The sequence below is a fragment of the Ruminococcus sp. D54t1_190329_F1 genome (assembly GCF_015551645.1).
GTDB lineage: Bacteria > Bacillota > Clostridia > Lachnospirales > Lachnospiraceae > Blautia_A > Blautia_A faecis.
In genome coordinates this window covers 1-51,683 of record NZ_JADNDC010000033.1, presented here as the reverse complement: position 1 = coordinate 51,683, position 51,683 = coordinate 1, and the positions used below count along the sequence as shown (strand labels likewise).

Here is a 51,683-nt window from a genome sequence, read left to right as displayed (position 1 = left end):
TCCCCCTCCCCTCGTTAAAAGTTCCTAAATAACCTCAGTTCCAGCCGACACACAGCATTTGGGCAATGTGTATTACTTCAGCGAGCCATTTCAGGCGCGTTCTTAGCGTAAGCGAAATCCAGCGCTTACGTAGACTTATGCGTGAGGGCTCTCCCGAACGCATTAGTCGCAGTTAGCGATTAGTTCGCTGGAGCGTTGCGCCGGCGAGTGAGTAATACACATTGTCCAAATGCGTCCGCATTGAAGAACTTTTAATCAACTAAATAGCAAATTAAAATAAAGGATAACGCTATATGGATATTAGAATTGAAAAAACCAGACAGAGTATTATAAATGCTTTTATAGAGTTGCGTTCTCATAAGGAGCTGGAGAGGATTACGATTAAGGAGTTGTGTGAGAAAGCGCAGATCAATAAATCTACATTTTATGCACATTATCAGGATATTTATCATCTCTCGGATACATTGGAAACGGAAGTTGTGGTATCAATTATGGAGAATCTCACTCATCCGGAGAGAGTACTGGACGATACTGCTTTTTTTTCCAGGGAACTGTTTATGGGGTTTCTGGCAAAGGATTCGCTGATTGGAATTTTGTTTTCGGGAAGCAGGAGTAAATGCCTGGTGCAGAAAATTGAAGCAGCTTTAAAGGAGCTGGTGTTTGGAGCTTACCCTCAATATCGGGATGACAAGGACATTAATATTATGCTCACTTACATTCTATATGGATGTTATTATGCGTTTTATGAAAACCGAAAATATGGAGATGTGCCAGTGCTTTCCAGTATTACAGAACTTACAGGCAAGACGGCGCAGGCAGCATTAAAAATGATAAAAAAATAAAAGCACCTCAATGCACGCAACATTAAATATGATAAAAACTAAAAGCACCCTCGAAGTGTGCAACTTTGCAACTACTAAACAGTTACCTATTTTCATCGCAGGAGGTCAATAAATTGACAACAAACAATTCGAATATACAAGAAATAAATTCTGGTACTCCACCAGTATCTCCCTTACAAATTTTAAAAACTTACTTCGGATATGATTCCTTCCGGGAAGGACAAGGAGAAATTATAGATACCATTTTAAGTGGAAGAGATGCTCTGGCAATTATGCCGACAGGGGCCGGAAAATCCCTTTGTTATCAAGTTCCAGCGCTGCTTTTGCCAGGAATTACATTGGTGGTTTCACCGCTGATCTCACTTATGCAGGATCAGGTGAAATCTCTGAATGAAGCAGGAATTCACGCGGCTTATATTAATTCCTCACTGACTGAGGGACAGATTAATAAGGCTCTTTCTTTCGCTGCGCGAGGTGTCTATAAGATTATTTACGTAGCACCAGAACGACTGGAAACAGCTTCATTTCTAAGCTTCGCGCTACATACTCCTATCTCCATGGTAACTGTAGACGAGGCCCACTGTATCTCCCAATGGGGACAGGATTTCCGTCCAAGTTACTTAAAAATCATAGATTTTGTGGAACAGCTGCCTGGCAATCCGATCATCAGTGCCTTCACTGCCACCGCAACAGAAGTGGTAAAAAATGACATTACAAGGATCCTGAAACTGAAGAATCCCAACGTTGTTGTCACTGGTTTTGACAGAGAAAATCTCTATTATCAAGTGGAACATCTCACTGGAAAGCAGAAGGACATCTTTATCCAAAATTACATAGAAACCCACCCAAACGAAAGTGGAATCATCTACTGTGCCACCAGAAAAAACGTGGATACTTTGTATGAGAAATTATTGAAACAAGGCGTCTCTGTAACCCGTTACCACGCTGGAATGAGCAACGATATCCGCAAGAAAAGCCAGGATGATTTCATCTACGACCGTGCTCAGGTAGTCATCGCCACAAATGCCTTTGGTATGGGAATTGACAAGTCCAACGTGCGCTTCGTCATCCATTACAACATGCCTCAGAGCATGGAAAACTACTACCAGGAAGCCGGACGTGCCGGAAGAGACGGCGAACCAGCTAAATGCATTATTCTCTTCTCCGCCCAGGATGTGATGATCAGCAAACTGCTTCTTGGAAGCAAAGACTTCGAGGGCATGGATTTCCAGGAAATCGACCAGGTAAAGCGCCAGGATTCCCGCCGCCTCCAGCTTATGGAAGGCTACTGCATGACTACCTCCTGCCTGCGCAATTACATTCTGGAATACTTCGGCGAAACCACAGATACCCCCTGCGACAATTGCGGTAACTGCCACCAGGAATTTGAAGAACTTGACATGACCCAGGACGCCAAATTGGTAATCAGCTGCATCACCGAAATGCGCGGCCGCTACGGTCAGGCTCTTGTAACCGGCACCCTCCTTGGCTCCAAAAAAGCCCGCCTGAAAGACATCGGTGCCACCTCCTACAACTGCTATGCCAAACTGGAAAACCGCACCGAAGCTGACCTCCGGCTCCTTATAAGCCAGATGATCCGCATGGGCTATATCATTCAGACTGAGGGCGAATATAGTGTCCTAAAAGTAGGAAACATCGCAGATTTACAAACAAAAAATATCAAAATTATAGTAAAGAAATTCAAAGAAAAAGAGAAAATATCAGCCTCAAAGAAACGCAAAAATCCATTCGAAAAAGACAGTTTTTCCGCTTTCAAAGTGGGTTCATCCGCTGGCACCACCGCCGCAAACTCCAGCCGTAACTCCGCTCTTTTCGAGACCTTACGCCAGCTCCGCCTCCAAATTGCCAAAGAAGAATCCGTCCCGCCCTACATCGTCTTCACCGACAAAACCCTTATCGACATGTGCGAGAAACTCCCCCAGAATGAGGACGAAATGCTTAACGTATCCGGCGTAGGACAGAATAAGCTTAAGAAATATGGACAGCGATTTTTACAGAAAATCTCCTCGTTTCTATCCACTAATCATTAAACATTACATTGCTGTTTAGGGTGTTGGCATCCAGCCAGTACACAGCATTTGGGCAATGGGTATTACTCCAGCGAACCATTTCAGGCGCGCCCTTAGCGTAGATGAAATCCAGCGCTTACGAAGACTTAGGAGTGACGGCTCTCCGGAACTCCTTAGTCGCAGTTAGCGATTAGTTCATCGTAGCGTTGCGCCGGCGAGTGAGTAATACACATTGTCCAAATGCGTCCCTCCTGAAGAACTTTTAACCAACTAAATAGCAACTTAAAAGAGGCCATTGCGAACTCATTTCCAGTCCGCAACGGCCTCCCCTTAAGGAGTTTTATTTACTTTCTTTCACGCTCTTAAATCGCCCCAAGAATCCGTCTGGCATTATCAATCCTCTCCTGCGTAGGAGGTTTCACGCCCTCCAGCGGATAAGGAATCCCCAGCTTTTCCCATTTAAAAATGCCAAGAGTATGATACGGAAGAACTTCCACGCGCTCAACGTTTTTCAGTGTATGGATAAAATCCGCCAGCTGGTGCAGATACTCATCCTTGTCACTGCCCCCCGGTACTAACACATGCCGGATCCAAACAGGCTTACCCATATCCGAAAGCTCACGGGCCATGGCAAGAATATTCGCATTGGTCTGCCCGGTAAGCTTCACATGCTCCTGCTCATTGATCTGCTTGATATCCAGAAGCAGAAGATCTGTATACTTCATCAGCTCCAGCCACTTAGAATGCCACGGCACCTTAGTCGTATAAGGATTTCCGCTGGTATCCAAAGTAGTATGGACTCCCGCTTCCTTTGCCTTACGGAAAAGCTCTGTGAGAAAATCCATCTGCAAAAGTGGTTCCCCGCCGCTCACCGTGATACCACCCTTATCTCCCCAGTAAGACTTAAACCGAAGTGCTGTCTTCAAAAGCTGATCCGTAGTGTACTCTTTTCCATCTGTCATATTCCAGGTATCCGGATTATGGCAGAACTGACAACGCATAGCACAGCCAGAAAGAAAAATCACATATCTCACTCCAGGTCCGTCCACAGACCCGAAGCTCTCCAGAGAATGAACATAGCCTTTTAACATTTCTAATTCCTTTGCATTCATATTTATAAAAAGGACATGCAACCTCTAACATATATTGTATTGCATGCCCTTTTGTTTCGCCGATACTATTTTAAAATATCAGACTTACATTCTGTCGTGGCAGGTTCTGGCAATAACATCCAGCTGCTGCTCTCTTGTCAGATCGATAAACTTAACTGCATAACCGGAAACACGGATAGTGAAGTTTGCATACTCCTCTTTTTCCGGATGCTCCATAGCATCGATCAGTTTCTCTTTGCCAAATACATTTACGTTCAGGTGATGTGCACCCTGGTTGAAATATCCGTCCAGTACATGTACCAGATTATCTGTACGCTCTTCATCACTATGTCCAAGAGCTTCCGGATTAATGGTCTGTGTATTGGAAATTCCATCCAGTGCATCCTCATAGTCAAGCTTTGCAACAGAGTTCAGGGAAGCAAGAAGTCCGTTCTGCTCTGCGCCGTAGGATGGGTTTGCACCAGGTGCCAGAGGCTCTCCAGCCTTTCTTCCATCCGGAAGAGCTCCGGTAGCTTTACCATAAACAACGTTAGAGGTAATGGTAAGAATAGAAGTGGTTGGCTTGGAATCACGGTAGGTATGGATGTGTTTCAGTTTATCCATGAAGGTGGAAAGCAGATTTCTTGCAATCTCATCTGCTCTGTCATCATCATTACCGTAGCGTGGGAAATCACCCTCAACCTGGAAATCAGTGGTAATTCCATCCTCATCACGGATAGCTTTTACCTTCGCATACTTAATAGCAGACAGAGAATCTACTACATGTGAAAATCCAGCAATACCTGTTGCAAAAGAACGCTCAACCTTTGTATCGATAAGCGCCATCTCAGCTGCCTCATAGTAATATTTATCATGCATATAGTGGATCATGTTCAGAGTTCCTACATACAGATGAGCCAGCCAGTCCATCATCTGGTCATATTTCTGCATAACCTCATCATAATCAAGATACTCGGAAGTGATCGGCTTGTACTCCGGTCCTACCTGAGTCTTTAACTTCTCATCCACACCACCGTTGATCGCGTAAAGGAGGCATTTTGCAAGATTTGCACGAGCTCCAAAGAACTGCATTTCCTTACCAGTCTCAGTTGCAGATACACAGCAGCAGATAGAATAATCATCGCCCCATACCGGACGCATAACATCATCGTTCTCATACTGGATAGAACTTGTTGTAACAGAAATATTAGCAGCATATTTCTTGAAGTTTTCCGGCAGCTTGGAAGAATAAAGAACAGTAAGGTTTGGCTCCGGAGCCGGTCCCATATCCTCAAGAGTATGAAGGAAACGATAGTCATTCTTGGTAACCATATGGCGTCCGTCAACACCAATACCTGCAACCTCAAGAGTTGCCCATACCGGGTCACCGGAGAACAGCTGGTTGTAGGACTCAATTCTTGCAAATTTAACCATACGGAATTTCATTACCATGTGGTCAACAAGCTCCTGTGCCTCTTTCTCAGTGATCACGCCATTCTTAAGGTCTCTTTCAATATAGATATCAAGGAATGTGGAGATACGTCCAACACTCATTGCAGCACCATTCTGGGTCTTAATTGCTGCAAGATATCCAAAGTACAGCCACTGGAATGCCTCATGAGCATTCTTTGCAGGCTCTGAAATATCATAACCATAGACCTTTGCCATCTCTTTCATTCCTTTAAGAGCGCGGATCTGATCTGCGATTTCCTCACGAAGCTGGAAATCATAACGTCTCATACCCTGGCGGTCGCTGTCTGCAAAGTCTTTCTCCTTGCCTGCGATCAGAGCGTCAATACCGTACAGAGCCACACGTCTGTAATCGCCAACGATACGTCCACGTCCATAAGTATCCGGAAGTCCGGTAAGGATGTGGCTGTGACGTGCTCTTTTCATTTCTGGTGTATAAATGTCAAAAACGCCCTGGTTATGTGTTTTGAACTCATATTTTGTAAACATATCGTGGATCTGAGGATCTACCTTGTAGCCGTACATTTCGCATGCCTGCTCAGCCATTTTGATTCCGCCGTATGGCATAAATGCACGTTTCAGAGGCTTGTCTGTCTGAAGTCCTACAACCTTCTCAAGATCCTTCAGGTCTTCAGAAATATATCCTGGTCCGTATGCGGTCAGGCCTGTGACAACCTTTGTCTCCATGTCAAGCACACCATTGTTGGCACGCTCTGCTTTCTGCAGCTCCTGCAGCTTTCCCCACAGTTTGTCAGTAGCCTCGGTCGGGCCTTCCAGGAAAGAATCGTCTCCGTCATAAGGGGTATAATTGTGACGGATAAAATCACGAACGTTAATCTGTTCTTTCCAACGACTTCCTTCGAAGCCTTCCCACTGTGCAAAATCTTTCATTCTTGTACCTCTTTCTTTATTTTATAGTTCTCCGCGTATATTGAAGAATTGTTATTAGTTTAACGATTGTAGTATACGAGATTGTTATTTCTTAGTCAATCGGTTTGGGGAATGCTTTTAATAAAGTACAATTTATCTGGTAAAAAATGGATTTCCCTATATATAAGTCCTATATTCTGTACTTTAATTCATTTTTCCATTTGTAAGTCCCATTTTCACTGTAGTAAATACAGAGAAATATTCTCGATATACTTTGTTAAATTTTATCAACTTAATTGAAGGGGCTATCGCTTAACGAATGAATTTTCGTGAAGCTCTCGATGGTCTTATCTGTATCGCCATGTTCAATGCCATCGCGGAGCGTGTTGCTGTGAACGAAGTGGACAATAACTTATACTCCTTTCTGCTTGCTAAAAATTTAAGTATTTGTTTTACTATTATCTTGTCATATGTTATCCTATTCTTACAACATTAAGGGGGAAACAAATGTAATGGAAAAGAAATCAAACCATTTTTCAGGACAGCTTGGTTTTGTCCTGGCTGCAGCCGGAAGTGCTGTAGGAGTGGGAAATTTGTGGAGATTCCCATACCTTGCCGCAAAGGACGGAGGCGGCTTATTTTTAATTATCTACCTGATTCTGGTACTAACCTTCGGATTTGCCCTTCTCACCTCTGATATTGCCATCGGACGGCGTACACAGAAGAGTGCCATCGGAGCCTATACCCAGATGCGTCCCAGATGGAAGTTCCTGGGAATCCTTACCTTCCTTGTACCAGTGCTTATTATGACCTATTACGCGGTCATCGGCGGATGGATTACCAAATATGCGGTGGTATACATAACCGGTCAGGCACAGGCAGCTGCCGCAGATGACTATTTTACAGCCTTTATCACCTCTTCCACTTCACCGGTGATCTTCGCACTGCTTTTCATGGGTGTTACTGCTTTCATTGTATACAATGGCGTGGAAAAGGGAATTGAAAAAGTATCCAAATGGATGATGCCGGTCCTACTGGTTCTGGTTGTAGTGATTGCTGTGTATTCTCTTACGATTTCACACACGGATGCTTCCGGTCAGCTTCGCACCGGCTTACAGGGATTTCTTTACTACCTGACGCCGGACCTTGAAGGACTGACTGTGCAGCGTTTTCTGCAGATTCTGCTGGATGCCATGAGCCAGCTGTTCTTTTCACTCAGTGTATCCATGGGAATTATGATCACCTACGGCTCCTATGTAAAACCTGAAGTGAACCTGAACAAAGCGATCAATCAGATTGAAATTTTTGACACAGGTGTTGCCTTTCTTGCAGGTGCCATGATCATCCCGGCTGTATATGTGTTTTCCGGCACTGAGGGAATGGGTGCCGGACCAAGCCTGATGTTTATTTCCCTGCCAAAGGTATTTTCTGCAATGGGAAAAGCTGGTACCTTCGTAGGAATCCTGTTTTTCGTAACTGCTATTTTTGCAACCTTGTCTTCCTGTATTTCCGTACTGGAATCTATTACTGCAAACTGCATGGAAATTTTTCATACCAGCCGTAAAAAAACAGTTCTTGTTTTATCTGTGATCTACCTTGCAGCTTCCGCAGTTATCGCTTTAGGATACAGTATTTTCTATGTGGAAGTGAAGCTTCCGAACGGTTCTGTAGGACAGCTTCTTGATATTATGGATTACATCAGCAACAGTGTTATGATGCCGTTTATTGCACTGCTTTCCACGATTCTCATCGGCTGGGTCGTAACGCCGGATTATGTGATTAGCGAAATGGAAAGAAGCGGGGATAAGTTCCGTAGGAAAAAATTGTACCGCGTCATGATCCGCTTTGTTGCACCGGTTATGATGTTTATTCTGTTTTTACAGTCTACAGGGATTTTATCTTAAACTGCAGAGCATGTTTGAGGAAGACTTTCTGCAAGATGTGCCTCACAATTTGTGAAAGATTATATTGTAAAAAACATCCAGCCTGCCATCGTTATATGGAGACTGGATGTTTTTTATAATTTGTAATTGTAAAGATACTGAAGCTTTATTAATTTCTCACTGCCAGCGGTGTTCTGCCTCTTCGATTTCCTCAATAAACATTAAAAGGAAGCTGATGAGAAGCAGGATGCTGGATACCCAGATGGCTCTTTCGCCGTAAGCCATTGAAAGTCTGCCGCCAATTCCTGCGCCAATGGCAAACAGGAAAATAATGGCGAAGTAGCATAAGGCCTGACGAAGCAGGCGTGGCTTTCTTTCACGCATGTAAGCGGAAAGAGCGGCAGTGCCGCTTCTCAGATTTCCGATACACATGGTGCTGGCATAGGCATTTCCTTCAACCTTTCGGAAGGTCTGCACCTGAAGGGCGCAGGAGAAGGATACCAGGGTGGTGGCAAGCACGTTCAGGTTCCCTGGGATGAAGCCAACCAGAAACAGCAGGATGATCTCTACCAGAAGGATTCCCTGGCGCCAGTGAAGGCGTCTGGCATAGCGGAATTTTTCCTGAATGCGTTCCGCTAACAGAACTCCAAGAAAGAATGCGGTCAGGGGAATGAGATAATGCAATCCTGCTTTCACTTCGCCGTTCATAAACCGCTCACTCATCAGTACCACGTTTCCGGTCTGGGCGTTGGAGAAAACGCCATCGCGGGTAAAATAGGTATAGGCATCCTGAAATCCTCCTGACACTGCAAGGAATGCACTGTTTATGAATGCTTCTGAGGTCTGTACCCTTTTATGATGGTCCATAATAAGCTCCTTCTTTCGTCTTTCGTATACATATCTTCAGATTATAGAATAAATAATGCTTTCTGTAAACATCTATTTTGATATGTGGAGTATATATATCTTATATGCCTGGAGCGTATTTGAAAAAGACTTTCTGCAGGATTTCCGTCACAATTATTAGTTTTCTTTATGCGCTTCCAGATACTCTTTTCTTCCCTCTTCATAAAGATTGTTGCCTTCGCTGTCAATAATGACTACAAGGGGCATATCTTCTACGTAAAGCTTACGGAGAGCTTCTGCGCCCAGATCCTCGTATGCGATAAGCTCCGCTTTTTTGATACATTTGGCAAGAAGGGCGCCGGCACCGCCGATGGCTCCGAAGTAAACACCGTGATATTTTTTCATGGCTTCTACTACTTCAGGCAAACGCGCTCCTTTGCCGATCATTCCGCGGGCTCCTACAGACATCATGGTTGGTGCGTAGGCATCCATACGGCCGCTGGTAGTTGGTCCGGCAGATCCGATGACCTGACCTGGTTTTGCAGGAGTTGGACCTACATAATAAATAGTTGCATCTGTTGGATCAAAAGGAATCTTTTCGCCTTTTGCAAGAGCCTCACACATACGCTTGTGACCTGCGTCACGGGATGTGTAGATGGTTCCGGTAAGGAGAACCTGATCTCCTGCGTGAAGGGTTTTTGCCAGTTCTTCCGTCAGAGGCAGTGTAATATGTCTTCTTTCCATGATCAGATCACCTCCGTTTTGTGGCGGGTAACGTGGCAGTTGATGTTGACTGCACATGGCATTCCCGCAATGTGAGTAGGCATTGTCTCAATGTTCAGGCCGATGGCTGTGGTTTTTCCGCCAAAGCCCTGTGGTCCGATTCCAAGCTTGTTTACTTTCTCCAGCATTTCATCTTCCAGCTCTGCATAGAATGGATCAGGATTGTGGGAATCCAGAGGACGCATCAGTGCCTTCTTTGCAAGAAGAGCACATTTGTCAAAGGTTCCGCCGATTCCAACCCCTACAACCATCGGAGGGCATGGATTCGGGCCTGCTGTCTCAACGACTTCCAGAATGAAATCTTTGATTCCCTGAAGTCCTGCAGATGGCTTGAACATACGAATCATACTCATATTCTCACTTCCGAAGCCTTTCGGGCCCACTGTGATCTTCACTTTATCGCCAGGAACGATTTCTGTATAAATCATAGCCGGTGTATTGTCTCCTGTGTTTCCACGACGTACAGGATCTTTTACAACAGATTTGCGAAGATATCCGTTTGTATATCCGCGGCGTACACCTTCATTGATGGCATCAGTAAGATCTCCGCCAACAAAGTGCACATCCTGTCCGATTTCCAGGAACACACATGCCATTCCTGTATCCTGACAGATCGGTACATTTTCGTTATCTGCAATATCAAAATTCTCGATAATATTGTCAAGAATACCCTTGGCAATCTCTCCGTCTTCGCATGCGCGACATGTTTTGATAGCGCATTTTACGTCTTCCGGAAGATGTTCGTTTGCTTCGATACAGAGTTTTTCGATGACGTCTGTAAGTCTGCTTACTTCTACTTCACGCATTTTGGTAAGCTCCCTTCTTTCATTTATGGCATACCGCCAAAAGGCGACATATCCTTTCACATTATATAAAAAGCTTCCGATACCGGCAATTTAACGGTACCGGAAGTTCTTTTTAACTATCTGGTTATTATCTCTGCTCATGACGGGCATAGTTTGGAAGCAGTAACGGAGATACTTTATCGGTCTCTGCTCCTGCTGCTTTTAACTCTTTCTCATATGCGTAAATATGATCCAGGTTCATTTCTCCCAGCTCTACCTCTTTGCATTTTGCAGCTGCCTTTTTACCGGCATTTCTTCCGAATACGATTACGTCCAGAAGAGAGTTACCCATCAGTCTGTTTCTTCCATGGATTCCGCCTGCAGCTTCTCCTGCAACCAGAAGGTTCGGGATTTCTTTGGTAAATCCGTCTCCATCGATTTCCAGACCACCGTTCTGGTAGTGAAGAGTAGGATAGATCACGATCGGCACTTTTCTCATGTCAACGCCGTAGTTCATGTACATACGGAACATTGCCGGGATTCTCTTCTCAATAGTTCCCTCTCCTCCAAGGATCTCAATCATCGGAGTATCCAGCCATACACCTTTCAGTCCGCCAGGAACCTCTACGCCACGACCTTCCTCACACTCACGGATAACACCGGAAGCATTGACGTCACGGGTTTCCAGAGGGTGAATATAGGCTTCTCCGTTTGCATTTACAAGCTGCGCGCCAACGGAACGAACTTTCTCTGTTACCAGTGCGCCAAGGATCTGGGACGGATAAATGGCACCAGTTGGATGGTACTGGATGGAATCCTGATAAAGAAGGGAAGCACCTGCTCGGTAACCAAGTACAAGACCATCTGCGGTTGCGCCGTAGTGGTTAGAGGTAGGGAATCCCTGATAGTGCATTCTTCCTGCTCCGCCGGTTGCAATGACAACTGTTTTTGCTCTTGCGACGGAGTAATCGCCGGTTTCCATGTTAAGAAGAACAGCACCTGCTGTCTGTCCTTTTTCATCTTTCAGAAGCTCCACAGCGGAAGTAAATTCTACTACCGGAATGCCAAGGTTCAGAACCTCGTCACGGATAGTACGCATGATTTCAGATCCGGAATAATCCTTTGCAGCATGCATTCTCTTTCTGGAGGTTCCGCCACCGTGTGTGGTGATCATGGTTCCATCGTCTTCTTTATCGAACTCAACGCCAAGATCGTTCAGCCATTTAATTGCATCCGGAGCTTCCATTACAAGTCTCTTTACCAGCTCTGGCTTTGCAGCAAAATGTCCGCCGCCGAAGCAGTCCAGATAATGCTGTACAGGAGAATCGTTTTCTTTGTCAGCTGCCTGGATTCCGCCTTCTGCCATCATGGTGTTGGCATCACCGATACGAAGCTTGGTCACGATCATAACGTTGGCACCTGCATTGTGTGCTTCGATGGCACAGGAGGAGCCTGCACCGCCGCCGCCGATTACAAGTACATCTACATCATAATCGATTTTGTTAAGGTCAATTTTTTCATTCAGAAGACGGCTTTCGGAGTGAAGCATTTCTGCCAGCTCCAGCGGTGCCTTCTGTCCTTTGTTTGGTCCTACTTTGATTTCTGCAAATGCATCCGGGTTATAGTCTGGATGGAATTTCTTAAGAAGAGCATCTTTCTCATCAGCGCTCAGACGTCTTGGCTCTGTTGCCATACGCTGTGCTCTTGTAGCCTCTACCTTTTTGATGGATTCCATCATATTTTCTGGATATGGTGCGTACATGTTTTTATGCCCTCCTTATTTCTCAATTTCTCTGTTGTTATAAAGTTCTTCCATGTCTGTGATCGGTTTCTGCATGATCTGCTCGATCAGATCATCGTATTTGCCTTCATGGATCTCTTCTACACGTTTTTCAAGATGCTCACTCTTAGGAGCAATGTATTTTCCTGTGAGACGTCTTGCAAGAAGACCTACCATCGGGTGAGAGATACCTGCCGGACATCTTACGGAACAGCATCCGCAGCTTACGCAGTCAAAGGATTCTTCTGCACATTTCTCAAGCTCGCCTCTCTGTGCATATGCGATGTACTGCATTACATTTAAGCCCTGGGTACATGCTTTTGTACATGCGTTACAGCCGATACAGCTGTAAATTTCCGGGTAGAGCTCCATCATGACCTGCTGGTTTGGCTGAAGGTCTTCGATGTTGTAGAGTCTCTTGTCTGTAGGGAAGAACGGGATGCTTGCTACATACATGCCTTCCTGTACCTGCGTCTGACAGGCAAGACAGGTTTTCAGTTCGTTGTCGCCTTTGATTCTGTAGATTGTGGCGCAGGCGCCGCAGAAGCCGTGACGGCAGCCGCAGCCGCGTTTTAAAGTGTATCCGGCATATTCCATGGCCGTCATAATGGTCAGGTCAGCTGGTACGGTGTATTTTTTACCGAAGAAATATACGTTTACCATATTTTCCATTTTGGGAGTTCCTTTCTTCTGATTGTCTAACTCTATCTCTTACAAATTGTGTTACTCAGGATAATAATAATTACAACATCTATGACAATTAAAACTAATAGCACATAAACAAAACTGGATGGCAAAAAGCTTTCAAATAGTCCGGTTATCAGAAGGAGAATAGCGATCACGCCCATTCCAATTCCGTATACACGGCACAGCTTTTTCTCATCATATCTGGCTTTCTCTTCTTTTGAAGCAGTGTTATAGCCAGAAATAAATTTGCTGCCATGACCACTTAGTAAAGCAGTGGTCAAAATTACAAAGACAGCAAAGACGCCCCAGAGTATCCAGTCTGATCCATGAGCTGTATCTGCCAATGTCATAAAAATCCCCCTTGTATTTACTGAAACTTTTGGGTTTACTTAGTACTCGTCAGGTAACTGGTCAATCTCGTCCATTCTAAATACCGGACCGTCTTTGCAGACATATTTAGATCCAATGTTGCAACGTCCGCATTTACCAATACCGCACTTCATACGAAGCTCCAGTGTTGTATAAACCTGAGTTCTTGTAAATCCAAGCTCCTCAAGGCCCTGAAGTACGAATTTGATCATGATCGGCGGTCCGCAGACTAATGCGACTTTGTTGGTGTCGAAGCCGATTTCTTTCAAATAGGTTGGTACGAAGCCTACATGTCCGTCCCAGCCTTCCTGCTCACGGTCGATGGTCAGGTAGACGTTTACGTCTTTTGCATTCATCCACACTTCCTGGATCTCTTTTAATTTTACAAGATCATCTGCGGAACGGGAACCGTAGAGAATATCTACAGTGCCATAGTCATCGCGATTGTCAAGAACGTAGTTGATTACGGAACGAAGTGGTGCAAGACCGATACCACCGGCAATAAACAGAAGATTTTTGCCTTTCAGCTTATCCTCTACCGGAAAATGGTTACCATATGGTCCACGTACTGTGATCTCATCTCCCACCTGAAGGCTGTGAAGATAAGAGGTCAGCTCACCACATTTCTTAATACTGAATTCCTGATACTCTTTATTTGTAGGAGAGGAAGTAATGGAAAACATACCTTCGCTTACACCTGGGGCGCAGACCATAGCGCACTGGCCTGGCATATGCTCAAAAAGCTTTCCTCCATCCGGTGCTGTTACACAGAATGTTTTTACATCCGGAGTCTCCTCATGAATATTTGTGATCACACCAACCTGTGGAATCAGAGTATCCAGAGTATAATTTTTATGACAAGTACACTCGCTCATTACTTTTCACCTCCATGCTTTTCAAAAGCCTTAATCACCTTCACGATATTTAAAGATGACGGACATTTTTCCACGCAGCGGCCACAGCCTACACAGGAGTACATACCGTTGTTATTAGCAGGGAAATATACAAGCTTGTGCATAAATCTCTGACGGAATCTCTGCAACTGGCTGGTACGGTTGTTTCCGTGAGCCATCATTGTGAAATCGGAATACATACAGGAATCCCAGCAGCGGTAACGCTTTACACCGTGTCCTGTGTCGTAATCCTTGATGTCATAGCACTGGCAGGTCGGACATACAAAGGTACAGGTTCCGCATGCCAGGCATGGTTTATATAAAGTCTCCCAGACAGGAGAATTAAACTTCGCATCTGTAGCATTTCCATCCCATCCTTCCAGAGAAAGATGTGTATATGGAAGCTTTTCTACAATGTTATGGATTGCTTCTTTTTCAGCATCCACTTTTGCCTGATCGCCGTCAGCCGGGGTAAGAAGTTCTTTTACAGCTTCTGTAAGAGCCTCTCCTTTTTCCGTAAGGGCTTTCCAGTAAAGGCTTCCCTCCACCATCCAGGCTGCTACATCGGCAATTCCTTTTCCATCGGCGTCTGCTTCCGGATCTGCTGCATCTGTTCCAAAAACCTTACAGAAACAGGATTCCTCCGGCTCATGACAAGCCAGGGCAACGATAGTTCCATGGTCTCTTCTTGCTGCATAGAAAGTATCAACAGGATCAGCAAGAAAAACCTTATCCAGAACTGCAACCCCTTTTACATCGCAGGCCTTCATGCCAAATACAACGAACGGACGGCTTCTCAGCTCTTCCGGCTCTACGGTCAGCTTCTTTCCAGCACGAACACAGGTGTAAAGTGTTTCGCTCTGTGGGAAAAAGGCATCTTTGCCGGATTTTACGGTTTTCAATGTCTCAAGGTCTGCCTCTTCTCCTTCATTCCAAAGGCCGAAGTTGGTCTGTCCTGCCTTTTTGATCGGAAGGATCAGATCCTGGCTTTCTGCGATTTTCCGGAATAATGCTTCCAGATTTTCTTTTTCAATCTTATACATACATTATCCCCTTTCTGCCACTACACCTGGCTCTACATCATCAAATGTAAAGCTGGTCAGCGGGCCTTTTGACTCAGCATCTGCTCCTGCCTGATATTCGCCGTAGAAGGTATCAATATCCTTGATGAACTTACGGTTAAACAGATGAAGCGGAATCCCCTGTGGGCAGACACGGCTGCACTCACCGCAGTCTGTACATCTTCCTGCAACGTGGAATGCACGGATAATGTGGAACATTTTTTCTTCAAAGGAATCCACATTTGCCTTCTGCGCACTGTCAAACTTGGTGCTGTCGAATACACATTTACGACAGCTGCAGGCTGGACATGCATTACGGCATGCATTACAGCGGATACATTTACTGAGCTCCTTCTGGAAAAATGCGAAACGCTCTTCCGGGCTCATTTTCTCAATTTTCTCCACTTCTGCGAAACGGTCTGCATCCTTTGTATCCTTGGATTCGCCGATGATCTCATCATAGATCATATGCTCTTTTCCTTTGCATACATGGCAGCGCTCCAGCATTGCATCCTTGTAAGCAACTGTTTTGTCACCGTAGATTGTGGAAACGTTAAGTATTTCACAATCATCGGTAAGCTCAGCGCCGGAAATGCTCTGGATTCCCTTGATGCCCATTTTACGAAGCTTCTCCACATCCAGCTTGCCTTTACAGCCAACACCGATAATGTAGGCTTTTTCACGGTCTACACGGTGTTCCTTGATCAGCTGGTTGAAGCTGTAGGTATCACAAGGCTTCAGACAGACAAGAGTTTTTCCCTCTAATTTGGAAGCCTCGATCATCATTTTACTTAAGTTTTGTCCGCAGAAACCATTATAGACAAATTCGTCCAGGCTTTCTGCTGTTTCGAAATATGCTGCTTCCGGATTGTAAGGCAGGTCTCCGGCTTTCCAGCCAAGAACACGTGTTACGGTTCCATCAGCCAGCAGTTCTTTTGCACGAGCGATCAGTTCCTGCATCTTAAATCCTCCAATCTGACGTTTTTACCCAGAGAATGGATTTTTTCCACAAATTCATTCATGGTCTGGGAGAATTTTACACCTTCTGCGGCAGATACCCACTCAACACGGGTACGGCCATTTTCCACACCAATGAAGTCCAGCATGGAGAAAAGAAGTGTCATACGTCTTCTCGCATAATAGTTTCCGGTTGTGTAGTGGCAGTCTCCCGGATGGCAGCCGCACATGATCACGCCGTCAGCACCTTTTTCGAAGGCACGGAGGATGAACATTGGATTTACACGGCAGGAGCATGGTACGCGGATGATCTTTACATCAGCCGGATAAGAAAGACGGCTGCTTCCTGCAAGGTCTGCACCTGCGTAGCTGCACCAGTTGCAGCAGAATGCCACGATCTTCGGTCTGAATTCTTCTTTTGCTTCTATCGACATATTGCATCTACCTCCGCTAAAATCTGTCTGTTGGAGAATCCCTGGAGATCCATTGCTCCGGACGGGCAGGTTACGGTACATGCACCACAGCCCTGGCAAAGAGCATTGTTTACAACAGCAATTCTTCTTGTCTCACGGATTCCGTGGTCATTTACCTGTTTTTCCTCATAGGAAATCGCACCATACGGACACACATTTGCACACTGGGAGCATCCGTTGCAAAGAAGTTCGTCAGAATGTGCGGTACATGGGTTGGTGGTCAGCTTGTCTTTTGCAAGAAGGCCGATTGCCTTTACTGCTGCTGCGCCAGCCTGTGCAACTGTCTCCGGAATATCCTTTGGTCCCTGGCAGACACCGGAAAGGAAAATACCAGCTGTAGGGGACTCTACCGGACGAAGCTTTGCATGTGCTTCTGTGAGGAAATTGTTGGTATCAATACTTGCGGTAAGCATAGTTGCAATTTTTCTTACATCCTTGTTTGGCTCGATGGCAGCTGCAAGAACCACCATATCAGCCTCCATAAGGATCTGTTTATTTTCAAGCAGGTCAGAAGCCTGAACCATAAGAGTTCCATCCGGCTGTGGGATTACCTTTCCAACCTGGCCTTTTACATAATTTACACCGTAATCTTCAACAGCTCTTCTGTAGAACTCATCGAAGTTTTTGCCTGGAGTACGAACGTCAATGTAAAAAACAGTAACATTTGTATCCGGGTATTTGTCACGGATCAGCATTGCATGTTTTGCAGTGTACATACAGCAGATCTTGGAGCAGTAGCTCTTCCCTCTTTCATCAGAGCAGCGGCTTCCCACACACTGTACAAATACAATGTTTTTCGGAGCTTTTCCATCGGAAAGTCTCTCAAGATGACCCTTTGTAGGTCCTGCTGCATTCATGATACGCTCAAGCTCAAGAGAGGTGATAACGTCCTTACTCTGGCTGTAAGCGTACTCATCATATTTATCCAGCGGAATCACGTCAAAACCGGTTGCAACCACGATTGCACCGTATTTCTGTGTAACAATTTCATCCTTCTGCTCATAATCAATTGCACCTGCAGCACAAACCTTGGAGCAGACACCGCATTTTCCGGTTTTGAATTTGGTACAATGCTCGCGGTCGATTACCGGAACATTTGGGATAGCCTGAGCGAACGGAATATAGATAGCACTTCTGTTGTTCAGACCGCGGTTAAATTCGTTTGGATTTTTCTTGGACGGACATTTCTCAGAACAAACGCCACATCCGGTACATTTACTCATATCCACGCTTCTTGCTTTCTTGCGGATATCAACGGTGAAGTCACCTACAAAGCCGCTTACCTTCTCAACTTCACTGTATGTATAGATGTTGATTTTCTCATGTGCTGCTGCCTCTACCATCTTCGGGGTGAGGATACATGCAGAGCAGTCCAGAGTTGGGAAGGTTTTGTCCAGCTGGGACATTCTTCCACCAATACTTGGAAGCTTCTCCACAATATCGACCTCATAACCAGCCTCTGCAATGTCAAGGGCTGACTGGATTCCGGCAATACCTCCGCCGATTACAAGAGCTCGTTTGGTTACAAGGCTCTCGCCTGGCTGAAGAGGAGCATCCAGATTTACTTTTGCGATTGCGGCTCTTGCAAGGATCACTGCCTTTAAGGTAGCCTCTTCCATATCCTTGTGGATCCAGGAGCAATGCTCACGGATATTGGCAATCTCTACCATATATGGGTTTAAGCCCGCTTTCTGTGCTGCCTTTCTAAAGGTAGCCTCATGCATACGCGGGGAACAGGAACAGACTACGATTCCTGTCAGATTTTTTTCATGGATGGCGTTAATGATCTTGGCCTGTCCTGCTTCAGAGCACATGTACTGATAATCTTCCGCATGAACAACGCCCGGCTCTTTTTCTGCCATCTCTACTACTTTTTTTACATCAACTGTGGCTGCAATATTGGTACCACAATGACATACGAATACACCTATTCTCTGCACCTGTTTTTCACCTCCTGTATCTTCTGAATGCACTTACCAACAGCTGCTGCGGTGTGTCTTCATCAAGCAGCTCCGGAATTTCGTCTGCGGTCAGATAGTTCTGTTCACGCTCACGGACAACCAGCTGTCTGGCTGCATCGATCAGTTTTCCCGGTTTTACATCTCTTGGGCAACGCTCCACGCATGCAAAACAGGAAAGACATTTCCAAAGGGATTTTGACTGTGCCAGTGCTTCAATATCGCCGTTCTGTACATAAGTTACAAACTGGTGAGGCTTGATATCCATCTCGTTAAATGCAGGACAGGTTGCGGAGCATTTTCCGCATTTCATACATTTCAGGGGATTTACTCCGGAAATTTCTTTGATTCGCTCTGCCGCATTCTGAGTATTTCCATATGTATAAGCCATTACTTCGCCACCTCCTCTTTTACTCCGAGAGCTTCTGCAAGAAGTTCTGTAAAATAGTAAACAGGAAGATCGCCGGTTCCGTTCTTTTTCAGGTTATACATGCAAAGTGGACAGGCTGTGATCAGCATATCTGCTTCAAAGCCCTTTGCACTGTCCATGATTTTCTCGCACATATTCTGTGCCATTTCTTTTTCTTTCAGGGAAATGTAGCCACCGCAGCACTCATTGCGGTATGGGTATACCACAGGTTCTGCGCCAAGGGCACGGATGAAGTCTTCCATAATGGTTGGATTCTCCGGATTATCAAATGACATGATCTTTCCTGGTCTTAAAAGAAGGCAGCCATAATATGCACCGATTTTTTTGCCGGTTAAAGGATTTACCACTTTCTTTTTAATCTCATCAAATCCAACTTCATCACGGAGTACTTCCAGATAATGAAGGACATTTGTCTCTCCTTCATATGGAGTATCCAGTTTCAGATAATTATTTGCTCTGGTGCGGATGTCGTCCACGTTTTTCATGTCGTCGTTCACACGTTTGAGCACATGATGACAGGCTGAACAGACTGTGATCAGATCCTGTCCTTTTTCTTTTGCGTCATTTAAAGCCCGGACGGAAGAAAGTTTGGTGGCAATCTCATCGCTGCCAAGAGGATATACGCCGCCGCAGCACTGCCAGTCTTCTATCTCTTCCATTTCGAAGCCCAGTGCTTTTGCAGAAGCTCTGGCATAGGCATCCAGATCTTTTGCCTTATTCTTCAGGGTACATCCTGGATAATAACTGTACTTCATGCTTCTTGTTCCTTTCTTGTCACTGTTCACTAAATGTGCTTTTCTAAATTCACATATGTAAACAGCAGCTATTTGGGTTGCTTTCGCAAAGTGGAACCCGACTTACCGCTTTCCGCGATAGAAGCCGGGGATGTCTTTGCTGGTATAGTTGAATGTAATGCTTCGATTCTGCACTTGAAATTATTTTTTTCTTTACAAAATGCACTCTACAAAGCTAAGGTGAAAAATTACTGTTTCTTCCGTTCACATCTGTCTGCTTCGCGGAATAATATCTGGGAACAATAACTTTTAAAGCTCAATCTGTGCGATTACTTCCTTCAGGGCATCGGCACTCTTCTTCAGCAATGCAATTTCCTCTTTATTCATACGCATCTGAACTTTTCCCTGTGTTCCATTTGGTCCTACAAGAGTAAGGGTACTCAGGCACACATCTTCGATTCCATACTCACCGTGAAGCATGGAGGATACGGTTGCAAGGGAATCGGAAGCTGCCAGGATCAGACCTACCAGCTGGCAAACGGTAGCAGATACTGCGTAGAAGGTTGCGCCTTTCTTTGCAATAACTTTTCCGCCGGATTTCTGTACATATTCCAGCATGGCTTCTTTATCCAGAGGTTTCACATCCTTGCCGTGAGCTTTCATTTCTTCATAATACTCATCTGTGCTGAGACCGGAAATGTAAGCGCCTGTCCATGGAATGAAGGAGGTGTCTCCGTGCTCGCCAAAAACATAAGCGTGGATATTTCCCTGGGCTACTTTGAAGTGCTCGGAAAGTCCATAGCGAAGTCTTGCTGTATCAAGAATAGTTCCGGATCCCATGATCTGATTCTCCGGAAGACCGGAAATCTTGGTAAATACATAGGTCATAATATCTACCGGGTTGCTTACGATAATATACTTTGCGTCTGGAGCTTCTTTTACGATCTGAGGAGTGATGCTCTTCAGAATATTTACGTTTGTCTGAGTAAGCTCAATTCGGGTCTGTCCAGGTTTGCGGGCGATTCCGGATGTGATGATCACGATGTCAGAATCTTTTGCATCTGCGTAATCTCCGGCTACCAGAGATACAGGGCTTCTGAAGCAGGTTCCCTGCTCAATGTCCATAACCTCTCCTTCAACCTTCTCCTTGTTGATGTCGATCAGAACAATCTCGGAAGCGATCTCGTCGTGTGCCAGTGTGTAAGCGATAGTGGAGCCAACGCTTCCAGCTCCGATAATGGTAATTTTGCTGCTCATAAAAAACTCCTTTCATGGGGTTGTGGGATTGTGTCAACTTTTCCCTCTGTTTTGTTACTTTTCCGTGGGATTGGTTGGTTTTCCCTGTGTGATGTCCTTTGTTTCTTGTTTATTTTTTAACAATCACAGTTAGAAAAAAAGCGGGTAAAAACTTTATTTTCTGCCTTGTGACATGGCCTAAACCAGAAACACAGAGAATTTTCTTCCTGTTTTCCTGGTTCAAGTCATGTCACTATGTGTTTCTTGACAAACAATTCTCAACAAAAGGACTTTTCCCTCTTCGTCTCCGCATAAAATATTGGTTTTCTCCGCTCTCATTAAGATACCACAATGACAATCTTTTAACAACTATTTTTTTTAATTTTTATCATTATTTTGGGGCTTCTACATATTGCATAAATATAGGGGCTCTGTTTTGTATGATTTTATGTAGGTTACTTCTGTAAATCCCATTGTCCCCAGATTGGCGTCTCCCTTTTTCAGATATGCATTAATTTCCTTATTATTTACAATTTTCTGGTACTTCAAGTAGATCAGTTCTCCTTTTTAGCTTTTTTCTCAAGATAATTATAAGGAAAAAAAGCAGCTTGTTGTCTCGGACATGTAAAATTTTGTTTAAATTTGAGAAGAAGAAAGCATCTGTCAGTTACGATTCGACAGATGCTTTTTTCTAAAACATGTTTAAAAAATCATGGATCTCACCAATGCTTTTTCTTGCCCGAATCAGTAGGCGTACAGCTTCACAATATTCTTCAGATTCTCCACGGCATAATCCATTCCTTCAACGGTAATGTGTTCGCATGGTCCGTGGAAGGCATAACCGCCGGTTCCAAGGTTCGGACAAGGCAGTCCCATGAAGGAAAGTCTTGCGCCATCTGTGCCGCCGCGGATTGCAACTGTCTCAGGATTCAGTCCGGACTGCTGCACAGCCTTCTTCGCATTATCGATCAGATGCATACAGGGCTCAATCATCTCTTTCATATTACGATACTGCTCTTTCATAGTAAGCGTCACAGTACCTTCACCATATTTTTCATTGAGAAGTTTGGCAATATGCCACATCATCTCCTGGCGGCAGGCAAACATGGCACTGTCATGGTCGCGGATGATATAGTCAAGGCTTGCCGTGGATACATCTCCGCTCATTTCGCAGAGATGGAAAAATCCCTCATACTCTTCTGTATTGGCCGGAGTATCTCCTGCTGGAAGCATGTTGTTAAACTCCATGGCAACCAGCGCTGCATTGATCATGGTATTCTTACTGCTGCCTGGATGTACGGAAAAGCCTTTGATCTTTACCTTTGCACCTGCGGCATTGAAGTTCTCGTATTCAATCTCATTCTCAGCGCCGCCGTCTACGGTGTAGGCAAAATCAGCCCCAAAGCCTTCTACATCGAAGAAGTCTGCACCACAGCCGACCTCCTCATCCGGGGTAAAGCCGATACAGATTTTTCCATGAGGAATGTTCTCTGTGATCACCTGTTCTGCCATAGTCATGATCTCAGCCACACCAGCCTTGTCATCTGCACCAAGAAGAGTGCTTCCGTCGGTGGTGATCAGGGTTCTTCCTTTTAAAGATGCCAGATGTGGGAAATCTTTCAAGGTAAGAGCATATTCACTGTCTCCCAACTTTACATCACCGCCGTCGTACTCCGGGATAATCTGTGGATTTACGTTTTCTCCGGAAAAATCAGGTGCTGTGTCCATATGTGCGATAAAGCCAATGGCTGGTTTCTCTTCCAAGCCTTCTGTAGCCGGGATCACGCCATAAACATAGCACTTGTCATCAATGCGCACGTCCTGAACCCCTATTTTTTTCAGTTCCTCTGCCAGCTGGTTTCCCAGGTCAAACTGACGGCTGGTGGACGGCACGTTCTCCTGCTCATCCTCGCTTGTGGTATATACTTTCACATAATTTAATAAACGTTCGTATGCACGCATTTTTGCTTTTCTCCTTCTCATGTATTCTTTATTTTCAAGCAGCTCGGCTAAATAATTTTACAGCTCTTCCAGTTTCTCCAGTTCCCCGCCAAATGAAGTATCCATACATTCTTCAAAAGACGCTTCCTTCTTCATCTTCTCCAGTGCCACTCCTGCCTTCTTTACAGTCTGCACCGTTCCGGCACCTGCTATGCAGCCGCCAGGACACGCCATGCCTTCCAGCAGATATCCGTTGTATTTCCCTGCTTTGGCTGCCATCAGCATCTTTTTACACTCCTGAAGTCCGTTAGCACTGACTACCTTCACCTCGCGATCCGGATCCATACGCTTTACAGCTTTCACAACTGCGGCTGCCACACCGCCGCTAACAGCGAAGCCACGACCGTCACTACTGGCCTGAGTAAGAGGCTCTTCCTCCGGAAGGCTGGCGAAATCAACATCCTTGGCATCAAACATGCCTTTCACCTCTTCAAAGGTGAGAACGAAGTCCACATAGCTTCGAACCGACTTACGGCTTGCCTCCAGCTTCTTGGCTGCACATGGTCCTACAAACACGATCTTGCAGTCTGGCTCTTCCTGCTTCAGAAGTCTGGCAGTCAGTACCATGGGAGTAAGCGCCATGGAAATGCAGTTGGCAAGCTGTGGAACCGTCTTTTTTGCCATAACAGACCATGCCGGGCAACAGGAGGTTCCCATAAACGGAATTTTCTCTGGCACTTCCTTCATGAAGTCCTTAGCCTCCTCAATGGTACAAAGATCTGCACCCACAGCCACTTCCTTAATATCCGTAAATCCAAGCGCCTTAAAAGCTCCCCGAAGCTGGGTATTCTTCAATTCCGGTTCAAACTGACCTGCCACAGCCGGCGCTACAATGGCATAAACTGGTGTATCACTTTTTAATGCCATAATGGTCTGATAAATCTGTCCCTTATCTACAATGGCACTGAACGGACAGCTTACCAGGCACATTCCACAGGAAACACACTTGTCATAGTCGATCTCTGCTCTGCCATACTCGTCTGAATGGATGGCATTCATTCCACAGGCCTTGGCACACGGACGCTCCTGCTTGATAATGGCATTATATGGACAGGATTCCAGACACTTTCCACATTTGATGCATTTCTCCTGATCGATCACAGACCGCCCGTTTTCCATGTGGATAGCCTGCTTGGGACAGACCTCCTGACAAGGATGTTCCAGACAGCCCTGGCAGCCCTCTGTGACAATCACACGCTTCTCCGGACAGGAGTTGCAGGCGAATTTAATAATATTGATAAGGGGCGGCTCATAATATTTCTCTTCGATCAAGCTGGCTTCTACACCCTTGGAAATTGGCGCATGCTCGGAAATGTTTCGAAGAGGCAGTCCCATTGCCACACGCAGTCTCTCTCCTACGATAGCTCTCTCCAGAAAAATACTGTCACGATATGTTGCAATCTCTCCTGGAAGAATTTTGTACGGAAGATCATCCATCTCTTTCTCAATGTCGCCCTCATAGGCAAGCCGGGCAATTTCAGTAAAAATCTGGTGTCTGATTTTTGTCTTTGATGAGTATAGTCCTCTCATTCTTTTTCTCCTTATGCTGTAGTATTTTGCACCAGCCAGATTTTACCGCAATCAATCTAACTGTCTTTATAAAGTTTTCTTTCTCCGCTTTTTTAAATAGTTGATATAAATTCATCAAGTATTTATTATACCACCTATCATACAAAAAAATTATAATTTAAGCAAATCTTTTTCCAATTTCTTTTCCTGGAGCATGTATGAAAAAGGCTTTCTTTTAGTGTGTTGAAAGTTGTTCAAATGTGTCCCTCCTGAAGAACTTTTCACCCTCCCAACACATTAAATAAGAAATGCACGCAAAAAAAGACACTGTACAGATTTCTCCACACAATGTCTTTCTTCAAAATTTTCACATAAAATATTATTTCATCCACCTATCTGGCAATCCAGATCACAGACGGAATGCACTGCTTTTTTCAAAAGTTCCATATGCTCCGGTTCTGGAGGAAGGATCTCCGGCAGCTTGTATTCTCTTCCAAGCCAGTCGTACTTATCCTGTCCCAGACGGTGATAAGGAAGAAGGTGAATCTTCTTCACACCTGGCAATGTAGATGCAAAGGAAGCAATAGACTTGATTTCCTCCACACTGTCATTGAACGTTGGAACGACAGGTACACGAATCACCAGATTGGTCTGGCCAGAAAGAGCTACCTTTCTGGCGTTCTCCAGAGCCAGTCCATTGGGCTTGCCTGTAAACTGCTTATGCTTCTCCTGATTGGTATGCTTGATATCCATCAGGTAAGTATCCAGATAAGGCAGTACCATCTCTATATTTTTCCAGGGAACACAAGCCATACTCTCGATAGCTGTATTAATTCCACGCTCTTTCGCTGCGCGAAGAAGGTCACGGGCAAATTCCGGCTGACAGAGACATTCGCCGCCGGAAAGTGTCATTCCGCCGCCGGAACGGTAGTAGTATGGGCGATCCTTCTCTACCAGTTCGATCATCTCGCGGACAGTTACGTCTCGTCCCATGGTCTTCACGCCGTCTGGAGTTTTCATTGTCTGGATCTTATATTCCTGGGATTCCGGATTGCAGCACCACTGACATCTGAGCACACAGCCTTTCAAAAACACAATGGTACGGATTCCAGGACCGTCATGGATGGAATAGCGCTGGACGTCGAAAATACGTCCTGTAGTGTCTAAATATTCCATAGATTTCTCCATTATACGGAAGTGCCAGCAGACTTCTCTTAACGAAGCCACCAGCAATTCCATTTATATTTTTCGCAGAAAGTTCCCATTCACAGCCACACTTATCATCTCGCTAAGAAGTGAGCTATGGGGCAATTATAACTCTCCTGCATAAGAGTCTGCTGACTTTCTTTTTAGAATCCCTGCTCAGTTCTTCTGATAATGTCATCCTGCAGAGATTTAGAAAGTGTAGTAAACAGTGCACTGTAACCAGCCACACGTACAACCAGGTGCTTATAGTTCTCCGGATGTGCCTGTGCATCAAGCAGTGTCTCTCTGCTTACAACGTTAAACTGCATATGCATTCCCTTCTGATCGAAGTAGGAACGGATCAGTGCAACGAACTTCTCAAGACCCTCACGTCCAGACAATGCTGACGGATGGAATTTCTGATTGAACAGAGTACCATTGGATACGATGAAGTGATCCAGTTTTGCAACAGAGCTTGCTGCTGCAGTAGGTCCGTTCACATCCTTGCCAGCGGATGGGGAAACACCGTCTGCAACCGGAGTATGTGCATATCTTCCATCTGGTGTAGCACCAGTCTGTCCACCAAGAGGTACGTTTGCAGATACCGGATAAAGTCCCGCCTGATACTGTCCGCCTCTTGGGTTCTTAAAGTTCTGTAACGGTCTTGTGTATGTGTAAGCTACGTCTCTTGCGAAGTAGTCAACCTCCGGAATGTCATTTCCGAATTTCGGAACTTCTGCGATCATGTCGTGAATTTCCTGATATCTAGCCATCTTCTCAGGTGCCATCTGGGCATTCATAACAGATTTCAAAACTGCAGCTGCTGTATCCGCATCAACCTTGGCACCGCTCTCGGTCATCTCTCTTAAGATGCCGGTTGTGATCTCTTTCACAGACTGCTCATCCAATCCTTTGCCATAGTTCCATGCAAGAGCTTCTTTCAGCTCTTCCATTGTAAACTTCTTCTCCTGGTAAACCAGCTGGCGAATCGCATAGAGGGAATCTGCCATGTTTGCAATACCAAATCCCTGTGGACCGGTAAAGTTATAAACTGCGCCGCCTTCCTGCACTGTCTTTCCAAGGGCGATACAGTCATCGATCATACTGGAAAGGAACGGAAGCGGACAACGCTTTGCATGTGCTACGTCGATGGCATTATCTGCATTTACAAGAAGGGAGATGCAGTATTCCATCTGCTTCTTGTAAGCATCGTAAAACTCATCGAAGGTTTCCATCTGGGTAACATCGCCGGTAGGAATACCAACCATCTCACCCTGATCCATACCATTGCCAAATACAAGCTCCAGCGGACGGCACATGTTAAAGAATGCTGCGTCATGCCATCCCTCTGTCTTACCTGCTTTCTGAGGCTCTACGCATCCGATGATATTGTACTCACGGGCATCTGCCAGGGAAAGTCCTCTGTTCTGCAGTGTTGGGATGATTACCTCGTCGTTATAATAAGCCGGAAGTCCGATACCCGTTCTGGTAAGCTCTGCTGCCTTGATCAGAAGGTCATGAGGAGAACCATTCCATACACGGATGGAAAGGGACGGAGCCGGAAGATGTACATGCATGGATGCCTCAATACACATAAAGGAAAGGTCATTGGTCACATCATTGCCATCTTTATCCTGACCTCCTACGATCAGGTTCTGGAACAGACTGTAGCCTGCGAAGCCTTCTGCGGAAGCAGCATCACGGACTTTATTCAGGTCATTTAATTTTACCCAGATGCAATCAAGAAGCTCCTGGGCTGCTGTTCTGGTAATCGCGCCGCTCTCAATATCCTTCTTATAATAAGGATACATATACTGGTCGAAACGTCCTGGGGAAATGGAATGTCCGCTAGACTCCATCTGGAGAAGCTGCTGCACAAACCAGAAGGACTGACACGCCTCCCAGAAATTGGTAGCTCCCTTCGCCGGAACCTTGCTGCAATTGGATGCAATCACAAGAAGCTCTGCTTTACGCTGTGGATCTGTACATTTCTCTGCCATTTCAAGGGCAAGCTTTGCATATCTGTCTGCATAATCAATCACTGCCTGGCAGCTCATGATAACTGCTTCCAGGAAACGGGAACGCTCTGCGTAATCTCCATCCCCCACATTGCATTTATCCAGCTCAGCCTGTGCTTTCGCCATAATGCCTTCGTATCCGATTTCAAGAACTTCCCAGTATTTTACGGTAACATGTCCTACACCATTATAGAAATAGTTACCCGGGGTGAAGATATTATGGTCGATCGCGCGAATTGCTTCCGGTGCCATGTAAGCAGTTGCCAGCTCACTGGTGGTTTTGCCCTTCCAGTATTTATGAGCTTCCCGAAGGTCTGCCTTGGCCTGCTCTGAGATATAGAACGGATCGGCAGTTCTGGTAGCAACCGTATCCAGCTCGTCTTCCAGCCACTGGAATGAGAATTCCGGGAATGTCTGACATCCTCTTGGTGCAATGGAGTTACTTCCCACGATCAGTTCCTCATCACGGATGATGATGGGAATATTATGTAAAATGTGGGAAAAAGCTTTCGCTCTTCTGGTAATGATCGGCTGGTCTTCGGTCTCCTTATAGGACTCTGTGATCAGCTTGGCTCTGTAAGATTCGATCTCCGGCATCTTGGCATAGAGATGATCTACCAGACGGGTAATTCTGGAAGATTTCGGAATCTCACTTGTATTGTATTTTTCCATGGTTCTCCTTTCTCATGGATGTCCCGGCATATGAAATAGTATTCTGTATCTCCAAAACACAATATTCTCTCTGTCGGCAACATAAATGTCCGTTGTTCCATGACATAGTTTTCTATGCTCATTATACGTCATTTGCTATGCGGTGTCAACATAATTCAACACTGTTTTTGTTGCTTTGGTTGGTGTTTTTGGTTGATTTTTGTGGTTTTTCGTTGTTTTTATTAAGATACCAGGTTAAACAAAAAGCGTTTTCCGATTTTCATATTTTGATTTCAGAAAACGCTAAAAAAAACTGCCATATCAGATTTCTCCAATATAGCAGTTTCCTCATTTTCTTATTTACCAGCTATGTAAAAATACCTGTACCTCATTCACAGCTCAATGGCAGTGTCCGCCGCAGCTTCCACAGTTACCATTGCAGCCTTTTCCGCTTTTTTTATCTTTTACAATGCTTCTGATTGCAAGACCTGCGATTGCAACTACGATAGCGCCTACAACTACTGTTCCCATACTATACTCCTTTCCGGTTACCCGAAACGCATTTGCCAGAGACTTCTGTCTCCTTTTACAAACGCTGTACAAAATTTCACCAACAAACATAATCATGATTTATATTGTTAGTATATTCTAACATCTATTAGATGTCAATATTTTTTTTGTGTTAGCAACTTTTTTATACGCTCAGCTTCATCTGTCCATCTTTAATATATCCCATATTCCGCATTCCACGATAGATCACATAAGACAAAAGTCCTGGAAGCAGGAAATGAAAGACTACGATTTTCAGAATAACCAGAACTGGGGATTCGGTTGCCACCATGGTCTGATAAGTCATGATCTGTCCAACCAGACCTGAGGTTCCCATTCCGGAGCCTGTCGCATTGTTTGTCATATGGAAAGGCCCGATAATGGCAATTGGGCCTAAAATAGCAGATGCCAGTGTAGGAGGCAGCCAGATCAGCGGACGCTTCATAATATTAGGGATCTGCAGCATGGAGGTTCCAATTCCCTGGGCAAAAAGACCGCCCACGCCATTATCCTTAAAACTTGTCACTGCAAATCCAATCATCTGACAGCAGCATCCGATCGTTGCCGCACCCGCTGCCACGCCATTCAGCCCCAGAATAATTCCAAGAGCAGCAGAACTAATTGGCAAAGTCAGTACCATTCCCATGATGACAGAAACCACAATTCCCATCAGGATTGGCTGCTGCTCAGTTCCCCAGTTTACCAGGTTGCCAAGCCATGTCATGAAGCTTGATACTCCCGGTCCTACCAGTATCCCTACAGCACCACCGGAAAGGATGGTGATTGCTGGTGTAATAAGAAGATCCAGTTTTGTTTTTCCGGCAACCAGCCTCCCAATCGTAATTCCCACATATGCAGCCACAAACGCTCCAAGAGGCTCGCCAGGACCGGATAACACTAATGCCCCTGTATCAGACAACAGGGTTCCTGCAATAAGGTTTGATGCATAAGCCCCAATCATTCCTGCTGCCGCAGCCGACAACAGCACATAAGTAGATTCCCGGAATTTATACGCAACACCGATGCCGATTCCGGCACCTGTAAGCCTCTGGGCAACCACTGCAAATGCACTTAAATAAGTGCCATATGTACCGCCCATCAAATCACCAATCTGTTTCAAAATAGTTCCGATGATCAAAGTAGAAAACAACCCCAAAGCCATTCCGCTTAAACCATCAATAAAAATATTGTTTAAAACCTTCTTTATCGCTTTCATACTCTCTCCTTGTCCCCACCATCTAAAGCATGTAAAAAATTAATCTTGCAATCTGCAAAATACACCGAAAAGTGGGGCATGCAGACTGCGAGATTGTTTTTTCCGAACACGCTCTAATATAGATCCATCTTCTTCCTTCCCAGTTCAAGAAATACCTTCGTCCCTTTTCCAAGCTCCGACTCTATCCTGATTCCGTGATCCAGCCTTTTCATAATCTTTCCGCAAAGATAAAGCCCAATTCCAGTAGACCTGTTCTCTTCACGTCCATTATAGCCAGTAAACCCCTTTTCAAAAACCCGGGGCAAATCTTCGGCACGGATTCCGATTCCAGTATCTTCGATCACCAGCGTATGCGGCCTGGATATGCTCATATAGATGGATATTTTTCCTTTTTTTGTGTATTTCAGTGCATTTGATAAAATTTGTCCCAACACAAAGCCAAGCCATTTTTCATCTGTAAGCACCGTTTCCGATACCTCTTGATACTCCAGAGAAAGCTTTTTCCCAATAAATATTCTGGCAAATTTGTGAATCTGCTCACGAATCAGAGAATCCATATCCATTTCCTCAAATCGGATGTCTGAAGCCATATCCTCCGTTCGAAGATACCCCAGCACCATCTCCACGTACTGCTCCACCTTAAAAAGCTCATTCTGAATCTCCTGAGGTCTGGGCTTCTCTTCCTGAAGAAGCAGTCTTGCTGCAGCAATAGGTGTTTTGATCTGGTGAACCCACAGCGTATAAAAGTCTGTCAATTCTGTACCAAAAGCACTTCTCTGATTTTCAGCCTCTATTCTCTTCTCATCCAGACTACGGCAGATTTCCCGGTAAATAGCCTCATTTTCATTCTCCGGAGCCTCCAGATATTCTTCTGAAAAATTGCCGCAGTCTCTTATGTAAAGCAGACTTTCCTGCTTTTTCCGGTATTTATGGTAATCCCACATAAGCCCCAGGCCTGTCAGCAGCATTTCAAAAACCGCCACATAACCTACAGGCTCCAGCGGAATATCATACAGAAAAAGGATTCCAGCCGTTACCGCTACCATAAGTAAAGCCAAAACACCTGTTTTCCATCTGGTTTTCAGATATTTAATCATACCATGTACCCCAGGCCTTTTTTGGTGATAATGAAGTTCTCTACACCCAGACCTTCCAGCTTCCGACGGATTCTTGTGATGTTTACTGTCAAAGTATTGTCATCCACAAAGCTGTCGCTCTCCCACAGTTTTGTCATAATCGACTCTCTGGATACAACATGCCCCTGATGTTCAAATAGTATCTGCAATATCTTCAATTCGTTTTTCGTCAGGTCTGCAAGCTTTCCATCCACTGAAATCGTCCCATTTCCAGGATTCAGCACTACGCCGCCCCTTTCCAGAAGACTGTTGTTCTGACCAAAGGCATAGGTTCTGCGAAGCACAGCCTGCACCTTCGCAGTTAACACATCCAGATCAAAAGGTTTCGCGATAAAATCATCTGCACCCCGGCTCATGGCCATTACCATATTCATATTGTCAGCCGCTGAAGACAGAAACATCACTGGTACCTGTGAAATTTTGCGGATTTCCTCACACCAATGAAAACCGTTAAAAAACGGCAGTTTCAAATCCAGCAACACCAGCTGTGGATCTTTTTGCACAAACTCCTGAATCACATGAGTGAAATCTTCGATCTGAAAGACCTCATATCCCCAGGATTCCAAATGTCGCTTTACTATCTGTACAATAATTTCGTCATCTTCTATTATTAAGATTTTATACATTTTTAATCAAGTTTTTCTTCTAAACGGACATGTCTGCCTGCGCAGACATCACCCCAAATGAAAGTCGATTGTTCCGCGCCTTTAGCGCTATCGCGCAGGACTTTTATCCTAAATATGCCTTCAGTAATTTCAGTGTATTCTTCGCTCCATCCCTGTGTGACCGCTCGTATCCATGAGATGCGTAAACTCCCGGTCCGATCAGACCATGCTTCATATCATAGCCTGCTTTCAGTGCCGCATCCACATCAGAGCCATAATGAGGATACACATCCACAGCAAACGCAATGTCATTCTCCTGTGCAGCCTTGATCAGACCGGAAACCACCTGGTAATCATATGGTCCCATACTGTCCTTAGCGCAGATTGAAACCATGGTTTCATCACATTCCAGGCCTTTTCCAACACATCCCATATCTACGGAGATCATCTCTGTCACTCCATCTGGGATAGCGGCACATCCACCATGTCCCACTTCCTCATAAGAAGTGATCAGTACATAAATGGTACGCTCTGTCTGAATTTCTTTCTCTTTCAGATATTTAGCATAGCCGAGAAGAATAGCAGTGCTGAATTTATCATCAAGGAAACGGCTCTTGATGTATCCGCTCTCAGTCACAACTGTCCTTGGATCAAAGCAGACAAAATCGCCTGTCATGATTCCAAGTTTTTTCACATCCTCTTTATTCTTCACCGGCTCATCAAGAATGGCCTCCATCGTCTCATAAGTACGTTTGGTATCGCTATACTCGCCGTTTACATGAACAGACGCATTCTCCAGCTGGAAAGTTGCATCATATACTTTGCCGGACTTTGTATAAACCTTACAATTCTCAGCCTCTGCATTGTTTGGATTCATACCGCCGATATTAGTCAGTTTCAGATGTCCGTTGTCCATGATCTGGCAGACCATTCCGCCAAGAGTATCCATGTGAGCTGCCAGAACCACTGCATTCTCATCGTCTTTTCCTCCAAGCTTTACGAGCACAGCGCCCTTCTGGGTAATCTGAGGCTTATAGCCAAGATTCTCAAATTCTTTTTTCACAAATTCGGCTGCCATGTGTGTGAAGCCGCTTGGGCTTGGCACTGCAAGCAGATCCTGTGCTGTTTTCATAACATAATCTGTGTATTTTCCCATGATATTCTCTCCTGTTTCTTACGAATTTTAATCTTATCATCTATCGTTCTTCACTTTTTGTATAGCAATGCGCTTCACAGAAATTACTTTTAAGCGATAACATTATATTTACTTATTATCCTCAAATGTGATAACTTTATAGCCCATACTTTTTGCCAGTTCCACGGGTCTGGCTGCGTCACATAAGCTTCCCATGAATTTCCTGTGGCACTCTGGCTTTCACCAGAATTCCAGTATCTGTGTACTCCTCCGAAAGCAGCTGCCCATATTCCCGGATCAGCTGAATCTTGCCAGCCTCCTGATAGGAAAAAATTTTTTCCACATAAATCTGCTCTTCAGAAAGGATTTTCCCCAGAAGCTGCTTTAAATCCTCCAGACCTTCCCCTGTTTTGGCCGAAACCTTAAGAGTATGGTCTGCCATACTGTCGCGCATGCGGATTGCTGCACCCACATCGACCTTGTTAAATAAAGTAATCGTCTTTTTGCCCTGGACACCAAGCTCCTGCAGGGTATCATAAACAACCTCCATCTGCTGTACCGCCTGAGGATTCGAACAGTCTACCACATGAATAATATAATCTGCATATTTCGCTTCCTCCAGGGTACTCTTAAAAGCTTCAACCAGATTATGCGGCAGTTTACGGATAAATCCAACAGTATCTGTAAGCAGGATCTGCTGTCCGTCATCTAATGTCAATGCTCTGGTTGTAGGATCCAATGTGGCAAACAGCTTATCCTCTGAAAGCACTCCGGCTCCAGTGAGGGTATTTAACAATGTAGATTTACCTGCATTGGTATAACCTACAATAGCAACAGTCTTCATCTTTCCCCGGGTACGTCCGGTACGGAGCAGCTCTCTGTGCTTCTCCACCTGAGAAAGCTCTTCCTTCAGCGCTGTGATCCTCTTTCGGATCAGACGTCGGTCACTCTCCAGCTTCTTCTCTCCAGGACCTCTGGTTCCGATTCCTCCTCCAAGTCTGGACAAAGACGCACCTAGTCCTACCAGTCTGGATGCTCTGTAACGGAGCTGTGCAAGCTCAACCTGTATCTTTCCCTCGCTGGTAGTGGCATGTTTTGCAAAAATGTCAAGGATCAGAAGAGTTCTGTCCATTACCTTACATTCCAGCTCATGCTCCAGATTGTTCATCTGTGCCGGGGAAAGTTCATCGTCACAGATAATTCCTGTAGCATCCGTGGCCAGCATAAGAGCACGTACCTCCTCGATCTTTCCTTTTCCAATATAAGTTCCAGGATGTACAGTCTCACGGTTCTGGATAATTTTTCCCACTGTCTGAGCTCCGGCAGTATCTGCAAGCTCCTCCAGTTCATCCAGGGATTCTTTCACATTATCGTTCTCATCCAGCTGAACGCCAACCAGAATCACCTGCTCCTGTATTTCTTCAATATATTCCATAAATCCTCCTTCCGGATCATCCATAAACTAACTTTCAGTTACTTTTCTATCTGAAAATCATCTGTTAGAGTATAACACAAACCCATTCCTTTTGGGAGAGGTATATTTCAGTTACTGTTCACTGGTAACGTTCCGCGAGGCGTTTTTTGTGAACAAAGTTCACAGAAAACCCGAGAATTGCGGCGCGAAATCATGCGAATGCATGATTTCTGTGCATCGCGAAGCGCGTTACTGTGAACGGAGTGAACAGTAACATATTTCAGATCTGAAAACAACAACTACAGTTCAGATCTCATATAGTATATAATAATAGTAAAAGACCAAAAAAGGAGGAACCTATGAAAAAGAAAAATCTCAAAACTCTTGCAGCATGCCTTTGCCTGTCCTGTACGCTCCTGACAGGTACTCTTCCCACCCAGGCAGCTGCCCGGACATCAGTTTCCCAAACTGCGAAATCTTCTTCCACTGTCACCAATAAGAAGACCCATTCCGGTAAGGGACAGGCTTCCAATTCCTCTTCTGGTACCTGGAAGACCATCAAGGGCCGCCACTACTATTACAATGCTCGCGGCAAGAAAGTCAAAGGCAAAGTCAAAATCGGATCCCGCTATTACTTTTTTGACAAAAATGGAATTCAGCGCTACGGCTGGAAAAAAATCAAAAATGATTACTACTTTTTCCGTATCAGCACAGGAACCACCGGCGCATACATGCTGACCTCCACCACTATAAATGGTATCGCTCTTGATGCTTCCGGACGTGCCAGCAAATCCGGTTCTAACCTGCGCAAGCTGAAGCTAATGACAGAAGCGAACAATATCGTAGAAAAGATCAGCAGACCAGGAATGAACAAAATGCAGCGCCTTCGTGCCAGCTTTGATTACGTCAAGAAGCAGTACACCTACTATTGCTGGCGTGAATTCAGAAATACACAGGACTGGGAAAAGGATTTCGCCGAAGATATGTTTTTCCGCGGCGGACGAGGTGACTGTGTTTCCTATGCAGCAGCTTTCGCCTACCTTGCAAACGCTGTAGGAATGAAAAAAGTTTATGTAATCTGCTCCGGCGGTCACGGCTGGGCTGAAATTGGTGGAAAGGTCTATGATCCTGACTGGGCGCTTGTAAGCAGCGTGGATTCCTACTTTGCAATGTCCTACGATCTCAGTGGCGTGAACGGCCGCCCTATGTACCGGGGCAACCGCCTTTATGTAAAAAAAGTCTGAGAGTATTACCAAAAAAGGATTTGAAATCCGGCATTCAATATTGCCTCAGATTTCAAATCCTTTTTATAATTATAAAAATAACTTCAGGAGCCTACTCTGTTTCCTATTCATTACTTCCAGTCCTGGATTTCAGGAAATCAAGCTCTTTCGCAGCTTCTTCATCCTCCGGATACATTCCGACATAAGATACAGCTTTCTCCTGTGCTGTAGAAAAATCCAGTTTCTTCTCATAAGCTACAATTTCATTAAATAACAAGCTCTGCATTTCATCATCGGAAGCAATGGTAATTCCGCTGCTGATATTTTCCAGGGCAGAATCATAGCTTCCTTCTGCCATATCGCACACTGCCAGTCCATTGTATCCCTGTGCGGCAGTCTGTGTCTGATCCCCGGACGTATCATCCAGCTTCTGATTGATGTACTGCTGGTACATTGCCCGGGCATTTGCGTAATCTGACTGAGCGCCATAGACCATTCCAAGAACCAGAAGTGCCTCTGTACTTCCCTGATTGGAAGCATCTGTCAGCTCCTTCTGGGCATTGGTATAATCTCCCATATAGTAATAGATTCTTCCCCGGCTGCAGAGATCCTCTGCTCCCTTTGCCTCTGTGGACAAAACAGCCTCCAGATACCTGGTTCCATCCGCTTCCATGTCCTTATCCAGGTACGTCTCGTAGATCTGGATGGCCCGGTCATAGCTGGAATCTTCCCCATATGCCTGCTCAAAATCAGAGGCAGCTTCATCATAGCCATCCATTTCCAGGGCAACCTTTCCAGTAAGAAACCAGGCATCTGCATCCATCTCATAATTCTGGGCAAGCACCTGACAGTCTGCCATGGCATCATCCAGATACCCAGCCTGCAAACGTGCTGTAGCGCGATACAGATACAGGTCCCGGGCCATACTTTTACTTACTTTCTCCTCGCCAAGAGCACTGGTAAAAGCAGTAATGGCATCATCATAATTTCCCAGACGCAGCTGACAGATTCCAATCCCGCGGTAAGACACTGCAGGCTTCACACCATTATTCACAGAAGTAGTAAATTCATCCAGCGCATACTCATAGCTGCCCTGCTCCAGATCTTTCTCTGCTTCCTTAAAAATCTGCTGTTTTTCATTATCACAGCCAGCCAGAAGGGAAAGCCCCATGACCGCTGTCAATATTAATGCTGTTTTTCTGATTTTCATTCTCAACCAACGATCAGTCCTTCGGCTTCCATTACTTCCACAACACTGTCTACATACTGATGGCAGAGCTCATCTGTCTCGGCCTCCACCATAACACGGATCAGCGGCTCTGTACCACTCTCGCGGACCAGAATACGTCCGGAATCGCCAAGTGCCTTTCCTGCTGCTTCGACTGCTTCAACCACCTTCGGGTTCTCACGCGCAGTCTTCTTATCTGCTACACGTACATTTCGAAGAACCTGAGGATAAACCTTCATCTCTTTGGCAAGATCACATAAGGTAGACTTCTTATCTACACATGCTTCCATGACCATAAGAGAAGTAAGGATACCATCACCTGTAGCTGCATAACGGCTGAAAATAATATGTCCGGACTGTTCTCCACCAATGCTGTAGTTATTTGCCATCATATTCTCGGCAACGTATTTGTCACCAACGGCAGTCTGCTCATAACGCATTCCTTCACGCTCCAGAGCTTTGTAAAGTCCCATATTGGACATCACTGTGGTAACAACAGTATTTCCATTCAGTTTCCCCTGCTCTTTCAGATATTTACCGCAGACATACATAATCTTGTCACCATCGATGATATTTCCACGATGATCAACTGCGATACAACGGTCAGCATCTCCATCATAAGCAAATCCGATATCCAGGCCATTGTCTATCACATATTTCTGAAGGACTTCGATATGGGTGGATCCACAGTTTGTATTGATGTTAGTTCCATCCGGCTGATTGTTGATCACATAAGTTTTCGCCTGAAGTGCCTCGAAAACACTTTTTGCAATTGCGGATGAGCTTCCGTTGGCACAGTCAAGTCCGACTTTTACATTTTTGAAATCACGGCTTGGAATGGAAATCAGATATCCGATATAGCGGTTTCGTCCGGAAGCAAAATCAACAGTACGTCCAATGTCTTCTTTGCGTGCAAGAGGAAGCTCCTCGATCTCGCCATCAATGTAGGCCTCAATACGCTCCTCGATCTCAGCCTCAATCTTCTGTCCGTTTCCATTCAGAAGCTTGATTCCATTATCATAGAATGGGTTATGGCTTGCGGAAATCATAATACCGCAGTCAAAATCCTCTGTACGAACCGCAAAGGATACACTTGGAGTAGTGGTTACATGCAGAAGATAAGCATCTGCTCCGGAAGCGGTAAGTCCTGCAACAAGGGCATACTCAAACATATAGCTGCTTCGTCTGGTATCTTTTCCGATTACGATCTTCGCCTTATGGTCACGTCCATAATACCAACCTACATAACGTCCTACTTTAAACGCATTATCAACTGTCAGCTGAACATTTGCCTCTCCACGAAATCCGTCTGTTCCAAAATATTTTCCCATATCTAATTATCCTCCTTGCTTATTACACCTGAAAGCATATAGGAATCATACATTCTTTTCCATATTTTCAGGCAAAACTGCAAACAATTACAATATACAGTATCCGATAATCTTATTTGTAAAGTCCGTTTGGATATACGCCAGCCTCGGTAAGCTCTTTAAAGGCTTTGATCACAACCTCTTTATCTTCTTGATAAGTTACACCAAACCAGGTATCCTTTGTCTCAAGCACATCTACCTGGGCAGTTCCCTTCTGGATCAATGCATCGATCATAACCGGAAGAAGATACTCTGCCTTGATATCACCAGCTTTTACATTCTGAAGAAACTCTACAAATCCATCGTATAAAGTATCCATAAACGCAGGAGTCAGTCCCCACATGTTCATGGAAACAAGCTCATTTAAATCAAGCTTCTCTGCCGGCTGTCCATCTTCGCGGCTCTCAGCGCCATCTGCTGTTTTAAAAATGTTGTGTGTCTCGGTAACCCCTGTAAGCTTGCCGTCTGTAATGTGGCAAAGTCCTCTTGTAACACTTCCATTATCGCTTAAGGTGTTTCCAAGACGGAAGCCTGCCATACAAATATGCAGAACATCATCTGCTGGCTGCTCCCGAACCAGATAATCATGTACTTTTACGTATGCTTCCTTTCCATAGTAGTCATCTGCATTGATAACTGCAAATGGCTCTGTAAGGAACTCTCTTGCGCAGATAACAGCATGGCCGGTTCCCCATGGTTTGGTTCTGTCTGCCGGTTTCACAAAGCCTTCCGGAAGCTTCTCCATTTCCTGATATGCATACGCAACTTCTGCGATCTTCTCTACTCTTGCACCAATGGTGCTTTTAAATTCTTCTTCCAGATCCTTACGGATAATAAATACAATTTTATTGAAGCCAGCCTCCAATGCGTCTCTGATGGAATAATCCATAATGATCTCACCATTTGGTCCAACTGGTGCAAGCTGCTTGATTCCATTTCCAAATCTGCTTCCAACTCCGGCTGCCATAATTACAAGAGCTGTTTTTTTCATAGGTAATACCCTCCCATTTTTCATATGATTGTTGTTTTAGAGCGTGTTTGAAAAAGGCTCTAAGTTTACTGTTCCTGCAGATTGCTCAATTTCGCTGCCTGGTCTGCTGCGATCAGGCTGTCGATGATTTCATCCAGATCTCCATTCAGAATGTTATCCAGTCTGTGAAGTGTAAGTTTGATACGGTGATCTGTTACACGTCCCTGTGGAAAATTGTAGGTTCTGATCTTCTCAGAACGATCACCTGTACCGATCTGACTTCTTCGCGCCTCTGCTTCTGCGTCATGCTGTTTGGCCAGCTCCATCTCATACAGACGTGAGCGAAGAACCTTTAACGCCTTATCCTTATTCTTCAGCTGGGACTTCTCATCCTGACAGGAAATTACGATTCCTGTAGGAATATGGGTCAGTCGTACTGCGGAGTCTGTAGTATTGACGCACTGTCCGCCATTTCCGGAAGCACGGAATACGTCGAATTTACAGTCGTTCATATCCAGATGGAAATCAATCTCCTCAGCTTCCGGCATAATTGCAACCGTACAGGTGGAAGTATGGATTCTTCCGCCGGATTCCGTCTCCGGAACCCTCTGTACCCGGTGTACGCCACTCTCATATTTCAGTCTGGAATAAGCTCCGGCACCGTTTATCATAAAGGTAACCTCTTTGAATCCGCCGATTCCATTCTCGTTTAAGCTCATCATCTCTGTTTTCCAGCGCCTGGATTCTGCATATTTTACATACATTCTGTAAATCTCAGCTGCAAAAAGCGCAGCCTCATCTCCACCGGCACCGGCACGGATTTCCACGATAACGTTCTTATTATCGTTAGGGTCCTTAGGCAGAAGAAGAATTTTCAGTTCATGCTCCAGCTCTTCCACGCGCTTCTTGGCATCGGAAAGCTCTTCTTTGAGCATTTCTCTCATATCCTCATCTTTCTCCTCTTCCAGCATGGAAAGGCTGTCCTGAATTGTTTCTTTATTTTTCTTATATTCCTTATAGGTATCCACAATTGGCTGCAGGTCGCTCTGTTCCTTCATAAGCTTCTGGAAACGATCTGGATTAGATGTTACATCTGGCTCACCCAGCTCATTCAGAACTTCCTCGAAACGTATGAGCAAATCGTCCAACTTGTCAAACATGGTTTTCCTCCTGTTATGTTCTTCTCTTTACTTATATAAAACTATCGTCTGCCCAACACAACTCTGTCAAGTCCCGTCAGGTCTTTAACAATCTGTACATCAAAAAAGCCATTTTCCCGCATCAGCGCCTTTACAGCTTCGCCCTGATCATATCCGATTTCAAACAGCATCCAGCCATTTTCCTTTAGGAAAGCCTTTCCCTCCGATACGATTTTTCTGTAAAAATACAGACCATCTTCATGGCCATCCAATGCAAGTCTTGGATCGTGATCCCGCACTTCTTCCATAAGCTCTTCAATCTCTGCGCTTCTGATGTAGGGGGGATTCGAAATAAGGATATCATACAGAGGCATATCTTTGCCAGTGTTTTGTTGAAAAAAAGCTGACGAAAACAAGTCGCTTTCCACGAAAACAGCTCTGTCTGACACTTCCAGGCTTACCGCATTCTTATCTGCCACCTGAAGAGCAAGTGGGGAAACATCAGCACCCACACCATATGCATCCCCGGTAAGTGCCAGAAGACTTAAAAGAATACACCCCGATCCGGTGCACATATCCAGAATCCCTGGTGTCTTTTTCCCCTTCATAACTTCCAGAGCCTTCTCCACCAATGTCTCCGTATCCTGCCTCGGAACCAGTACGTTTTGATTTACATAAAATTCAAATCCCATAAAATATGCCTGATGGGTAATATGCTGCAAGGGAACATGACCTGCTCTTTTTCGGATCAGTTCCCGGTATCTGTCCGCTTTTTCCTCTTCAATCCCGTCAGCTGAATGAGCGAAATAAAAAGCCCTGTTCATTCCGGTCACATACTCCAGAAGAAGCCAGGCATCCAGCCTGGCTTCCTGGATCTTATGCTGCTCCAGAACCTTGGTTCCTTCTTTTAATAGTGTTTCCAGAGAAGTCATTGTGCAGCTCCCGTTTCCGGTACATTCCCGGTACGTTCTTCACTCTCCCCGCTTTCAGATTGCGCGGAAGCAGCGGAAAGATCACCGTTTTCTTTGTTCTCATATGGAATATCCAGATTGAATTCTGTCTTTAAATATGCTCTCCAGTCAAACACAGCCTCCACAGCCTTGATGGCAACCTCTGCCATATCAGCTGTAGGTTCTTTTGTGGTAAATTTCTGCATTGCCATACCAGGTTTGCTCATCATCAAGGCAAATTTACTGTCTGTCCTGCCTGCCCACTGGATAATTTCAAATGAAATTCCAGATACTACAGGTACCATGAGCAGACGGCCGAAAAGACGGAACCAGTAAGACGGTACCAGTACAAAAATAAAATGTAGGAAAATACTTACTATCATAACCAGGAACAGAAAGCTTGTTCCGCAGCGTCTGTGGAATCTGGAGCTCTCAAGCACGTTCTCCACAGTAAGTGGCTTACCATTTTCCACACAGTTGATACATTTGTGTTCAGCACCATGATACATAAAGGTTCTCTGAATATCCTTCATTCTGGAGATCAGGATCATGTATCCCATAAACAGACCCAGCTTCACAAACGCTTCCACAATGGTAACCACCACTTCCGAAGCGCCTACTTTACGGCAAAGACTGGCCAGTGCATAAGGAAGCAGCATAAAGGCTGCAATGGAAATTACAATAGAAATGGCCACAGTTACATAGAGCAAGGCTTTAAATGCCTTGTCTTCTTTTTTCTTCTTGGCTTCCAGTTCTTCTGGAGAAAGAGCAGCATTCTTTCTGGTCTCTTCCTCGTCCTCCTCATCACCTGCAATTTCAGCTGAATACATAAGGCATTTCGTTCCGGTTACCAGAGAATCGATAAAGCTTACCATTCCGCGGATAATCGGTTTCCGCCAGATCCTGGCTTTCCCGAAAATGCATTTATAATCTTCCACTTTTACTACAATTTCTTTATCAGGACGTCTTACTGCAATGGAGTATTTATCCTTGTGGCGCATCATAATGCCTTCCATTACAGCTTGTCCACCGATATTGGATGGTTTCATTTTATCCTCCAGTTACAAAGAAAGGTTGAGATTTCCCAACCTCAACCTTCTCATTCAGTAATATTCAAATTATTTATTCAGGCCGTATTTCTCGTTGAACTTATTGATACGTCCGCGAGCCTGACTAGCTTTCTGCTGTCCTGTATAGAACGGATGACATTTGGAGCAGATTTCTACGTGGATATCCTGCTTGGTAGATCCTGTTACAAAAGTATTACCGCAGTTGCAGGTTACAGTTGCCTGATAGTAATTCGGATGGATTCCTTCTCTCATGATTTTCACCTCTCTATATTTATTCTATTTTATTTGCGTTGAATCTGACGAATTCACACTTTACACAGCCTACTGATTATAGCATGGCGTTATGAGAAATGCAAGTTATTTATAAAAATTTCTAAAACTAATCCCAGATAATATTCTGCACGATGTTTTTTGTGAACATTACAATTTCTGTTTTTTTACCATTTGCACAAATTCAGCATTATTTGCAGTACGTGCAAACATGTTCAGAATCTGTTCCACTGCCTCATCAGACTTCATTCCGTTAAGAGCCTTTCGCATAATATATACAGCTTCCTGCTCGTCCTTGCTCAGAAGCAGATCTTCTCGTCTGGTACCGGATTTCTGAATGTCGATGGCCGGGAAAACCCGTTTCTCCTGAAGCTTGCGGTCAAGAACAAGCTCCATATTGCCGGTTCCCTTGAATTCTTCGTAAATAACGTCGTCCATTTTGCTTCCGGTGTCAACCAGTGCAGTGGCCAGAATGGTAAGGCTTCCTCCCTCACGCATATTACGTGCTGCACCAAAGAAGCGCTTCGGCATATGAAGTGCTCCCGGATCAAGACCTCCTGACAGAGTTCTTCCGCTTGGAGGAACAACCAGGTTATAGGCTCTTGCCAGTCTGGTAATGGAATCCAGAAGGATCACAACATCCTGCTTATGTTCTACAAGGCGGCGTGCACGCTCTACAACCATCTCGGATACACGCTTATGATGCTCCGGAAGCTCATCAAATGTGGAATAAATAACTTCCACGTTCGGTCCCTGTATTGCTTCCCTAATATCGGTAACTTCCTCAGGACGTTCATCAATAAGAAGAATGATCAGATGCATATCCTTGTTATTCTTAAGAATAGATTTCGCAACATCCTTAAGCAAAGTAGTCTTACCTGCCTTAGGCGGGGAAACGATCATACCACGCTGTCCCTTTCCGATAGGGCTGATCAGATCTACGATACGCATGGCAGTAGTTCCGCCGGGACGTTCCATAATCAGACGCTCATCTGGGAAGATCGGGGTCATATTTTCAAAATTGTATCTCTTCTGTCCCTCACTTGGATGGAAACCATTGATAGACGTTACATACAAAAGGGCACTGAATTTCTCCCCCTGTGTTTTAATACGGATATTTCCCTGAATTATATCCCCTGTCTTCAGATTAAATCTGCGGATCTGCGATGGGGAAACATAGATATCATTCTCTCCTGGAAGATAATTCTCACTTCGGATAAATCCAAACCCATCCGGCATAACCTCCAGGATTCCATTGGCCTTTTCGCCACTGTCAAGCTGGACCGTTTCAGCCGGAACACTGTAAGCGTTGCTTACATTCTCTTCTGTACGGTTCTCACTGGCTGCGCCTGTACGGGGCTGTTCCGTTTCCTCAAGTCTTAATTCGGCTGGCGGAACCACTTCTACAGGTTTCGCTACAGGAGTGCGCTTCACGAAGTTCTCCGGTCTGTTTTCCCCATTATAACTGTTCTGGCGTCCTGCATTTTCATTTCTGCCATAATTATTGCTGCGGTACTCAGGATTACGCCGTATAATGGTACGGGATCTGGTTGGTGCTTCTCTTCTCTCCGGTGAAGAAACACTTCCCGTATTTTCTGTTTTTTCTGCTGCCACAGGCTCTGGTCTTGCAGGTATGGTATTCTCTTCTGCTGTTCCGGAAATAGTCTGCTCATTTTCTGCAGTCTGTTCTTTCCTGTCCTCTTCCAGCATACGTTCAATTAATTCAGGCTTTCTCATAGTAGAAATGCCCTTCAGTCCTCTGGCTTTTGCCAAGTCTTTCAGCGTAGCCAGGGATAATGATTCATACTTTTCTTTCATCAATCATCTACCTCTTCGACTAATACAATTCTAAAACACATTTCAATTTTGATTTAACGGGATACAAATGTCTGATTAGACAGAAGCTATATACTGAATTATAAAAACATCCTTCAAAAAACTTATTAAAGTTTATTTTAACACATTTCAGGCGCCGTGTCTACATCCATTCCAAATATATCTATCCCTGCCTGCAAGAAAGTGATAACCTTTGTTTTGTATTATACACACCTAAGGTTTTTCATTGCAAGAATTTTCTGTCGACACATATCCCGACTCTTCGACATATATAAGAGTCCTGTTCTCCCGGTGACCCAAAGATAAGTACCAGCTGTCACTTACCTTTTTATAAAATACCGGTTTCCCACGCCTGTGCTATTCACAATAAAACACCCGGAGATATTTCTCCGGGTGCCGGTCATCTTTAAAATTATTAATTCCAGAACGCTCCGTAAATCTTCTGGATCTTAGCGATCTGTGCGTCTGTAATCTGATTCAGTGCATTCTGAACAGCTGCATAAGTCTGTGGTCTGCTACTCTTCAGGGAAGCATTGTTCAGGATGTAATCCTTAACAGATTCTGCAAAATATTCGGAAGCATTCTGTGTTACATAGGCTTTATTAAAAGCTGTAACATTTGCCTTCTCAGCTGCAAAAATGCTCTGGAAGCTTGCTGTCTTATCTGCATTTCCTGCGATAAATGCAAGGAAATGACCCAGCTCATGATAAACAGAATCATCAATCTGCTTCATTGTAATAGATCTTGATCTTGCATCAAAATATCCGGAATAGTTAACGGATGGATCAACAACAATCTTAAAGCCCAGCTGCTGATATGCTGCAATTACACGATTGTCCATCTTACCTGCAACACTTGCTACATTTGCTTCGTATTTGCTCTGGTTCTGTGAAGAGCTTGCTGCTGCAGTTGCCTGGGCAGCGGAAGTACCAGAAGAAGTAGTGCTTACAGCGGTCTCATTGGCAATTGATACCTGCTGTGTAGTTGTTGTCTGAACAGTTGTTGTGATCTTGGATGTAACAACTTTCTTTTTTGATTTCTTGGTGTATTTCGCTGTTGCTTTGGTAACAACGGTTGTTTTGGTATCTACTGTTGTATTACCGGATTTATTTGTTTTATTGGTTACTTTTGTTTTGGTTTTCAGTTTCTTGGTGTAGCTCTTCTTGGAAGCCTTTTTTAATTTAACAGTCTTCCTGGTTGTCTTAGTACTGGAGGTAGTCTTCACAGTAGTCTTCGGCTGGGAAGCCAGTGGAGTTTCATCTTCTATAATGGAAGTCTCCATGATCGGATCTGTATAACTGGGGAATTCAGGTGTTTCTCCTGCTCCTGAGAATAATGAAACGCCGCCGATCACTGCTGCCAATGCTATGGCAGCACAACTGGAAACAACTTTTTTATTTGCAAGCCACTCTGTTAATTTCTTTCCTTTCATAAATAACACACCTTTCTTGAACCATAATGTAACTGACTTGCCGCTATCTGGAAACTATCAGTCCCATCAGTTTGTGGAAATAAAAAAACCGTTTATCAGATTAAATAAACGGTCGCCACAAATAGAAGAACCACGTCTCCTGTCATATTACATTACCTAATCAATATCAATGCGGCAACCGGCTGTCATAGTCCTGAGACCTTAGACCCTTGGCTTTGCGTCCCTGTCTTTCAACAGGTTTGCCTTTTATTCACTTCTTATAATAAAGCAAACTGTCACTTTTGTCAACGGAATTTCCTTGTTAAAACTTACAAAAATCTGTCTAAAAAGTACGAAAGCAAAAAATCTGTAAAAATATCTGAGCTGATTGTAACGCATGATAATCATTCTCAAATATTTTCACAGATTCCTTTTCGATGTCTGGAGGACAGCAGACACGCATTACAGTTTGCGCGTAGACTCCCGCTCTATAAGAGTTCCGCCCAGTATTTGCCGTTTCACTACCTTTTTCCGGTTGATCAGATCAAACAAGGTACGGACGCTCTGCAGGGCAATTTCCACTCTTGGATATTTCAATGTGGTGATGGATGGATGATAATATTCCGCAATGTCCTGACCATCTGCTCCTGCCACACAATAATCCTCCGGTACTCTTTTGCCGCTGTCAATAACTGCTCTGCATGCTCCTACCGCCAGAGTATCTGAAATTGCATAAATGCAGGAAAAATCCACCCCTGATTTCAAAAGCTCACAGGTACAGTTATAACCATTCTCAATCGTATAAATTCTTTTACCTGGTTTTAAACGAATTATAAGCTTCTCATCGTACTCCAGTCCATTTTTCTCCAGTGACCTTTTATAGCCATTGAGATGGCATCTTCCAAGACCTTCATCTCCGGAAGTAATAAAGGCGATCCTTTTATGTCCGCAGCTGCACAGATAATCAACCATACTCTGGCTCTCAATCTCTGTATCAGTCGTCACAAGGGCACTTTTAGGATAAGTTCCTGTATCCTCCGGAACTGTTTTTCCGGAACCACTGATCACATACGGAACTCTCAGCATTCTCAGCCTTGACTCGTCATAATTATACATACCTCCAAGAAATATGATTCCTTTGACTTTTTTCTCTTTTTCCAGCTGAAGGGCAAGCTCAACTTCGTCTTCATCATCTGCCACATTCTGCAATACCAGGCAATATTTCCTGTCACGGACTTCCCGCTCCAATACATGAAGCATAACACCCCAGTATGAGTTACTGATTTCTTTTATTACAACTGCGATCGTATTGGAATCAGCTCTTTTCAGATTTCTGGCACTATTATTCGGTACATAATTGTACTCTCTGATCACATCCAGAATCTTCTGTTTCGTTTCCGGATTAATGTCCGGGTGATTGTTAATTGCCCTGGACACTGTGCTGACTCCTACGCCGCACAATTTCGCAACCTCTTTAATTGTTATCTGCTCCATAATCGCTCTCCTGCAACAATGTATTCATTATATATGTCCCGGCATATTATGGCAAATGATTTTTAATAAATTTATAATGATTTTTTTATCATTTTTTATTAACAAATATGCTTGTCATTATAAGCGATGTTTCCTTTTCCATATTTGAAAAGGAAAGCTGGTTCTGAAGACATATGGCTGAAGTCAATAGGCTCCGGTTTTGCAGTTCCTTCTACGATTTTATCAGCACATGTGATAAGATCGTGAAGAATTGCTTTTCCAATCGGACGTAAAAAATGTCCTGGGAAAATAAGCTCAAAATCTTCTTTATCTAACTTCTTTAATCCCTCTGCATATTCCTTTACTGTTGCGGAATAGGTATCAAAAATCAGGATTGGAGTTGACACTACACTGTCTCCGGCGAACAGGAATTTATTTTTTCTATCCAGGAAAACTACACTTCCAGGAGTATGTCCCGGTGTAAATAATACTTCCAGGCTTCTGCCGCCCAGATCAAAGATCTGATGCTCACTCAGTGGAAGCATCTGGAAATCTCCGGGCTCACGACCTTCAATTATGTACTCTGTTCCATAAAATCCCGGTTCTTTCTTTGTTTTTTCAACATAATGCTTCCAGCCGCTTCTAAGCTTCTCTGTATCTGCCATTTTGAAATCTTTTTCACTCAGATATGCCTTTCCGAACTCGTGATTGCCTCCCACATGATCCAGATGTCCATGTGTATTTAATACAACATATGGCAAATCAGTCAGAGTCTCGATCACTTTTTTCAGATTTCCAAAGCCTGAACCGGTATCGATCACAGCTGCACTTTTTTCACCTTTTACAAGATAAATAATGTCAGCTCCGAACTCATCGATTGCCCAGACATCCTCTGCCACCAGCTGAACTGTGTAGCCTTCAATTCTCTGTAAATTAATATTGTCCATTTTCTGCCGTTCTCCTTTTCAATTACATTTTTACTGCGCCTGCGGTAAGTCCGCTGGTGATATATTTCTGTGCTGCAATATAAATGATTATGATTGGAACCATGGACAGAGTCATTCCGGCAAGCATCAGATTCCACTCAGATCCGGAGGTACTCTTAAACATATAAATAGCAACTGTCAGGGTTCTCAAACCACTGTCTGAAACATACAGGTTTGGCATAAGGAAATCATTCCATGTCCACAGGAAAAACAGTACCAGAAGAGTTATGCTTGTGGATCGTACCAATGGGAAAATTACCTGCCACATGCAGCGGAACATTCCACAGCCGTCAATTGCCGCTGCCTCTTCCAGTTCCTTTGGAATTGATTTCAGGAAACCAACATAGGTAAAAATACCAAATGCTCCGTGGAAGCCGGCATACAGGAAAATAAGTACGGTCAAGTTATTCAAAAGATTTGCATTGGTCAGCTGTACAGAAAGCGCGATCATAATGGAATGGAACGGAATGATCTGTCCAAGGGTGAACATCAGATACAAAACAGTTCCAAGCTTTCCAGGGATGTGCGCAATTCCATATGCAGCCATAAAGGAAATGATGGTACATACCAGCATGGTTCCCAGGGTTACATATGCTGAATTTCCAACTACTTTCCAGAATTTCAGACGTTCTATAGCTTCGGTAAAGTTTCCGGTATAGAGGTAATGTGGAAAAGAAAGGAAGTTCTGGATCATATCGTTATGTGTCTTGAATGCGTTCATCACAAGCAGGATGATCGGCATAAGGAACAGGACACCAAAGAAAAACATAATAATGGTTGGAAGCCATACTTTCTTTTTCATTAGTATTCTACCTCCTTCTTACGAGTGCAGTACAACTGGATCAGAGTAACCGCTGCTACTGTAAGGAACAGGATTACAGATTTCGCTGAGCCATAGCCCAGGTTGTACTTGGTGAAAGCTTCCTGGTAAATATTCATGGCAACTGGCATTGTGGAACCGTAAGGACCACCGCCTGTCATTGCGTTCGGAATATCGAATGACTTAAATGCTCCTGAAATAGAAACAAACAGATTGATCGTGACAGTTGGCATAAGCAGCGGAAGCTCGATTTTCAGAACTTTTTTCAGACCGCTGCAGCCATCCAGCTCAGCAGACTCCATAACATCCTTCGGAATAGTCTGAAGACCTGCGGTATAAATGATCATCAGGAAACCAATGTTCTGCCAGATGGAAACCACAATGATCGTCACAGTTGCCATTGACGGAGTTCCGAACCAGCTTATATTTGCCAGCCAGTCCCAGCCTAATGCTCCGCCAAGTGCAGGCATTGCATTTGTAAAAATAAACACCCAGATAAAGGATACCAATACGGCACTGACAATGTTAGGAATGAAGAACATAGCTCTGACCACGCCTTTAGCCTTAATGTTCTCATTCAGGAAATAAGCAAGAATAAATCCAAAAACATTACTGCCAATAATGGTGAACGCACCAACAAAAAGGTTAAATCCAAAGGAAGTCCAGAATTTTGCATCGGAAAACAATTTTACATAATTGTCAAATCCCACAAAAGCTTTTTTCCCGGACATCAGATTCCATTTCAGGAATGAATATGGAATGGTTCCGCCAAACAGAGGTGCCAGCATTGCAAAGGAATATAAAAGCAAGGCAGGCAGAATCAGCAGAAGATAAAATTTCTTGTTTTTCTTATATAAAGATGACATATTATCCTCTCTTTCTTTTTCTAAAAGGCTCATCTGCTTATACAGATATCACGATAAATCTTCCATTAAAAAGATTCCCGGGGGGTGCTCCCCCCGGGAATCGCAGGTCAGCATTTCCTCTTATTTACTGATCCAGATATTCAAGATATGCTGCGTCAAGCTCGGAAATTACCTCATCCTTGTCAGCAGCGTCTGCCATGTAACCCTGGAAGATATCTCCGGAGATAACATCAAATCCGTTTACATACTGCTGATATACCCATGGAATTACGTTTCCGCTGTTTGCATATTCCAGATAATCGTTTGTAGATGCAGAATCATAATTAACTGTGAAATCCTGGGAAGCCGGTGCAGAACCTGGTTTCTCGGTTACAATTGCAATATATCCATCAGAAAGGGAAGCATCGCTTAAGAAGTCAATAACCTCTTTGCAAGCATCCATATGCTCTGTCTGAGTGCTTACTCCATATACGATTCCTACGTCAACTGCTGCTTTGTTTCTCTCAGCGTCGTTGGATACTGGTAATGCAAAGTATCCGATTTCCGGCGGGTTATCCATTTTTGCTACTACGTTCTGGCTGAACTCACCGCTGATCAGCATAGCTGCTTCAGAGTTTGCAAGTGCATTGAAACCGGATGTGGAGTCGCAATCCATCATATTACTTCCGCAATGAGCTTTGATAATATCTGCTGTTGCAAATACATCATCGATACCGTCTACATTGAAGGTTCCCTCGCCGGAATTTAACTGATCCAGGAAGCCTTCCATATCATCCTGTACTACGTTTGACATCATTACACTGAACATGTGTTTCAGAGTCCAGGAATCTTTGAATGTGGAAGCGATTGGTGTTACGCCGGACTCTTCCAGCTTCTCACACGCTGCTTCGAACTCATCTCTTGTTTTCGGAACTTCTTCGATTCCTGCATCCTTAAACATCTGCTTATTGTAGAATACACCAAGATACTCAACGTTTGCAGGATATCCGTAGATTTTGTCATCATAGGTAGCAGCTTCAAGAGCTGTCGGGTAAACCTTCTCAGTAAAATCCATTCCGCTTAAATCCTGAAGTCTTCCTGCCTCTGCAAAATCCTGCACCTGTGTCCATGGTGTAAGGATGTAGATATCCGGCCAGTCATTTGTTGCAGCTGCAGTTCCAAGGAAATCAGAGTAATCTCCGGACTGCATTGTGATATCCAGCTCGATATCATCATGTTTGCTGTTGAAGGACTCCATTGTACGATCCAGCTGATCGCCCCACTCACCATTCCATACAGTCATAGTGACCTTGGTCTTCTCTCCATCAGCCCAGCAAAGGTTTGTTCCAAGAGACATAACCATTGTTCCGGCTAATACTGCTGCCAACATTTTTTTCTTCATTTCTTATACCTCCTAGTAGTACATCCATCTAGTTTTTAAAGTGTTGTTGGATATAGCTTTGCCAGTTTAATTCTGGCATCAGCTGTCGTGAAC

At 44.4% G+C, this 51,683-nt stretch carries 45 protein-coding genes and 1 riboswitch; of the genes, 4 read left to right on the top strand and 41 right to left on the bottom strand.

Annotated features, from left to right (window positions below):
• The first annotated feature begins 293 nt into the window (after positions 1-293).
• The gene (locus I2D69_RS14840) at positions 294-842 is read left to right on the top strand and encodes a TetR/AcrR family transcriptional regulator (RefSeq protein WP_118578150.1); all 549 of its coding nucleotides are present in this window, start codon (positions 294-296) and stop codon (positions 840-842) included.
• 113 nt (positions 843-955) lie between these two features.
• Positions 956-2,893 carry a DNA helicase RecQ gene (gene recQ / locus I2D69_RS14835; RefSeq protein ID WP_207741820.1) on the top strand — a complete coding sequence of 646 codons (1,938 nt, stop codon included), beginning with the start codon at positions 956-958 and terminating at the stop codon, positions 2,891-2,893.
• 341 nt (positions 2,894-3,234) lie between these two features.
• On the opposite strand, the gene pflA is transcribed toward recQ, so the two are convergent.
• Entirely contained in the window at positions 3,235-3,963 is a 729-nt protein-coding gene (gene pflA, locus I2D69_RS14830) for a pyruvate formate-lyase-activating protein (protein ID WP_148461098.1), read from the bottom strand.
• 105 nt (positions 3,964-4,068) lie between these two features.
• Positions 4,069-6,324, bottom strand: coding sequence for a formate C-acetyltransferase (gene pflB / locus I2D69_RS14825; RefSeq protein WP_173718182.1), 2,256 nt, complete (start codon positions 6,322-6,324; stop codon positions 4,069-4,071).
• Positions 6,325-6,815: 491 nt separating this feature from the next.
• Here pflB and I2D69_RS14820 point away from each other — a divergent pair, with 491 nt between their 5' ends.
• Positions 6,816-8,207 (top strand): sodium-dependent transporter, encoded by a 1,392-nt coding sequence (locus I2D69_RS14820; RefSeq protein WP_195380143.1) that lies wholly within the window; start codon positions 6,816-6,818, stop codon positions 8,205-8,207.
• 156 nt (positions 8,208-8,363) lie between these two features.
• Here I2D69_RS14820 and I2D69_RS14815 read toward each other — a convergent pair whose 3' ends face one another.
• The 25 genes from I2D69_RS14815 to hflX all read right to left on the bottom strand — a co-directional run bounded on the left by I2D69_RS14815 (position 8,364) and on the right by hflX (position 34,618).
• Positions 8,364-9,053: a YoaK family protein gene (locus tag I2D69_RS14815; protein WP_118578147.1), complete on the bottom strand. Its 690-nt coding sequence runs from the start codon at positions 9,051-9,053 to the stop codon at positions 8,364-8,366.
• Between the two features lie 156 nt (positions 9,054-9,209).
• A complete protein-coding gene (locus I2D69_RS14810) occupies positions 9,210-9,776 on the bottom strand; it encodes a Fe-S-containing hydro-lyase (protein WP_118578146.1) in 567 nt (188 codons plus the stop codon).
• A gap of 2 nt (positions 9,777-9,778) precedes the next feature.
• Positions 9,779-10,621 carry a fumarate hydratase gene (locus I2D69_RS14805; protein ID WP_148461094.1) on the bottom strand — a complete coding sequence of 281 codons (843 nt, stop codon included), beginning with the start codon at positions 10,619-10,621 and terminating at the stop codon, positions 9,779-9,781.
• Positions 10,622-10,748: 127 nt separating this feature from the next.
• A complete protein-coding gene (locus I2D69_RS14800) occupies positions 10,749-12,362 on the bottom strand; it encodes an FAD-dependent oxidoreductase (protein ID WP_118578144.1) in 1,614 nt (537 codons plus the stop codon).
• 15 nt (positions 12,363-12,377) lie between these two features.
• Positions 12,378-13,052, bottom strand: a complete 675-nt coding sequence (locus I2D69_RS14795; protein ID WP_118578143.1) for a 2Fe-2S iron-sulfur cluster-binding protein — start codon at positions 13,050-13,052, stop codon at positions 12,378-12,380.
• A gap of 32 nt (positions 13,053-13,084) precedes the next feature.
• The gene (locus I2D69_RS14790) at positions 13,085-13,417 is read right to left on the bottom strand and encodes a DUF3784 domain-containing protein (protein ID WP_195380142.1); all 333 of its coding nucleotides are present in this window, start codon (positions 13,415-13,417) and stop codon (positions 13,085-13,087) included.
• 39 nt (positions 13,418-13,456) lie between these two features.
• A complete protein-coding gene (locus I2D69_RS14785) occupies positions 13,457-14,311 on the bottom strand; it encodes an FAD/NAD(P)-binding protein (RefSeq protein WP_148461092.1) in 855 nt (284 codons plus the stop codon).
• Positions 14,311-15,372, bottom strand: coding sequence for a 4Fe-4S dicluster domain-containing protein (locus I2D69_RS14780; protein WP_195380141.1), 1,062 nt, complete (start codon positions 15,370-15,372; stop codon positions 14,311-14,313). The genes I2D69_RS14785 and I2D69_RS14780 overlap by 1 nt, the downstream gene beginning before the upstream one ends.
• A gap of 3 nt (positions 15,373-15,375) precedes the next feature.
• Positions 15,376-16,350 carry a 4Fe-4S dicluster domain-containing protein gene (locus tag I2D69_RS14775; RefSeq protein ID WP_148461090.1) on the bottom strand — a complete coding sequence of 325 codons (975 nt, stop codon included), beginning with the start codon at positions 16,348-16,350 and terminating at the stop codon, positions 15,376-15,378.
• Positions 16,338-16,781: a hydrogenase iron-sulfur subunit gene (locus I2D69_RS14770; protein WP_118578139.1), complete on the bottom strand. Its 444-nt coding sequence runs from the start codon at positions 16,779-16,781 to the stop codon at positions 16,338-16,340. Before I2D69_RS14770 ends, I2D69_RS14775 begins: the two co-directional genes overlap by 13 nt.
• Positions 16,772-18,760, bottom strand: coding sequence for a CoB--CoM heterodisulfide reductase iron-sulfur subunit A family protein (locus I2D69_RS14765; RefSeq protein WP_195380140.1), 1,989 nt, complete (start codon positions 18,758-18,760; stop codon positions 16,772-16,774). Before I2D69_RS14765 ends, I2D69_RS14770 begins: the two co-directional genes overlap by 10 nt.
• Before the next feature lie 7 nt (positions 18,761-18,767).
• Complete coding sequence (locus I2D69_RS14760) at positions 18,768-19,169, bottom strand: 4Fe-4S dicluster domain-containing protein (protein ID WP_173716025.1); 402 nt, start codon at positions 19,167-19,169, stop codon at positions 18,768-18,770.
• Positions 19,169-19,963, bottom strand: a complete 795-nt coding sequence (locus tag I2D69_RS14755) for a CoB--CoM heterodisulfide reductase iron-sulfur subunit B family protein (RefSeq protein WP_173736132.1) — start codon at positions 19,961-19,963, stop codon at positions 19,169-19,171. Before I2D69_RS14755 ends, I2D69_RS14760 begins: the two co-directional genes overlap by 1 nt.
• A 288-nt stretch (positions 19,964-20,251) precedes the next feature.
• Positions 20,252-21,199 (bottom strand): L-lactate dehydrogenase, encoded by a 948-nt coding sequence (locus I2D69_RS14750; protein WP_118578135.1) that lies wholly within the window; start codon positions 21,197-21,199, stop codon positions 20,252-20,254.
• 384 nt (positions 21,200-21,583) lie between these two features.
• Entirely contained in the window at positions 21,584-21,727 is a 144-nt protein-coding gene (locus tag I2D69_RS14745) for a hypothetical protein (protein WP_173718189.1), read from the bottom strand.
• A gap of 195 nt (positions 21,728-21,922) precedes the next feature.
• Positions 21,923-23,140 carry a peptidase T gene (pepT, locus tag I2D69_RS14740; protein WP_195380139.1) on the bottom strand — a complete coding sequence of 406 codons (1,218 nt, stop codon included), beginning with the start codon at positions 23,138-23,140 and terminating at the stop codon, positions 21,923-21,925.
• Between the two features lie 57 nt (positions 23,141-23,197).
• Complete coding sequence (locus I2D69_RS14735) at positions 23,198-24,709, bottom strand: 4Fe-4S dicluster domain-containing protein (RefSeq protein WP_148461086.1); 1,512 nt, start codon at positions 24,707-24,709, stop codon at positions 23,198-23,200.
• A 363-nt stretch (positions 24,710-25,072) separates the two neighbouring features.
• Positions 25,073-25,864 (bottom strand): glycyl-radical enzyme activating protein, encoded by a 792-nt coding sequence (locus tag I2D69_RS14730; RefSeq protein ID WP_173716021.1) that lies wholly within the window; start codon positions 25,862-25,864, stop codon positions 25,073-25,075.
• Between the two features lie 173 nt (positions 25,865-26,037).
• The gene (locus tag I2D69_RS14725) at positions 26,038-28,563 is read right to left on the bottom strand and encodes a glycyl radical protein (RefSeq protein WP_195380138.1); all 2,526 of its coding nucleotides are present in this window, start codon (positions 28,561-28,563) and stop codon (positions 26,038-26,040) included.
• Between the two features lie 378 nt (positions 28,564-28,941).
• Positions 28,942-29,073 carry a FeoB-associated Cys-rich membrane protein gene (locus I2D69_RS14720; RefSeq protein ID WP_173736128.1) on the bottom strand — a complete coding sequence of 44 codons (132 nt, stop codon included), beginning with the start codon at positions 29,071-29,073 and terminating at the stop codon, positions 28,942-28,944.
• A gap of 163 nt (positions 29,074-29,236) precedes the next feature.
• Positions 29,237-30,307 (bottom strand): PTS sugar transporter subunit IIC, encoded by a 1,071-nt coding sequence (locus I2D69_RS14715; RefSeq protein WP_173736127.1) that lies wholly within the window; start codon positions 30,305-30,307, stop codon positions 29,237-29,239.
• 113 nt (positions 30,308-30,420) lie between these two features.
• The gene (locus I2D69_RS14710) at positions 30,421-31,404 is read right to left on the bottom strand and encodes a sensor histidine kinase (RefSeq protein WP_173736126.1); all 984 of its coding nucleotides are present in this window, start codon (positions 31,402-31,404) and stop codon (positions 30,421-30,423) included.
• Positions 31,401-32,069, bottom strand: a complete 669-nt coding sequence (locus I2D69_RS14705; protein WP_118578126.1) for a response regulator transcription factor — start codon at positions 32,067-32,069, stop codon at positions 31,401-31,403. The genes I2D69_RS14710 and I2D69_RS14705 overlap by 4 nt, the downstream gene beginning before the upstream one ends.
• A 103-nt stretch (positions 32,070-32,172) precedes the next feature.
• Entirely contained in the window at positions 32,173-33,204 is a 1,032-nt protein-coding gene (locus I2D69_RS14700; protein ID WP_148461080.1) for a M42 family metallopeptidase, read from the bottom strand.
• Between the two features lie 178 nt (positions 33,205-33,382).
• On the bottom strand, positions 33,383-34,618 hold the full coding sequence (gene hflX, locus I2D69_RS14695; RefSeq protein ID WP_195380137.1) for a GTPase HflX: 1,236 nt from the start codon (positions 34,616-34,618) through the stop codon (positions 33,383-33,385).
• A 338-nt stretch (positions 34,619-34,956) separates the two neighbouring features.
• On the opposite strand from hflX, the gene I2D69_RS14690 reads away from it, so the two are divergent.
• The gene (locus tag I2D69_RS14690; protein ID WP_173770358.1) at positions 34,957-35,841 is read left to right on the top strand and encodes a transglutaminase domain-containing protein; all 885 of its coding nucleotides are present in this window, start codon (positions 34,957-34,959) and stop codon (positions 35,839-35,841) included.
• Positions 35,842-35,944: 103 nt separating this feature from the next.
• Here the strand turns inward: I2D69_RS14690 and I2D69_RS14685 are convergent, their stop codons facing one another.
• The 14 genes from I2D69_RS14685 to I2D69_RS14620 form a co-directional block, all read right to left on the bottom strand.
• Positions 35,945-37,030 (bottom strand): tetratricopeptide repeat protein, encoded by a 1,086-nt coding sequence (locus I2D69_RS14685; RefSeq protein ID WP_173770359.1) that lies wholly within the window; start codon positions 37,028-37,030, stop codon positions 35,945-35,947.
• A 2-nt stretch (positions 37,031-37,032) separates the two neighbouring features.
• Positions 37,033-38,379 (bottom strand): phosphoglucosamine mutase, encoded by a 1,347-nt coding sequence (glmM, locus tag I2D69_RS14680; protein ID WP_148461077.1) that lies wholly within the window; start codon positions 38,377-38,379, stop codon positions 37,033-37,035.
• A 112-nt stretch (positions 38,380-38,491) separates the two neighbouring features.
• Positions 38,492-39,409: a sugar phosphate nucleotidyltransferase gene (locus I2D69_RS14675; protein ID WP_118578121.1), complete on the bottom strand. Its 918-nt coding sequence runs from the start codon at positions 39,407-39,409 to the stop codon at positions 38,492-38,494.
• A 65-nt stretch (positions 39,410-39,474) separates the two neighbouring features.
• Positions 39,475-40,548, bottom strand: coding sequence for a peptide chain release factor 1 (gene prfA, locus I2D69_RS14670; RefSeq protein ID WP_118578120.1), 1,074 nt, complete (start codon positions 40,546-40,548; stop codon positions 39,475-39,477).
• 41 nt (positions 40,549-40,589) lie between these two features.
• A complete protein-coding gene (gene prmC, locus I2D69_RS14665; protein ID WP_195380136.1) occupies positions 40,590-41,459 on the bottom strand; it encodes a peptide chain release factor N(5)-glutamine methyltransferase in 870 nt (289 codons plus the stop codon).
• Positions 41,456-42,526 carry a DUF1385 domain-containing protein gene (locus I2D69_RS14660; RefSeq protein ID WP_195380135.1) on the bottom strand — a complete coding sequence of 357 codons (1,071 nt, stop codon included), beginning with the start codon at positions 42,524-42,526 and terminating at the stop codon, positions 41,456-41,458. Before I2D69_RS14660 ends, prmC begins: the two co-directional genes overlap by 4 nt.
• 69 nt (positions 42,527-42,595) lie before the next feature.
• Positions 42,596-42,799, bottom strand: a complete 204-nt coding sequence (gene rpmE, locus I2D69_RS14655; RefSeq protein ID WP_148461074.1) for a 50S ribosomal protein L31 — start codon at positions 42,797-42,799, stop codon at positions 42,596-42,598.
• 168 nt (positions 42,800-42,967) lie between these two features.
• The gene (rho, locus tag I2D69_RS14650; protein ID WP_195380145.1) at positions 42,968-44,635 is read right to left on the bottom strand and encodes a transcription termination factor Rho; all 1,668 of its coding nucleotides are present in this window, start codon (positions 44,633-44,635) and stop codon (positions 42,968-42,970) included.
• 433 nt (positions 44,636-45,068) lie between these two features.
• Positions 45,069-46,085 carry a hypothetical protein gene (locus I2D69_RS20240; RefSeq protein WP_243243834.1) on the bottom strand — a complete coding sequence of 339 codons (1,017 nt, stop codon included), beginning with the start codon at positions 46,083-46,085 and terminating at the stop codon, positions 45,069-45,071.
• 170 nt (positions 46,086-46,255) lie between these two features.
• Positions 46,256-46,339: riboswitch (cyclic di-GMP riboswitch) on the bottom strand.
• A 187-nt stretch (positions 46,340-46,526) separates the two neighbouring features.
• Complete coding sequence (locus I2D69_RS14640; protein WP_195380134.1) at positions 46,527-47,558, bottom strand: LacI family DNA-binding transcriptional regulator; 1,032 nt, start codon at positions 47,556-47,558, stop codon at positions 46,527-46,529.
• Positions 47,559-47,656: 98 nt separating this feature from the next.
• On the bottom strand, positions 47,657-48,484 hold the full coding sequence (locus tag I2D69_RS14635) for an MBL fold metallo-hydrolase (protein WP_173736017.1): 828 nt from the start codon (positions 48,482-48,484) through the stop codon (positions 47,657-47,659).
• A 22-nt stretch (positions 48,485-48,506) separates the two neighbouring features.
• On the bottom strand, positions 48,507-49,325 hold the full coding sequence (locus I2D69_RS14630; RefSeq protein ID WP_195380133.1) for a carbohydrate ABC transporter permease: 819 nt from the start codon (positions 49,323-49,325) through the stop codon (positions 48,507-48,509).
• The gene (locus I2D69_RS14625; RefSeq protein WP_195380132.1) at positions 49,325-50,209 is read right to left on the bottom strand and encodes a sugar ABC transporter permease; all 885 of its coding nucleotides are present in this window, start codon (positions 50,207-50,209) and stop codon (positions 49,325-49,327) included. Before I2D69_RS14625 ends, I2D69_RS14630 begins: the two co-directional genes overlap by 1 nt.
• Before the next feature lie 124 nt (positions 50,210-50,333).
• Entirely contained in the window at positions 50,334-51,590 is a 1,257-nt protein-coding gene (locus tag I2D69_RS14620; RefSeq protein WP_195380131.1) for an extracellular solute-binding protein, read from the bottom strand.
• Positions 51,591-51,683 lie beyond the last annotated feature (93 nt).

What these genes read in the sequence shown, in the direction of transcription:
- I2D69_RS14840 (WP_118578150.1), top strand. Translation starts at nt 294, where the DNA reads ATGGATATTAGAATTGAAAAAACCAGACAGAGTATTATAAATGCTTTT.
- pflA (WP_148461098.1), bottom strand. Translation starts at nt 3,963, where the DNA reads ATGTTAAAAGGCTATGTTCATTCTCTGGAGAGCTTCGGGTCTGTGGAC.
- pflB (WP_173718182.1), bottom strand. Translation starts at nt 6,324, where the DNA reads ATGAAAGATTTTGCACAGTGGGAAGGCTTCGAAGGAAGTCGTTGGAAA.
- I2D69_RS14820 (WP_195380143.1), top strand. Translation starts at nt 6,816, where the DNA reads ATGGAAAAGAAATCAAACCATTTTTCAGGACAGCTTGGTTTTGTCCTG.
- I2D69_RS14815 (WP_118578147.1), bottom strand. Translation starts at nt 9,053, where the DNA reads ATGGACCATCATAAAAGGGTACAGACCTCAGAAGCATTCATAAACAGT.
- I2D69_RS14810 (WP_118578146.1), bottom strand. Translation starts at nt 9,776, where the DNA reads ATGGAAAGAAGACATATTACACTGCCTCTGACGGAAGAACTGGCAAAA.
- I2D69_RS14805 (WP_148461094.1), bottom strand. Translation starts at nt 10,621, where the DNA reads ATGCGTGAAGTAGAAGTAAGCAGACTTACAGACGTCATCGAAAAACTC.
- I2D69_RS14800 (WP_118578144.1), bottom strand. Translation starts at nt 12,362, where the DNA reads ATGTACGCACCATATCCAGAAAATATGATGGAATCCATCAAAAAGGTA.
- I2D69_RS14795 (WP_118578143.1), bottom strand. Translation starts at nt 13,052, where the DNA reads ATGGAAAATATGGTAAACGTATATTTCTTCGGTAAAAAATACACCGTA.
- I2D69_RS14790 (WP_195380142.1), bottom strand. Translation starts at nt 13,417, where the DNA reads ATGACATTGGCAGATACAGCTCATGGATCAGACTGGATACTCTGGGGC.
- I2D69_RS14785 (WP_148461092.1), bottom strand. Translation starts at nt 14,311, where the DNA reads ATGAGCGAGTGTACTTGTCATAAAAATTATACTCTGGATACTCTGATT.
- I2D69_RS14780 (WP_195380141.1), bottom strand. Translation starts at nt 15,372, where the DNA reads ATGTATAAGATTGAAAAAGAAAATCTGGAAGCATTATTCCGGAAAATC.
- I2D69_RS14775 (WP_148461090.1), bottom strand. Translation starts at nt 16,350, where the DNA reads ATGCAGGAACTGATCGCTCGTGCAAAAGAACTGCTGGCTGATGGAACC.
- I2D69_RS14770 (WP_118578139.1), bottom strand. Translation starts at nt 16,781, where the DNA reads ATGTCGATAGAAGCAAAAGAAGAATTCAGACCGAAGATCGTGGCATTC.
- I2D69_RS14760 (WP_173716025.1), bottom strand. Translation starts at nt 19,169, where the DNA reads ATGGCTTATACATATGGAAATACTCAGAATGCGGCAGAGCGAATCAAA.
- I2D69_RS14755 (WP_173736132.1), bottom strand. Translation starts at nt 19,963, where the DNA reads ATGAAGTACAGTTATTATCCAGGATGTACCCTGAAGAATAAGGCAAAA.
- I2D69_RS14750 (WP_118578135.1), bottom strand. Translation starts at nt 21,199, where the DNA reads ATGAGCAGCAAAATTACCATTATCGGAGCTGGAAGCGTTGGCTCCACT.
- pepT (WP_195380139.1), bottom strand. Translation starts at nt 23,140, where the DNA reads ATGCGTGCATACGAACGTTTATTAAATTATGTGAAAGTATATACCACA.
- I2D69_RS14735 (WP_148461086.1), bottom strand. Translation starts at nt 24,709, where the DNA reads ATGAGAGGACTATACTCATCAAAGACAAAAATCAGACACCAGATTTTT.
- I2D69_RS14730 (WP_173716021.1), bottom strand. Translation starts at nt 25,864, where the DNA reads ATGGAATATTTAGACACTACAGGACGTATTTTCGACGTCCAGCGCTAT.
- I2D69_RS14725 (WP_195380138.1), bottom strand. Translation starts at nt 28,563, where the DNA reads ATGGAAAAATACAATACAAGTGAGATTCCGAAATCTTCCAGAATTACC.
- I2D69_RS14720 (WP_173736128.1), bottom strand. Translation starts at nt 29,073, where the DNA reads ATGGGAACAGTAGTTGTAGGCGCTATCGTAGTTGCAATCGCAGGTCTT.
- I2D69_RS14715 (WP_173736127.1), bottom strand. Translation starts at nt 30,307, where the DNA reads ATGAAAGCGATAAAGAAGGTTTTAAACAATATTTTTATTGATGGTTTA.
- I2D69_RS14710 (WP_173736126.1), bottom strand. Translation starts at nt 31,404, where the DNA reads ATGATTAAATATCTGAAAACCAGATGGAAAACAGGTGTTTTGGCTTTA.
- I2D69_RS14705 (WP_118578126.1), bottom strand. Translation starts at nt 32,069, where the DNA reads ATGTATAAAATCTTAATAATAGAAGATGACGAAATTATTGTACAGATA.
- I2D69_RS14700 (WP_148461080.1), bottom strand. Translation starts at nt 33,204, where the DNA reads ATGGGAAAATACACAGATTATGTTATGAAAACAGCACAGGATCTGCTT.
- hflX (WP_195380137.1), bottom strand. Translation starts at nt 34,618, where the DNA reads ATGGAATATATTGAAGAAATACAGGAGCAGGTGATTCTGGTTGGCGTT.
- I2D69_RS14690 (WP_173770358.1), top strand. Translation starts at nt 34,957, where the DNA reads ATGAAAAAGAAAAATCTCAAAACTCTTGCAGCATGCCTTTGCCTGTCC.
- I2D69_RS14685 (WP_173770359.1), bottom strand. Translation starts at nt 37,030, where the DNA reads ATGAAAATCAGAAAAACAGCATTAATATTGACAGCGGTCATGGGGCTT.
- glmM (WP_148461077.1), bottom strand. Translation starts at nt 38,379, where the DNA reads ATGGGAAAATATTTTGGAACAGACGGATTTCGTGGAGAGGCAAATGTT.
- I2D69_RS14675 (WP_118578121.1), bottom strand. Translation starts at nt 39,409, where the DNA reads ATGAAAAAAACAGCTCTTGTAATTATGGCAGCCGGAGTTGGAAGCAGA.
- prfA (WP_118578120.1), bottom strand. Translation starts at nt 40,548, where the DNA reads ATGTTTGACAAGTTGGACGATTTGCTCATACGTTTCGAGGAAGTTCTG.
- prmC (WP_195380136.1), bottom strand. Translation starts at nt 41,459, where the DNA reads ATGACTTCTCTGGAAACACTATTAAAAGAAGGAACCAAGGTTCTGGAG.
- I2D69_RS14660 (WP_195380135.1), bottom strand. Translation starts at nt 42,526, where the DNA reads ATGAAACCATCCAATATCGGTGGACAAGCTGTAATGGAAGGCATTATG.
- rpmE (WP_148461074.1), bottom strand. Translation starts at nt 42,799, where the DNA reads ATGAGAGAAGGAATCCATCCGAATTACTATCAGGCAACTGTAACCTGC.
- rho (WP_195380145.1), bottom strand. Translation starts at nt 44,635, where the DNA reads ATGAAAGAAAAGTATGAATCATTATCCCTGGCTACGCTGAAAGACTTG.
- I2D69_RS20240 (WP_243243834.1), bottom strand. Translation starts at nt 46,085, where the DNA reads ATGAAAGGAAAGAAATTAACAGAGTGGCTTGCAAATAAAAAAGTTGTT.
- I2D69_RS14640 (WP_195380134.1), bottom strand. Translation starts at nt 47,558, where the DNA reads ATGGAGCAGATAACAATTAAAGAGGTTGCGAAATTGTGCGGCGTAGGA.
- I2D69_RS14635 (WP_173736017.1), bottom strand. Translation starts at nt 48,484, where the DNA reads ATGGACAATATTAATTTACAGAGAATTGAAGGCTACACAGTTCAGCTG.
- I2D69_RS14630 (WP_195380133.1), bottom strand. Translation starts at nt 49,325, where the DNA reads ATGAAAAAGAAAGTATGGCTTCCAACCATTATTATGTTTTTCTTTGGT.
- I2D69_RS14625 (WP_195380132.1), bottom strand. Translation starts at nt 50,209, where the DNA reads ATGTCATCTTTATATAAGAAAAACAAGAAATTTTATCTTCTGCTGATT.
- I2D69_RS14620 (WP_195380131.1), bottom strand. Translation starts at nt 51,590, where the DNA reads ATGAAGAAAAAAATGTTGGCAGCAGTATTAGCCGGAACAATGGTTATG.